Annotated in this window: 70 protein-coding genes; 7 read left to right on the top strand and 63 right to left on the bottom strand. The window is 42.6% G+C overall.

What is annotated here, in order from left to right; genetic code table 11:
• Nucleotides 1-160 precede the first annotated feature (160 nt).
• Both GB992_RS00890 and GB992_RS00885 read right to left on the bottom strand, forming a co-directional pair.
• Nucleotides 161-1,294, bottom strand: coding sequence for a D-alanine--D-alanine ligase family protein (locus tag GB992_RS00890; RefSeq protein WP_161000831.1), 1,134 nt, complete (start codon nt 1,292-1,294; stop codon nt 161-163).
• Nucleotides 1,295-1,430: 136 nt separating this feature from the next.
• A complete protein-coding gene (locus GB992_RS00885) occupies nt 1,431-2,417 on the bottom strand; it encodes a DUF2785 domain-containing protein (protein ID WP_161000830.1) in 987 nt (328 codons plus the stop codon).
• Nucleotides 2,418-2,588: 171 nt separating this feature from the next.
• Here GB992_RS00885 and GB992_RS00880 point away from each other — a divergent pair, with 171 nt between their 5' ends.
• Complete coding sequence (locus tag GB992_RS00880; RefSeq protein WP_161000829.1) at nt 2,589-3,317, top strand: gamma-glutamyl-gamma-aminobutyrate hydrolase family protein; 729 nt, start codon at nt 2,589-2,591, stop codon at nt 3,315-3,317.
• Between the two features lie 82 nt (nt 3,318-3,399).
• On the opposite strand, the gene GB992_RS00875 is transcribed toward GB992_RS00880, so the two are convergent.
• From GB992_RS00875 to GB992_RS00665, 44 genes are all read right to left on the bottom strand, one after another.
• Nucleotides 3,400-3,702, bottom strand: a complete 303-nt coding sequence (locus GB992_RS00875; RefSeq protein ID WP_017261235.1) for a glycine cleavage system H family protein — start codon at nt 3,700-3,702, stop codon at nt 3,400-3,402.
• Between the two features lie 23 nt (nt 3,703-3,725).
• The gene (locus GB992_RS00870; protein WP_017261236.1) at nt 3,726-4,946 is read right to left on the bottom strand and encodes an FtsW/RodA/SpoVE family cell cycle protein; all 1,221 of its coding nucleotides are present in this window, start codon (nt 4,944-4,946) and stop codon (nt 3,726-3,728) included.
• Nucleotides 4,947-4,958: 12 nt separating this feature from the next.
• A complete protein-coding gene (locus GB992_RS00865) occupies nt 4,959-5,177 on the bottom strand; it encodes a DUF2969 domain-containing protein (protein WP_017261237.1) in 219 nt (72 codons plus the stop codon).
• Entirely contained in the window at nt 5,161-5,463 is a 303-nt protein-coding gene (gene yidD / locus GB992_RS00860; RefSeq protein WP_161000828.1) for a membrane protein insertion efficiency factor YidD, read from the bottom strand. The genes GB992_RS00865 and yidD overlap by 17 nt, the downstream gene beginning before the upstream one ends.
• Before the next feature lie 11 nt (nt 5,464-5,474).
• The gene (gene mreB, locus GB992_RS00855) at nt 5,475-6,470 is read right to left on the bottom strand and encodes a rod shape-determining protein (RefSeq protein ID WP_017261239.1); all 996 of its coding nucleotides are present in this window, start codon (nt 6,468-6,470) and stop codon (nt 5,475-5,477) included.
• Nucleotides 6,471-6,788: 318 nt separating this feature from the next.
• Nucleotides 6,789-7,964, bottom strand: coding sequence for a GH25 family lysozyme (locus GB992_RS00850; protein WP_161000827.1), 1,176 nt, complete (start codon nt 7,962-7,964; stop codon nt 6,789-6,791).
• A gap of 42 nt (nt 7,965-8,006) precedes the next feature.
• Nucleotides 8,007-8,351: a phage holin gene (locus GB992_RS00845; protein WP_161000826.1), complete on the bottom strand. Its 345-nt coding sequence runs from the start codon at nt 8,349-8,351 to the stop codon at nt 8,007-8,009.
• Entirely contained in the window at nt 8,348-8,653 is a 306-nt protein-coding gene (locus tag GB992_RS00840; RefSeq protein WP_161000825.1) for a hypothetical protein, read from the bottom strand. The genes GB992_RS00845 and GB992_RS00840 overlap by 4 nt, the downstream gene beginning before the upstream one ends.
• Nucleotides 8,654-8,658: 5 nt before the next feature.
• Complete coding sequence (locus GB992_RS00835; protein WP_161000824.1) at nt 8,659-8,781, bottom strand: XkdX family protein; 123 nt, start codon at nt 8,779-8,781, stop codon at nt 8,659-8,661.
• Nucleotides 8,781-9,146, bottom strand: coding sequence for a hypothetical protein (locus GB992_RS00830; RefSeq protein ID WP_161000823.1), 366 nt, complete (start codon nt 9,144-9,146; stop codon nt 8,781-8,783). The genes GB992_RS00835 and GB992_RS00830 overlap by 1 nt, the downstream gene beginning before the upstream one ends.
• Nucleotides 9,147-9,159: 13 nt before the next feature.
• Nucleotides 9,160-10,218, bottom strand: a complete 1,059-nt coding sequence (locus GB992_RS00825) for a BppU family phage baseplate upper protein (RefSeq protein ID WP_161000822.1) — start codon at nt 10,216-10,218, stop codon at nt 9,160-9,162.
• 3 nt (nt 10,219-10,221) lie between these two features.
• Nucleotides 10,222-11,745: a hypothetical protein gene (locus GB992_RS00820; RefSeq protein WP_161000821.1), complete on the bottom strand. Its 1,524-nt coding sequence runs from the start codon at nt 11,743-11,745 to the stop codon at nt 10,222-10,224.
• Nucleotides 11,738-12,331 carry a hypothetical protein gene (locus tag GB992_RS00815; RefSeq protein ID WP_161000820.1) on the bottom strand — a complete coding sequence of 198 codons (594 nt, stop codon included), beginning with the start codon at nt 12,329-12,331 and terminating at the stop codon, nt 11,738-11,740. Before GB992_RS00815 ends, GB992_RS00820 begins: the two co-directional genes overlap by 8 nt.
• An 11-nt stretch (nt 12,332-12,342) precedes the next feature.
• Entirely contained in the window at nt 12,343-13,491 is a 1,149-nt protein-coding gene (locus tag GB992_RS00810) for a phage tail protein (RefSeq protein ID WP_161000819.1), read from the bottom strand.
• On the bottom strand, nt 13,491-14,315 hold the full coding sequence (locus tag GB992_RS00805; protein WP_161000818.1) for a phage tail domain-containing protein: 825 nt from the start codon (nt 14,313-14,315) through the stop codon (nt 13,491-13,493). The genes GB992_RS00810 and GB992_RS00805 overlap by 1 nt, the downstream gene beginning before the upstream one ends.
• Before the next feature lie 73 nt (nt 14,316-14,388).
• Nucleotides 14,389-17,958, bottom strand: a complete 3,570-nt coding sequence (locus GB992_RS00800; protein ID WP_161000817.1) for a tape measure protein — start codon at nt 17,956-17,958, stop codon at nt 14,389-14,391.
• Nucleotides 17,959-18,047: 89 nt separating this feature from the next.
• Complete coding sequence (locus GB992_RS11600) at nt 18,048-18,191, bottom strand: hypothetical protein (RefSeq protein ID WP_162855576.1); 144 nt, start codon at nt 18,189-18,191, stop codon at nt 18,048-18,050.
• Between the two features lie 71 nt (nt 18,192-18,262).
• Nucleotides 18,263-18,640, bottom strand: coding sequence for a phage tail tube assembly chaperone (locus GB992_RS00795; RefSeq protein ID WP_161000816.1), 378 nt, complete (start codon nt 18,638-18,640; stop codon nt 18,263-18,265).
• A 71-nt stretch (nt 18,641-18,711) separates the two neighbouring features.
• Nucleotides 18,712-19,341, bottom strand: a complete 630-nt coding sequence (locus tag GB992_RS00790; RefSeq protein ID WP_161000815.1) for a phage tail protein — start codon at nt 19,339-19,341, stop codon at nt 18,712-18,714.
• 65 nt (nt 19,342-19,406) lie between these two features.
• Entirely contained in the window at nt 19,407-19,796 is a 390-nt protein-coding gene (locus tag GB992_RS00785) for a DUF806 family protein (protein WP_161000814.1), read from the bottom strand.
• Nucleotides 19,783-20,268 carry a hypothetical protein gene (locus GB992_RS00780; RefSeq protein ID WP_161000813.1) on the bottom strand — a complete coding sequence of 162 codons (486 nt, stop codon included), beginning with the start codon at nt 20,266-20,268 and terminating at the stop codon, nt 19,783-19,785. The genes GB992_RS00785 and GB992_RS00780 overlap by 14 nt, the downstream gene beginning before the upstream one ends.
• Complete coding sequence (locus GB992_RS00775; RefSeq protein WP_161000812.1) at nt 20,268-20,618, bottom strand: phage head closure protein; 351 nt, start codon at nt 20,616-20,618, stop codon at nt 20,268-20,270. The genes GB992_RS00780 and GB992_RS00775 overlap by 1 nt, the downstream gene beginning before the upstream one ends.
• On the bottom strand, nt 20,602-20,952 hold the full coding sequence (locus tag GB992_RS00770; RefSeq protein ID WP_161000811.1) for a head-tail connector protein: 351 nt from the start codon (nt 20,950-20,952) through the stop codon (nt 20,602-20,604). The genes GB992_RS00775 and GB992_RS00770 overlap by 17 nt, the downstream gene beginning before the upstream one ends.
• 78 nt (nt 20,953-21,030) lie before the next feature.
• Nucleotides 21,031-22,380: a phage major capsid protein gene (locus tag GB992_RS00765; protein WP_161000810.1), complete on the bottom strand. Its 1,350-nt coding sequence runs from the start codon at nt 22,378-22,380 to the stop codon at nt 21,031-21,033.
• Nucleotides 22,381-22,383: 3 nt separating this feature from the next.
• Entirely contained in the window at nt 22,384-22,965 is a 582-nt protein-coding gene (locus GB992_RS00760; RefSeq protein ID WP_161000809.1) for an HK97 family phage prohead protease, read from the bottom strand.
• Nucleotides 22,949-24,049 carry a phage portal protein gene (locus GB992_RS00755; RefSeq protein ID WP_161000808.1) on the bottom strand — a complete coding sequence of 367 codons (1,101 nt, stop codon included), beginning with the start codon at nt 24,047-24,049 and terminating at the stop codon, nt 22,949-22,951. The genes GB992_RS00760 and GB992_RS00755 overlap by 17 nt, the downstream gene beginning before the upstream one ends.
• A gap of 257 nt (nt 24,050-24,306) precedes the next feature.
• The gene (locus GB992_RS00750) at nt 24,307-26,169 is read right to left on the bottom strand and encodes a terminase TerL endonuclease subunit (RefSeq protein ID WP_161000807.1); all 1,863 of its coding nucleotides are present in this window, start codon (nt 26,167-26,169) and stop codon (nt 24,307-24,309) included.
• 4 nt (nt 26,170-26,173) lie between these two features.
• The gene (locus GB992_RS00745) at nt 26,174-26,701 is read right to left on the bottom strand and encodes a phage terminase small subunit P27 family (protein ID WP_161000806.1); all 528 of its coding nucleotides are present in this window, start codon (nt 26,699-26,701) and stop codon (nt 26,174-26,176) included.
• Nucleotides 26,702-26,903: 202 nt separating this feature from the next.
• A complete protein-coding gene (locus GB992_RS00740; protein WP_488655865.1) occupies nt 26,904-27,419 on the bottom strand; it encodes an HNH endonuclease in 516 nt (171 codons plus the stop codon).
• 5 nt (nt 27,420-27,424) lie between these two features.
• Nucleotides 27,425-28,261, bottom strand: a complete 837-nt coding sequence (locus GB992_RS00735; protein WP_161000804.1) for a hypothetical protein — start codon at nt 28,259-28,261, stop codon at nt 27,425-27,427.
• 72 nt (nt 28,262-28,333) lie between these two features.
• Nucleotides 28,334-28,609, bottom strand: a complete 276-nt coding sequence (locus GB992_RS00730; RefSeq protein ID WP_161000803.1) for a hypothetical protein — start codon at nt 28,607-28,609, stop codon at nt 28,334-28,336.
• Nucleotides 28,593-28,853 carry a hypothetical protein gene (locus tag GB992_RS00725; RefSeq protein WP_161000802.1) on the bottom strand — a complete coding sequence of 87 codons (261 nt, stop codon included), beginning with the start codon at nt 28,851-28,853 and terminating at the stop codon, nt 28,593-28,595. The genes GB992_RS00730 and GB992_RS00725 overlap by 17 nt, the downstream gene beginning before the upstream one ends.
• The gene (locus GB992_RS00720; RefSeq protein ID WP_161000801.1) at nt 28,850-29,341 is read right to left on the bottom strand and encodes a DUF1064 domain-containing protein; all 492 of its coding nucleotides are present in this window, start codon (nt 29,339-29,341) and stop codon (nt 28,850-28,852) included. The genes GB992_RS00725 and GB992_RS00720 overlap by 4 nt, the downstream gene beginning before the upstream one ends.
• 176 nt (nt 29,342-29,517) lie before the next feature.
• Complete coding sequence (locus tag GB992_RS11670; RefSeq protein WP_186337555.1) at nt 29,518-30,075, bottom strand: hypothetical protein; 558 nt, start codon at nt 30,073-30,075, stop codon at nt 29,518-29,520.
• Complete coding sequence (locus GB992_RS00710) at nt 30,072-30,296, bottom strand: hypothetical protein (protein WP_161000800.1); 225 nt, start codon at nt 30,294-30,296, stop codon at nt 30,072-30,074. The genes GB992_RS11670 and GB992_RS00710 overlap by 4 nt, the downstream gene beginning before the upstream one ends.
• 75 nt (nt 30,297-30,371) lie before the next feature.
• Entirely contained in the window at nt 30,372-31,286 is a 915-nt protein-coding gene (locus GB992_RS00705; protein WP_161000799.1) for a P-loop NTPase family protein, read from the bottom strand.
• The gene (locus GB992_RS00700) at nt 31,286-32,053 is read right to left on the bottom strand and encodes a conserved phage C-terminal domain-containing protein (RefSeq protein WP_161000798.1); all 768 of its coding nucleotides are present in this window, start codon (nt 32,051-32,053) and stop codon (nt 31,286-31,288) included. Before GB992_RS00700 ends, GB992_RS00705 begins: the two co-directional genes overlap by 1 nt.
• An 11-nt stretch (nt 32,054-32,064) precedes the next feature.
• Nucleotides 32,065-32,580, bottom strand: a complete 516-nt coding sequence (locus GB992_RS00695; RefSeq protein WP_161000797.1) for a DUF669 domain-containing protein — start codon at nt 32,578-32,580, stop codon at nt 32,065-32,067.
• Entirely contained in the window at nt 32,580-33,329 is a 750-nt protein-coding gene (locus GB992_RS00690) for an AAA family ATPase (RefSeq protein WP_161000796.1), read from the bottom strand. The genes GB992_RS00695 and GB992_RS00690 overlap by 1 nt, the downstream gene beginning before the upstream one ends.
• A gap of 9 nt (nt 33,330-33,338) precedes the next feature.
• Nucleotides 33,339-33,827, bottom strand: a complete 489-nt coding sequence (locus GB992_RS00685) for a siphovirus Gp157 family protein (RefSeq protein WP_161000795.1) — start codon at nt 33,825-33,827, stop codon at nt 33,339-33,341.
• Nucleotides 33,827-34,165, bottom strand: a complete 339-nt coding sequence (locus GB992_RS00680; protein ID WP_161000794.1) for a hypothetical protein — start codon at nt 34,163-34,165, stop codon at nt 33,827-33,829. Before GB992_RS00680 ends, GB992_RS00685 begins: the two co-directional genes overlap by 1 nt.
• A gap of 5 nt (nt 34,166-34,170) precedes the next feature.
• Nucleotides 34,171-34,374 carry a hypothetical protein gene (locus tag GB992_RS00675; protein ID WP_161000793.1) on the bottom strand — a complete coding sequence of 68 codons (204 nt, stop codon included), beginning with the start codon at nt 34,372-34,374 and terminating at the stop codon, nt 34,171-34,173.
• Nucleotides 34,375-34,644: 270 nt separating this feature from the next.
• Nucleotides 34,645-34,875 carry a hypothetical protein gene (locus tag GB992_RS00670; protein WP_161000792.1) on the bottom strand — a complete coding sequence of 77 codons (231 nt, stop codon included), beginning with the start codon at nt 34,873-34,875 and terminating at the stop codon, nt 34,645-34,647.
• Between the two features lie 38 nt (nt 34,876-34,913).
• Nucleotides 34,914-35,654: a BRO family protein gene (locus GB992_RS00665; RefSeq protein ID WP_161000791.1), complete on the bottom strand. Its 741-nt coding sequence runs from the start codon at nt 35,652-35,654 to the stop codon at nt 34,914-34,916.
• 440 nt (nt 35,655-36,094) lie between these two features.
• On the opposite strand from GB992_RS00665, the gene GB992_RS11665 reads away from it, so the two are divergent.
• From GB992_RS11665 to GB992_RS00645, 4 genes are all read left to right on the top strand, one after another.
• The gene (locus GB992_RS11665) at nt 36,095-36,430 is read left to right on the top strand and encodes a helix-turn-helix domain-containing protein (RefSeq protein WP_186337554.1); all 336 of its coding nucleotides are present in this window, start codon (nt 36,095-36,097) and stop codon (nt 36,428-36,430) included.
• A 9-nt stretch (nt 36,431-36,439) separates the two neighbouring features.
• The gene (locus GB992_RS00655; RefSeq protein ID WP_161000790.1) at nt 36,440-36,718 is read left to right on the top strand and encodes a hypothetical protein; all 279 of its coding nucleotides are present in this window, start codon (nt 36,440-36,442) and stop codon (nt 36,716-36,718) included.
• A gap of 59 nt (nt 36,719-36,777) precedes the next feature.
• Complete coding sequence (locus GB992_RS00650; protein WP_161000789.1) at nt 36,778-37,299, top strand: Ltp family lipoprotein; 522 nt, start codon at nt 36,778-36,780, stop codon at nt 37,297-37,299.
• Between the two features lie 192 nt (nt 37,300-37,491).
• Entirely contained in the window at nt 37,492-38,640 is a 1,149-nt protein-coding gene (locus GB992_RS00645) for a site-specific integrase (protein ID WP_161000788.1), read from the top strand.
• A gap of 308 nt (nt 38,641-38,948) precedes the next feature.
• On the opposite strand, the gene murA is transcribed toward GB992_RS00645, so the two are convergent.
• The 16 genes from murA to GB992_RS00565 all read right to left on the bottom strand — a co-directional run bounded on the left by murA (nt 38,949) and on the right by GB992_RS00565 (nt 53,312).
• Nucleotides 38,949-40,259 (bottom strand): UDP-N-acetylglucosamine 1-carboxyvinyltransferase, encoded by a 1,311-nt coding sequence (gene murA / locus GB992_RS00640; protein ID WP_161000787.1) that lies wholly within the window; start codon nt 40,257-40,259, stop codon nt 38,949-38,951.
• Between the two features lie 67 nt (nt 40,260-40,326).
• Nucleotides 40,327-40,548, bottom strand: coding sequence for a DUF1146 family protein (locus tag GB992_RS11980; RefSeq protein WP_161000786.1), 222 nt, complete (start codon nt 40,546-40,548; stop codon nt 40,327-40,329).
• Nucleotides 40,549-40,675: 127 nt separating this feature from the next.
• Nucleotides 40,676-41,107, bottom strand: a complete 432-nt coding sequence (locus GB992_RS00630) for a F0F1 ATP synthase subunit epsilon (protein WP_161000785.1) — start codon at nt 41,105-41,107, stop codon at nt 40,676-40,678.
• A 14-nt stretch (nt 41,108-41,121) separates the two neighbouring features.
• Nucleotides 41,122-42,528, bottom strand: a complete 1,407-nt coding sequence (atpD, locus tag GB992_RS00625) for a F0F1 ATP synthase subunit beta (protein WP_017261244.1) — start codon at nt 42,526-42,528, stop codon at nt 41,122-41,124.
• A gap of 59 nt (nt 42,529-42,587) precedes the next feature.
• On the bottom strand, nt 42,588-43,547 hold the full coding sequence (locus tag GB992_RS00620; RefSeq protein WP_017261245.1) for a F0F1 ATP synthase subunit gamma: 960 nt from the start codon (nt 43,545-43,547) through the stop codon (nt 42,588-42,590).
• A 20-nt stretch (nt 43,548-43,567) separates the two neighbouring features.
• Nucleotides 43,568-45,100 (bottom strand): F0F1 ATP synthase subunit alpha, encoded by a 1,533-nt coding sequence (gene atpA, locus GB992_RS00615; protein ID WP_161000784.1) that lies wholly within the window; start codon nt 45,098-45,100, stop codon nt 43,568-43,570.
• 27 nt (nt 45,101-45,127) lie between these two features.
• On the bottom strand, nt 45,128-45,673 hold the full coding sequence (gene atpH / locus GB992_RS00610) for an ATP synthase F1 subunit delta (RefSeq protein WP_017261247.1): 546 nt from the start codon (nt 45,671-45,673) through the stop codon (nt 45,128-45,130).
• The gene (atpF, locus tag GB992_RS00605) at nt 45,657-46,181 is read right to left on the bottom strand and encodes a F0F1 ATP synthase subunit B (RefSeq protein WP_017261248.1); all 525 of its coding nucleotides are present in this window, start codon (nt 46,179-46,181) and stop codon (nt 45,657-45,659) included. The genes atpH and atpF overlap by 17 nt, the downstream gene beginning before the upstream one ends.
• 47 nt (nt 46,182-46,228) lie before the next feature.
• Entirely contained in the window at nt 46,229-46,441 is a 213-nt protein-coding gene (atpE, locus tag GB992_RS00600; RefSeq protein WP_161000783.1) for a F0F1 ATP synthase subunit C, read from the bottom strand.
• A gap of 25 nt (nt 46,442-46,466) precedes the next feature.
• Nucleotides 46,467-47,171 carry a F0F1 ATP synthase subunit A gene (atpB, locus tag GB992_RS00595; RefSeq protein WP_161000782.1) on the bottom strand — a complete coding sequence of 235 codons (705 nt, stop codon included), beginning with the start codon at nt 47,169-47,171 and terminating at the stop codon, nt 46,467-46,469.
• A 504-nt stretch (nt 47,172-47,675) separates the two neighbouring features.
• Entirely contained in the window at nt 47,676-48,305 is a 630-nt protein-coding gene (upp, locus tag GB992_RS00590) for a uracil phosphoribosyltransferase (protein ID WP_161000781.1), read from the bottom strand.
• Between the two features lie 76 nt (nt 48,306-48,381).
• On the bottom strand, nt 48,382-49,620 hold the full coding sequence (gene glyA, locus GB992_RS00585) for a serine hydroxymethyltransferase (protein ID WP_161000780.1): 1,239 nt from the start codon (nt 49,618-49,620) through the stop codon (nt 48,382-48,384).
• Between the two features lie 103 nt (nt 49,621-49,723).
• The gene (locus GB992_RS00580; RefSeq protein ID WP_161000779.1) at nt 49,724-50,749 is read right to left on the bottom strand and encodes an L-threonylcarbamoyladenylate synthase; all 1,026 of its coding nucleotides are present in this window, start codon (nt 50,747-50,749) and stop codon (nt 49,724-49,726) included.
• Nucleotides 50,750-50,781: 32 nt separating this feature from the next.
• Nucleotides 50,782-51,627, bottom strand: a complete 846-nt coding sequence (gene prmC / locus GB992_RS00575) for a peptide chain release factor N(5)-glutamine methyltransferase (protein WP_161000778.1) — start codon at nt 51,625-51,627, stop codon at nt 50,782-50,784.
• Nucleotides 51,620-52,702, bottom strand: coding sequence for a peptide chain release factor 1 (gene prfA / locus GB992_RS00570; RefSeq protein WP_017261025.1), 1,083 nt, complete (start codon nt 52,700-52,702; stop codon nt 51,620-51,622). The genes prmC and prfA overlap by 8 nt, the downstream gene beginning before the upstream one ends.
• A 34-nt stretch (nt 52,703-52,736) precedes the next feature.
• Entirely contained in the window at nt 52,737-53,312 is a 576-nt protein-coding gene (locus tag GB992_RS00565; protein WP_017261024.1) for a thymidine kinase, read from the bottom strand.
• Nucleotides 53,313-53,525: 213 nt separating this feature from the next.
• Here GB992_RS00565 and GB992_RS00560 point away from each other — a divergent pair, with 213 nt between their 5' ends.
• Both GB992_RS00560 and GB992_RS00555 read left to right on the top strand, forming a co-directional pair.
• Complete coding sequence (locus GB992_RS00560; RefSeq protein WP_161000777.1) at nt 53,526-54,887, top strand: Mur ligase family protein; 1,362 nt, start codon at nt 53,526-53,528, stop codon at nt 54,885-54,887.
• Nucleotides 54,887-55,594 carry a type 1 glutamine amidotransferase gene (locus GB992_RS00555; protein WP_161000776.1) on the top strand — a complete coding sequence of 236 codons (708 nt, stop codon included), beginning with the start codon at nt 54,887-54,889 and terminating at the stop codon, nt 55,592-55,594. Before GB992_RS00560 ends, GB992_RS00555 begins: the two co-directional genes overlap by 1 nt.
• A 113-nt stretch (nt 55,595-55,707) precedes the next feature.
• On the opposite strand, the gene GB992_RS00550 is transcribed toward GB992_RS00555, so the two are convergent.
• Nucleotides 55,708-56,229: a hypothetical protein gene (locus GB992_RS00550; protein WP_161000775.1), complete on the bottom strand. Its 522-nt coding sequence runs from the start codon at nt 56,227-56,229 to the stop codon at nt 55,708-55,710.
• Between the last annotated feature and the right edge of the window lie 124 nt (nt 56,230-56,353).

Below are 56,353 nucleotides of genomic sequence, written 5' to 3'. Positions count from 1 at the left end.
AACATCATTTTACAGAAATTTGGCCATGGGCCATTCTTTATTTAATTAGTGTTGCACTTAAAGTGTAAATTCAAGTAAATAAAAAACGGAATCCAATTTTATAGGATTCCGTTTTAAACTTATTTTTAAAAGGCAGTTTTACAACATAAAATGACAATTTCTAGTTAAACTTCTTCTCACCAACGTGTTCGGTACCTAGCTTGGTAAAAGAGTAACTGATGGACTGATTACGTTTGTACTCTGCTAGTCCGTAATCAATGATCTCATCAATCAAGCTTGGATAATCAATTCCCGAAACACCCCACATTTGTGGATACAAACTGATGTTGGTAAAACCAGGCAGCGTGTTTGGTTCACTAAGATAAGGCACGCCATCTTTAGACACAAGAAAATCGATTCGTGCCATCCCCTTAAGCCCAAGAGCAACATAAGCATCCAGTGCCATTTGAGTGATTTCCTGTGTTAAAGATTCCGGCAACACAACGGGCAATTCAAAGACGACGCCACTTGCATCGACAAACTTATTATTGTAGTCATAGAACGTATCTGAATCTGGGACACGGACAGCACCTAATTTTGAAGCCCGTGGTTTTTCATTGCCTAAAATCGAAATTTCAATTTCTTGAGGGCCATCGATTGCCTCTTCAGCCAGCACTTTAAAGTCATACTGAAGCGCATCTGCCAATCCAGCATTATATTCATCAGCATTCGTTACGCGATGAATCCCCACAGAAGAGCCTTGATCTGCCGGCTTCAAAAACATGACGCGACCAATTTTGGCAGCTACTGTTTCGTAGTCCATCTGATCCTTGTTCTCAGGCGTAATGACAACATACTCCGTGTTACGGACGTGTGCTTGTGTCAGAATCCGCTTGGTCATGTCTTTATCAAAGGCCAGTGCAGATGCTAGAACATTACTCCCAATGTAAGGTTTCTTCAATAATTTAAACAGACCTTGCACAGTCCCGTCTTCACCCAAATTACCGTGAATAACAGGATAAAACAAATCGATATCAGACACCTCATTTAATGCCATGATTGGTGCCAATGGGTTGCTCAAATCAATTTTAGGCATCTCTTCGCTAACAACCAAGTCCTCATCTTCACCATCAAAAATACGGTGCGAGGCCTTATTACCTAGCAAGATGCCGTCCTTGGTAAACATAAATAAGCTGACGTCATACTTGTCCTTGTCCATTGCGTCATAAATGTTATGCGCAGAACGTTTAGAAACATCATGTTCTGACGAGTTACCACCAAACAATAACGCAATGTGCAGCTTTTTATTTTTCATAACGTTGATCATCCTATCTTTTCTTTTTTCCGGTCAGTAAGTGAACCTTAAGTATACCAGAATCAATCAGTGACACCAACTCACTTTGCCCGTTTAGAAAAGATTTTTGCTTGTTACAGTCTAGGCTACCCAACCGCTATGAAAGGAAGTCAACTTCAGCGTTAATTGCGTTGCTGACTTCTTCTGGGTAATCTTCGCGCAAAATCATGGCCGATAGTAGCCGTGATCGGTTAAACAGTCGTGTCCACCCAGCTTCATCCTCTGGCTGAGGTGTATTACTTAAGCATACACGCCATTGACGCCATTCCTGCAAAAAGGCCTGTTCATATAAGTCGTTTAAATTAACGACCGTCGCTAAATAAGCCGCTAACCGACGACTTTCCCCAAAAATTAGTGGCGTTCCGAGTCGACGATACTTTTCTAAAATTTCAATCATTAGAAAGACTTTATCGGCCCGTGTAAGGACTTGGCTTTCCGCCAGTTCATCCAGTAAATTACCGATATGTGTATAGGCGTGTGCCCAGCCAGAAGTCCCAACAAACCCACGGGTATCATTTTCTAAAGCAATGTAGGTGGCCAGCTGATCAACTAACCTCATCGTGGTCTCAGCGTCTAGAAAATGGGCGTCAACCCGATCCGCATACGCAAGCAACGATAAAATCATCACCGCAAATGACCGACCGAAAATAGCTGTATTTTCCGGTTCAGTAATATGATTAAACAAAACACGATCCTGCAGAAGCGTATTGACTGCCAAACGTAGCTGAGAATCCGACAACACATGCTGTTGCAACGCGTCATTAAAGAAGAAATAAATTTCCCGATCGCGTACATCAACATCAGGTGACCCTAAGTGATTTAATAATTGCATCAACTGATCATCGGTGATCTTATCCAATGTTGTCGCCCGAATTTGCTGATTCAACATTTTTAATAGGTCTTTAATGCCATCAGCATCATCAGGCAAACTAACTGGCGTCTCATCATTACTTGGTAAATTATCCAATACCGCACCAATTTTTGTGTTTAGCGACTGAAAAACGGCACCAGCCTGTACCTGTTGACGAAGATTCCTTAATTGTGTCCGAACATCGTCAACCTGTTTCAATTCATCTGCCATCATTATTCACCCATTTCTTTTTCTGGTTACAATCTTACTGACGTTTAAGTCGATAAGCAACTCATGTCGTCTGAACAATTAACATTTGAGCGTACCGGCATAAATCAACCACACAAACCAACAATTTGCGTTACACTAATCGCAGACAGTTTTTAGAAAGAGAGTTGATTATTTATGAAGCCAATTATTGGAATTGGAACCAACCACTTGGTTCGCCCCAGCCAGCACATGAGTACCAACTATGTTGACTATACACAAAAGAATTACGTTTCCTCCCTTGTTAATGCCGGCGCACTGCCCCTACTGTTGCCAATTTCAGACCCAGAGATGGCGGCGGCCTATGTTGAACGTGTGGACGCGATTCTACTTACTGGCGGTCAAGATGTCAGTCCCCGTCTCTACGGTCAGGACCCGATTCCACAGAATGAATTAAATGATTGGGATCGTGATCAGTTTGAGCAAGGACTTATTCACGCCGCTATTGCTGCCCACAAACCAATTTTGGGCATTTGCCGTGGTATCCAGCTCATCAACGCGGTTCTGGGTGGAACCGATTATCAAGACATTCCAACGCAGGTACCTAACGCTATTGGTCATAATCAATTTCCAACAGACTGGGCGTCACCGGTCCATCGTATCACAACCACAAACGGCAGTTTACTTCAGCAAATCTATGGCAAACAAGCTTGGGTTAACTCTTTTCATCACCAATCTGTGAGAAAAGTAGCACCAGGTTTGACCGTCACTGCCACGGCCGCTGATGGCGTTGTGGAAGCCGTCGAAGATTCTGATCGGCATATTTTAGCTGTTCAATTCCATCCTGAAATGATGGCAGCTACCAACCAACAAGCCGCCGCACTGTTTACCGCCTTCGTAAATGACGTTCGCGATACACTTGCTTAATCCTCATATCGTTCTAATTCTAAACAGAAACGTGCTCATGGAGTTTAATCATCCATGAGCACGTTTTATTTAATTCGATAATTTACTTTGATTCACTCAGTGTTAGCAACCAAGCTTCGTCCCAATCGCCGTTTAAGGCATCCGGACTTTCCTTTAATGCTGGGTTAACTTCCACAACAGTCCCACTTACTGGACTTGGCATGTCGGAAACAGCCTTTTCGGCTTCAATGCTAGCAAATGTGTCGCCGGCAACTAACTTGCTACCTGCCTTAGGCAAATCGATGTAAGTAACGTTTCCCAATTCGTCTTGCGCGTCCTTGCTTAAGCCTAAGCGAACATTGTCACCATCTTTTTTAGTCCAGAAATACTTGTTTTCGTTTTCCACAATCTATTCCTCACTTTATCAACTTATTTGAAGCTGGCTTCACTACTAAACATATAACTCGTGTAATGATAGCGCATCGACATAATTAACCCGACTCCAATCAGATTCCCAATCAAAGCGGATCCTCCCTGACTCACAAACGGCAGTGGAATCCCGGTTAATGGTAGCAGTCCGATGTTCATCCCAATATTTTCAAAAACATGGAATAAAATCATCATGACAACACCGGTTGCAATGTACGCATAAAATTCATTTTTTGTATCAAACGTTACCCTGACCATTTGCCAAATCAAGTAGAAATACAGCATGATCAGTAACAGACCACCAACAAACCCAAAGTTTTCACCAATAACCGAGAAAATCATATCTGATTCCCGAACTGGCACGTAAACGTGAGATACGTTAAATCCGGTACCGAACAGGCCACCTGATCCAATTGCTTTCATGCTCTGCCAGAGTTGATAACCTTGATTAGAGGTATCTGCAGCCGGATGCCGCCACGTGTCCACACGGGCAAATTGATAGGCCTGGAAACCCAAATGGCCTAACAGCGTCCGTCCCCAGTCACTAAGCACCAATGTCAGTGCAACACCACCGACAATGACAACGAGCGCAAAGGTTGGCACAATAATACGCCAAGTAACCCCTGAAACCAAAACCATACCAGCGAAAATAGCAGCAAACACTAGGTTTGTCCCAAAGTCATTTTGTAACTTCATCAAAACAAAAATGGGTAGCGTCCACAGGAACATTTTACCGATTAACAACCAATCTGTCTTAACTGTGTGAGTTGGATGATCATTGTTATGCATTGTGATTACCCGCGCCATCATCAAGATATACGCCGGTTTCATCACTTCAGACGGCTGAAATGTCAGCGGCCCAATAGCAAACCAACTACGAGCCCCGGTCTGCACATAATAAGCACGACTGTAAAATACAAGCACCGCGACCAACAGGAAAATTCCCACACCATAGGCCAACGGCGCCAGCTTCCACAACTGTTCGGAATCAAACTGCATTAAAATCACGACGGCGACAGTCCCAATGGCATACCATAAGACCTGTGTAATAACCTGTTTAACAACGCTAACTGACTTTGTATCATGACTGGCAGCGACATAAATCGATGCAATACCGATCAATGCCAGCATAAGCACACAAAAAATAATGCCCCAATCAATGCGTGAATCTAAATCTTTATCTTTGTTTTTGCGGCTAATTGAAGTTCGTCCCTGTTGCACGTGCAGCCTCCTTTAACCATGTAAATTAAACTCAGCCAAGATTGCTTGTAGTGCATCTTCCTGACTATTTGCAACAATCTTTTGACCATTAGCGGTCGTTGCCAGAAACTTTTTATCATTTGGCCGAATATCACCAATGACCTGCTTGTTAACAGAAACTTGTTCAATCGTTTCTCCGTCAACATCAACTTCATCAATCGATACCGGCACTGTTTTATCTTTTTTTGCCATGATGCTCCCCATGAAAGTATGCCGCAACAATTGGATCCATATCTTTAGGATCTGGATTACGGCGAATTGTAAAGAAATCTGGAACCGGATCATACCCGCCGCGAATAAAAGGATTACAGCGCAGGATCCGCGCAATTCCCATCACTAGGCCTAGAAAAGCACCATGCTTTTTTAAAGCCATCAACATGTAGTTTGAACATGTTGGATAATAGCGACAACTTGGCGGAAATAACGGTGAAATAAACCGTTGGTAACCACGAACCAACTTCGTGAGTAACCATTTCATAACTGCCTCCGTTACAACTGTGGACCTTTTTTACCGTTCATTCGCTCTAACAGTTCACCGGCACCTTTGGCCACATTATCAAGTGGTTGTTCGGAAATCATGACAGGTACTTGAAGCTCGCGAGAAATGAGCTGATCGATACCTTCTAGCAAGGAACCACCACCTGTCAAAATAATGCCACGATCAATGATATCTGCAGCCAATTCTGGTTGAATTCGTTCCAAAACACCATGCGCAGCGTCAATAATCTGTTGCAACGTGTCATGCAATGCAGCTTCAACTTCATTAGCATTGATTTCCACGGCATGAGGCATCCCATCAACGGCATCACGACCACGAACTTCCATACTCTCTGGATGTTCCAGATGAATAGCAGTCCCAATTTTAATCTTAATGTTTTCGGCTGAATGTTCACCAATCGTCAACCCATGTTCACGTTTGACATAAGCCGCGATATCAGCATTCATTCGGTCACCAGCCATGCGTAATGATGTGCTGGCAACAATATCACCAAGAGATAAGACCGCAATATCAGAGGTTCCACCACCAATATCAATAACCATGTTACCAGTCGCTTGGTAAACATCTAAGCCAGCACCAATAGCAGCAACCTTAGGTTCATATTCCAAATAAACCTTGGCACCGCCAGATTTTTCAGCGGCTTGAATGATAGCCTTTCGTTCAATTTCAGTAATGTTGGTTGGGGCACAAATCATAATGTTAGGACGCGACATAAAGCCCTTCACGTTCAGCTTATTAATGAAGTATGACAGCATTTCCTCCGTAACATCAAAATCGGAAATAACCCCGTCCTTTAATGGGCGAATGGCCCGAATATTGCTGGGCGTGCGGCCAACCATTCGGTAAGCTTCTGAACCCACAGCTAAAACACGCTCAGTTTTGGTATCTACGGCAACGACGGACGGTTCATCAAGAACGATGCCCTTGCCAACAACATAAATCAACACATTGGCCGTGCCTAAATCGATTCCAATATCTTTGGCCATGTTGAACTCCTTTCAATTCGTACAATTTCAATGCACAATTATACCAAAAGATAGGCTGCGAGTACACTGCCTATTATCCTTATTAAATCGGAATTCTGCTTGCTACACATGGGATTGTGAAACATTCAAAATTGCCAAATTATTTGATACGATTAGATAGCATTATAAACTTATGTGCACGGTTTTGTGTACAGTATCGGCAGGCATAACGGAAAATACATAGTTTTAAGAAAATAAAAATTATTCATAAAATGCAAAAAAAGGCGCTCAATTCAGTTACGGAATGAGCGCCTAAATTATCAGCAAAACCATATTCAATTAGTAATACAAATGTTCACCAGGGTAAATCCTAGTGTAGGCGTTGGCATTATTCATCTGCATAAGTGTGTACATGTTGATTCCAAACTGACGTGAGATACTCCAGAATGAGTCACCACTTTCTACAATGCAAACTCGGCGTGCTGGCTGTACATAAGTGTACTTAACTCGTGAACCATACTCAGCACCACCGTTGGCACCCATAGCAATGTAACGGTAATAGCCAGCATTGTTAACGTAACGTGCCCATACATATCCATTAGCAATAAAGACGTGGTCATAACGAATGGAATAACCTGCTGGCAGTACACCAGAGATACCACTATTCGTTGAGTCACCTACACGCACGTTCATGTTGTGGTTGGGTGTAAACGTGCCTGCTTGAGCGTAATCCCCGTTAGCTAGAGTATTACTTTGGGCTACCTTAACAGCATCAACCGAGGCCTTAACGTTTTGCTTGCTGTCATCAGTTGATTTAACTACTGGCTGTTGCTCACCCATGAAGAAATTGTCATACAACTGGGTGACATCAAACCGTCCCAAGGAACACGGGAAGTAGAATGATGACCACCATTGCCAGCCGTGATGGTTGCTGTAGTAATTCCCTTGTGGCACATAGGGATACATTGCAATCCAACCTTTATCAACATAGAACTGACTATTTAGCCATGAGCCCATGGTGTACACAGTGGAACGGTAGCCATATTGCGCAACCGTGTTAATGAAAGCATTGTTAGCGGCGGTGTTGGTGTAATAGCCATTGCCACGTTGCTGTGGTGCTTCTACATCAGCTACCAAAGCTGCCCCAACTGGTAACCCATCAGCCTTAGCTGTTTGAGCTGCATAGTTAGCTTCAGCAATCGCACCAGCTACGGTTGAGTAACGGGCAAAATGATACCCATTGATGTACAGACCTGCAGCTTCAGCCGCTTTAATGTTGCCAGCCGCTGTCCCATCTTGGAAGTATGTGCCTTCACTAATCTTGGTGGTGACTGCTTTCACGGCATAGTTGTTTCGCATGTAGACAAACTCTGGTGTCGTCATAGCACCGTTGTTGTTTGAAACGTCAACCATGTCTGTACGTGGAGCGGCCATTGCCACCGTTGAGATAACCAAGGCAACAAAAAAGGCGGTTACTGAAGTAATCACCCTACGTACTAATTTAGTTTTCTTCAAGATATTCCCCTTTCTGAAACCTTTGCATAACTGCATTAGCTTCTATTTCTGCATTGAATTATTTTCTGGGGTAATCATTTTGTCTGTGTTGACTGAAGTTGTCTGAATGTTGCCACTTTTAGGCGCTGTTTGAGGCTGTTCAGGGTACTTTTCAGCCACTTTAGTGTGCTCCGTTGGCACAGATACCAAGGTTACGTCAGACAGGACACCCAACATACCTAGAATTGTTAATACTGTATTGACCACAGCCACCAGTTGATCCAAATTTGCTGGAAAATTAACCCCGAACAAACTAAAAAGCTGTTGTACCAGCACAATCCCCAGCGAGATTAGGCCAGCCCACAGCTTTCCAGACTTCCAATCAATATTATTCAATTTTTGCTTCATGATTGATTCCTCTCTTTTTCTATAGCTGAAATTCTATCTTCATGGTTGACATCATCAATCTTGAGATTGTCCATATCTTCCCTTAGCTTACCTAAGTCCTCATTGTTACGTTTAATTGTGACGGTTAAACCAGTTATCGAAGAATTGAGGACGTCCACAGATCCCTTTAAGCCAGTTGTTAAGTGTTCTACAAGTGATTTAAGAACGTAGTACACAACTGTGCCAATGAAGGCCATGATGGATACAACGGATGCCCCATCAGTGATGACAGAATCCCAGTTTATAGTCGCTAGAACACTCATTATGGTCAGCCCTTTGTAAGTTCGTCGTACTGTGCTTGAGTGATTGCACCCATCGTTAGATAGGACTTGAAATAATCATCTGTGGCACCCCAAGTTTTGAAAATTTTCAGCATTGAGAATAAGTCCATTAGTTAGCACTCCCTTCTGAAGCTGACGAAGCTTGTGATGTTGGTGTGGAAGCCGCCTGTGATTGAGTAGTTTCTTCTGATGGCGCAGATTTAATTTCCGCTACTTCACTATTTAGTGTTGCAACTTGCTGTGTTAATCCCATCACCATGAGCTGCACTGCTGATGGCTGTGGGACATATGGTGTTTCACTTTGACTAGATGCGGCAAGCCATTGATCGTAAGGCGTCCCGCTCCATTGGTTAGATGCTTCATTGAAAACCGGATCAACTAAATCTTCCGGATTAATTGTTGTTGAAAATGGCGTTTGCGTTGACGAAGCACCAGTATATTTGTACGTGTCTTTATCATAAGAAAAATATAGCATATTGGTCTCCTCACTATCTGTCAGAATTAATCATTGAATATACTTGGATATTAGTTCCTTTGTTAACCGCAATCGGAAAGTTGACACTGAACCCGCCTGATTGGAAAGCGCCAACTCCATTAACCCCAGAATCAGCAATGACGGGCGTGTATTTCCAGTAACCAGCGTTTCCCGGCTGTGACGTTGCGAATTGATACCATGTATAAGGACTAAGGTCTTGATTAGTTGTTACTTGGCCGCTAAGCATGTATAGTTCAACGCTTGGTTTAACCATAGAAACACTTCTGAACGCAATATTTCCTTGCACGATATTCGATAATGCTAATGGAATCCAACCTATGTCTGCGGTGACGTTGTTAGCTAACGCATTAAGATCTGCACCACCAGGTGTAACAAAGTTTGCTGCCGTTACTTTATTGCTAAAGCTGTTATTGCCTGTAAAAGCATTATCACTAGCTAGTTTTGCAACGCCTTGTGCTTTTGCATCGGCATCTGCTTGTTGAGCAGCAGCTAGTGCTTGATTAGATACGTCCTTAACTGTTTGTGCAAGTGCATTGGCAGAATCAAACTTTTCAACAGCTTGTTGTGCAACGCTATCAACGCTTTGTAAGAACGCTGTAGCCTCATAATTGGTCATGCTTGAGCTATCTTGAATGACCTCAAAGATAACCGGAATTGAACTAACCACATTTCCGCTACCGTCAACCAATCGTAAGTAACAGCCTTGAGTTAAGCCGACTGCTTGATAGACGTTAGCCGGTGCAGTGATTGAAAAAAGTCCTAAATTAACATTAATTGGATTCCAATTTCCTGCAATCTGGATTGTTTTATCTTTTGCGTCTTTGCCAACAATTTGTGGCTGTAAACCGTCAATGCTGTAAGCAATTGTTCCCGTTCCTGCGGAGTTGTCTTGTACTGCTTTAATCCGTGCTGTTCGTGTGTCACCCTGTCTACCGTTTAACTGGTTGATCTGAATAACCTTTGTGTCGTCGTTGAAGTTCATGTCAACAACTTCGAAGTTACCGTTGTAACCGGCTGGTACAATTGTGCGTCCTGCTGAATCTTGTGCCATTTTTTATACCCCTTTTTTAATAAAATTAATTACTTGTGCGAGACTATCGAAATCATTGTTTAAAGTTTCCATAAAATCATTGTCAATCATTAAGCTATTTGGCATTGCTATTTTTTCAGGAACATAAAAGTTTCCTAAATCATCTGTAATACCAATCATTTTTGATAAATTTGACAATGAAATAATCGTTTTCTGAATTTCTGTTAAAGAAATAATCAATTGATTTCTAAAACTATTGCCAATACTTTCACTGCTTATTTTTTGAATGTTGGTGTATAAACTTATAAAGTCAATAAAGTCTTCACCTATTGAGTTCAAAACTTGACTCGCAATGTCGATGTTTTCGTTAAAAGTATCTTTTAGTTGATAAATATTTGTTATTTTGTTAAACGTAACTTCTTCTTCAAAAGTATTAAGCAGTACCGGCGTATTAGTGATTGTGTACTGGTTGCCATTCACTGTGATTTGACGGCTACTATCAGATGTCCAACCAATAATTTTATGTGTCGTGCCGCTTACATATTCAAACACAAAATCGGTGCTGTCATTGCCAGTGCTAAAACGTTGATTAAAATAGTAACCTTTGAGCTCATACAGCCAATATTTCAACGTATTGGCGGCCGGATATGGATTCCAATCGTGATCAAAGATTGAATAGCCACCGTTGTCATCAAGGTACTCGTCCCAGAATCCGTAGTGAATCACAAACGGCACTTGCATGTAGTCAAAAATGAACCACGATCGTGCAAGCCAATCGGCCTGCTGGTTAACGTCCATTGTCGAACGGTTGTAACTGAACTCCGTAACAACTAGTGGCAAAGTTGCGTTATCTGGTGTTGCCATGTACTGTAGCAGAGACTCAGGTGAGTGTGGATAACCTGTAACGGCGTCTTCAAGATATGGGTGTACTGAAATGGCGTCTCCGAAACTCATCATGCCGTACTGAACCATAGCGTCCCATTCATCAGCCCACTGCCCTTTTTGTAAGTCATATGGACTACGGAATAAATCACCGTTTAGAAAAATTGATCCGGGATCGTATTGACGAACATAATCGTATAACACTTTGTCAACGCCCAACCAGTCCTTAATCAGCGAGTGATCATAATATGATGACTTCCCATACCAAAAGCCGGGATTGTTTGCTTCGTTAGAGGCATCCCAAATCAGGTTGCGACCGGCTAAATGTTGCACATAACGCTTATTCCAATCGTCCATATCGTGGATATGATTAGGATAATCGACTGCATCACCATTCAGTGCTGCACCAGCACCTAATGTTGTACGGACTGCCATGCCTGCGTTCTGTGCCATGTCAAACGCACCATCAATAGCACCAACGTCATCATTAGCATTATCTGGACGTGAACCGATTGAGATTAGGCCAACGCCTAAATCTAAGGCCGCATCCAGCTGTTTTTTAAAGAAAACTGCATTATAGCCAGAATGATCGTATGGCCACAAGAACATACCGAATCGTTCATTGAAAGGTTTACGATGAGCCAATACATAAGATTGATTAATCATTTACTGCCTCCTCACTAAAAAATGACACGTTGATATAGATTTCATCACCTTGACCAGAACCATCTGATGGTGTCCGAGCAATAAGCTGTGTACCAGTAGAATCGAAGGTGACCACGAATCCTATGCCCCAACCACTAACAGTCGAGCTACCAACTACGGTTCCATATTGGTTAGTCACTGGTTTGGGTAGATTTGTAAACACGCCAATTGTACTTGAAGAAAAAGCCTTCACCGGCCCACCAAGCTTTACGGATCCGTGTAGGGTAATCAACTGTGCGTTGGGACCAAATTTTACTGTCTCATACGTGAATGGAACGCCTAGTGTAAACCCGTTTAATGGAGCGAATGTGACAGACTGTGAATCAACAGTTGGCTTGTTTTTAATATCATTCCAATCCAGCAATGGTTTGATTTGCTGGTACAAGAACGGTCCACTCAAATCAGGTTTCGGAATGGCAGCAATTGCGGTCTTAACATCATCGCTGGTAGCCAGATTATTAGGACGTCCTTCTAGCGTTGTCCAAGTGGGCCATTTTTTTAGCATTAAAGTAACCGCATCTTTAAGGCTGACTGGATCAATAGCCATTTAATCGTCTCCTATTTTTCCAATTCGTTAAGTTTGTCGATCGTATCTTCATCGGTAATCATTGAGGTCTCATAGATAGTTCGATTAGCGTTTGAACTAACCTTTGCCAAGTCTTGTTTGACCTCAGTGATTTTTTTATTGTTTGCGTTCAAGCTGTCAAAGAAATTCTGCTTCAAATTATTCAGGACAACTTGAGCCGATTTTTTACTGAATGGGTAGGACTGAATTTGTACCACCTCTACGGTGGTTTGATAGTCAGCTTGTAAGACTTGAAGCGTCCATTTATCACCAATTGTGGGCACATCCTCATTAGCCATGGTTACCGTAATCGTGGAAGTTGGCTCACTCTGCATTTGTGAAAGTACATAGGCGTTCATATCAGTGGTATTTGTAATCGTATCACTGGAGACATCAGCACCATCACGTTCACCCCAGCGGCTGACGGAGTCATTATCCGTAACTGTGAATGGCTGAAAGGGTGGATTTGTAGCGTTACCATTGGAGTCAGTATTGGATTGACTAGAGCTAGCTGTAACTGTGTTCACAATAGTAGTTGAGTCATACTGTAGCTGGACTTCTTGAGTATTGTTACGATAGCGGAAAACGTTATCTGTCATATGCGTGAAACTGGCTTCATCATACAAATTGATAACTTTGTTGTCTGGGAAATACGCATACACATTAAAGGTTGTTAAAATCGTGCTCAAGCCATCGTTAACCATACATGCGCCAAAGTCAGTAATTGATTTGCTGCCAAAGTTGCCGTGGATAACGTAAGAATAACCAGAGTTCAATCCGGCTAATAAATAATCCATAGCACTGTTAATCGTGTACGTCTGTGCTCCAGCATTCTTATTATGTTGCATCCGGTAATTTAGCTGATAAAAGACATGTGTAGCCGTAACTGTTAGTGCGTGCTGACCATCTTTCCGGTCATCAGTTACCTGCTTAACAATGTACTCCTGTCCTTGATACCACACGGAATTCTCAACGGTTAACAAGTTGAAAGCTAAACTACCATCCTCATAGGCGGTGAAGTCTAGCTGAAGCTCACTATTTTTTTGCCATGTATACTCAAATGCTTCAAAGTCGATGTTAGTCAGAATGTCTGTGTACTGGCGTTTAGCATCCTGAACAACTAATTTATCTTTGGTCTGCATTAGAAGTAAATAAAGGGAAAACTAAAAGTAATGTTGGGATTGCTTAAGCCAGTAATGGCAATCTCGTTGTTACCCTTTTCAAGTTGAATGTGTCCAAAGTCGGTCTCTAAGCCATCAGCATTCCCGTTTAGATAGGAACGAACACCATCTAGCACAAATGTGTCACCAGTAACCATATTGTGGTTAACTTTAATACTTGTTCCATTGGTCGTGTTAGCTAATGTGAAGCTACCCGCTCCTTGCACCGTTATCTTAAGCAAATGGCGGTTGATGTATGGGTCAATGGCAATATCACTTGGGTTGTAAACGTTAAAATTGTTACTCGTGAAAGTGTACGGCGTGTCTGTATCTGGTAAGTTCATACCGAAACCTAAGCCATCAGTTGTGCCTTCCAGTTGGTCACTTGGTGCCAAAGAATACCTGAACCCTGTTGGGTTATCAAAAGGAATGGCTAGAACATTTTCATGACTTCCCTCAGCTGGTGTAATTTCAAATGGCTTGGGAATCACATACGAACATTTGTTTGGCTCAATATCATCACGTAAGCGTACTGTTTGGCGTCCCATTAGCAACCTATAGATACTACCAGCAATCAGTTTGAACTCTGCGGCATTCTGAGCACGTACAAGCACATTAGCGGTTACTGCGTTGGCACCGAAAGCTACATTCTGAATGCGTTCACCATCGGAACCAGCTAATTGTAGATAAGTTGGCGTAATCTGTGGGCTACTATTAGTTAATGAAAGCATGCTAACTTGTGGGATAACTTGGGTTAAATCAAACTCATCACCATTTTGAGGCTTGATGTAAAGATGACCGCTCATAGGCAACTGTCTCCTTTCTGTAACTTTATATGTATTAAAAAGGCATCCTTTATTTAGAATGCCTTATTTGTTTCTATATATTCTGAAAATTTCTAAGTGACTGGTAGCCATTTGCGGCTTGTCCGAAGTCTTGCATATTGAAGCCATTCCCCTTAGCAACGTTGATTAACATAGCTATTAATGAGTTATTTTGCTCAAGTAAGGCTTCCACTTTTGAGTTATCAGCTGTGCTGTAATTGTTAGTAACCGTGCTTTTGGTACGTGCTGAGGAATTGCCATTAACAATTCGAGAAGCTTGAGCTAGCAGTTGGTTAGCACGTGACTTCTGTCCAATTAACGGCACAATCATTTCTGGCAAATTTCCTTCGGCTACTTCAATTAATTGATGATTAGAGACTAGGCCACCATCGTGATAGCCATGGCCATTACCTAAGAAACTTAAGCTACTACCATATCTTGCTTTGGCATAAGCTAAGCCTGCTAACAAATCATCATATCCGTTGAATATATCGCTGTGCCCAGGGAACGCATAATGATTGAACGTGCTACGTTTAGTCTGCATTAATCCAAGGGCTGGACCTGAGCCATCACCATCTGGATCAGCTCCTGGTTGTCGGGCGTTGTTGTTACCACCAGATTCCGTTTGTATCTGTCGAAGGACACGTTGGACCATACTATCTGAAGTTGACAAGTGGTTAGCGTCAAGAGCTTTTTTGACTAAGTCTGCCCAACGTTGTACACCTGCGCCAGCTGGCCCACCTTCAAATCCACCACCATCTTCTTCATCGTCATGTTTCTTCTTGAGTGAATCAAACAGCTTCTTAATTGGTTCAATGATACCTTGTACAAAGCCATGACCTAAGGCTGGGGCAAGTCCTTGAACAAAGCTAGACTTACCGCCCATCATACTATCTACAGCCTTGTCCATGACCTTTTGGAGGCTTGATAAGGGGTCTTTAATGAAACCTGTTAGAGCGTCCCACTTGTCTTTGAACCAGTGACCAACACCAGTTAACCAGTTTTCCGTTCCGTCTTCAAAGTGGGGGAACATCTGGTGGGTTGCTGAAGCTGGGACAACTGTCTCTCCACCTTCAAAGTTAACTAGTCGATTTTTACCGCTAAGAATATGCACATCTTGGTTTCGGTCAATGATTGCTTCACGTGGGTCAGCCACACCTTGCTCATCGTTAACCATTGCAATCCCTTTGGGTGCTCCAGCTGTCCCTTTGGCAAACTTTGAAATCTTTTTAATGGCATCTGAAGACCCACCAAAGGTATGAATAACGCCATCAATTAAACCAATGCCGCCGTTGATAACATCAATAATCATATTCATGCCATCTTTGCCAAGGTCTTTGACAGACCTCCACATGTCTCTCCATAGGCCTTTGACGTCTCGGCCTAAGCCTTTCCAGTTGCCCGTGAAGACGTCTTTGAAAATCTTGAAAATATCTCCAATAACTTTCATGGCATTGCCAAAGCTATCAGCCCAGTATTTACCTGCGTCGTCAAATAAATTGCCAACAAACTTTAGCGCTGGCTTGATGAAGTTAATTAAGCCTTTGGCCATCCTCTTAGCGGCGGCAATAATTGAGTTGACAAAAGCACGAAACCTAGCATTGTGCTTATATAGGGCAAATAGAGCGGCTCCCAAGGCAACAATTACAGCAATAACTGCCATGAATGGCCCAGCCGCTTGTACCGCATTCAATACCCTTTGTGCCGCCGCTTGCAATAACGTACTGTTCCGAAGAATATCCAAGCCATGCTTTAGGCTAAGAAAGTCACCGTACAGTGAACGCACACCATTAAGCAATTTCTTGCTAGCAAAGGCTGTCAGTAGTAATCCACCAATAACTTTTACGGTTGTCTTATGCTTAGCTAATCCACCGAGGGCATTAGAAACATTCTTAATTGGGTTCGAGGCTTTCTTCGAGTTGCCCGTGAGATTATTAAAAGCCCTAGCAATTAACTCCACAGCACCCTTGAAAGTGTTCCATGCACCAACTACCAGTAACTTGAGAATTGTTGATAGGGAACCAATTAAGCTTGATAAATCCTTTTGATGCGCCGCTATATATCCTAGAAGCTTACTTGCTTGGGTAGCCAAGTTTGCAATTGCTTTCCCTAGATTGGTAAAGAGTGACTGAGTAGCCTTAGAATTCAGCACTTTAGTGACAGCTTCTAATCCCGTGTTTTTAACACTTAGAATTGGCTTTGCGGTGGCCGCTTCAACCTGTTGCCAGCTACCTTTGAATTGAGCCAGTGATCCCTGTGCTGTCTTCCCAAACTGATCAAATGTTGATTGAGATGTTGCCCCAATTTTAGTCAAGGCATTTTGGAATTGTTGTGAGGAAATTGAACCGTTAGCTACAGCTGTCTTTAATTGGTCTTGGCTCATGTTGAGTGCTTTAGCTAACTGCTTAGGTAATGCGGGTACACTCTTAGCCATCTTAGAATAGATAGCACTGGTTAGCTTGCCAGACTTTTGTACCTTCATGAATCCAGAGGAAATTGCCTCGGCACCCTCAGCGCCTTTACCAGAAGCAACGGCTAGGGCACTTGCCCCACGGGTTAAGTTTTCCGTTATGCCAACACTGCCAGTTAACCCATAGAATTGCTTTTGCAAGCCATTAACTTCTGTCCCAGCAAAGCCTGTTTGTTTCTTCAGGTCTCCAACTTCATTGGATAGCCACTTAATATCATTTTTCTTGAGCCCCAGTTGTTCCCAAGTTGAATTCATCTGTTCCCCAGTTTCATCAATTTGAATCCCTTGGGAGATGATGTTCTTGAAGCTACCTGTTATGTTGCTTAAAGCATTACTTAGGGCATTCCCAATGAAGGAACCCTTTAAAGTGTCTGAGAACGTCTTTGAGGATTTATCTGCTTTCTTTTCAGCATCGGAAACCCCCAAGAGTTTATTTCTAATAGAGGTGAATGGGGTCTCTGGTTTCCTACTCAGTTGTTCCCGTAAGTCTTTGGCTTCAGTTGACGCTTTAGCCATGGCTGTAGCAGTCTTATTAATTCGTTCTTGCTGGGTAGCAATTGCGGAATCATCTTTGTGCTCGGCTGACTGCAGCTTTTCTAATTCTGAAACTTGCTTGCTGTAGATTGAGGCTAACTTTGAATGGCTATCTTGTAGCCCTGTCAGTTTGGCTTTGTTGGCTTCTGCTTCCTTACCCTCAGCCTGTAAGCGTTCTACGTATGACTGGGTTACCTTTTGGGCGTCTCTAAGCGATGAGGTAATCCCAGCTAAGCCACTTTTTTGATAGTCATAGGATTTAGTTGCCCGATCAAGCTGGCCAGACATTGAGGATAGTTTGTTGCTAGCCGTGGCAATCTTGCTACCCAACTTGTCGTAAGATGCTTGGCCTTCCTTGGTAGAACGGTCAAGATTATCCTGTGTTTCCTTTAAGCGGTCAATGACGGCCTTTTGCTTTTCAACAGCATCTGATAAGCCTTCATACTTGGCCTTAGCCGCTTCTACAGCATCCCCTGAGGATTTAGCCATAGCTACTTGTGCTTTCCATGAGCTAGTTGCGTTCTTAACGGAACTAACCAGTTGATCCAAAGCTTGCACAGTATCCGTAGTGTCTAGACCAACACTGGTGGCCAATTTTGCGACAACTTTTTTATCTGCCATTATCTGACCACCTTTGTATTTATTCATTTAAATGTATTAATATTAGGCCAACTGATGGAATCGAACCATCAACATAGCACCAGCGTTGGTTATTTTTGTTCCGAACGAACAGCCTTCATCAAATCCATTGGGTCAGCAATTCGTTTATCTTTCTCTTTAGCACCCAAGAGAGCCATTAACTCATAGTAGTCTGCATCGTAGAACTGTTGTGACGTCCAGTGTAGGTTAACCAAAGCATGTTGCCCCCATAAACGGAAGTCTGCTAAGCGGTTAGAAGCAATAAACTCTCGGTATGCTGGGTTGGCTATTTTGGGTCAACTTTCTCAGCTTCTTTGGCTGGCTGACGTTCTGCTTCAGCCTTAATCTCTCGGTCGGAGCGTCCCATCAAGCGTTGGAAAACATAGGCTAAAATTTCAAATAATTCAGCTGACTCCGTGTCCCAAAGCTTATCCGTTTCGTCATCAGTCAGCTTCAAAGTTAACTGCAAGAATGCAATTGCGTTGTGAGTTAAATCCTGCATTTCCTTTACATAGGCTTCAACCTGCTTGTCTTCACCATCTTCATCTAATGGGTTGTCAGCTTGGGTCATTTGCAATTGCAAAGTGTACATCTTGTCCATAACTCGGTTGGTTGTCTTAACGTCAAATGCTTTTGAACGAATCTTTCTAACTGTAATTTTCATGTGAATCCCTCAATTCATTTTATTTTGTTTATGTATGCAGGCAGCCATCTAAGGCTGTCTATCGATTATTTCTAGTGACCAGCTGGAGCTGGGGTAGTAGAGCTACCGTTAGCTGGAGCTGTGTAACCACCGAATATATCAGCCAGCATCGCTGAGTTGTCGAAACCAGTGTCCCCGTCGTAATAAACCTTGACTGCTTGGCCATCCCATTTGTCAACCGAGAACGATTGGTAAGTCAATGGATCATCTTGGCGTACCTCATCTTGGGTGTTCGTATCAATCTTGGCACCAGTTTGAATAACATTGCCTTTGGCAAATCCCCAGTAAATATTGTGAGCGTAGCCAATCGTACGAGTGTTAATCATCAAAGCTACGTTTGGAACAGCACCTGGTACATAGCCACCCTTGCCATCTGATACACGGCCTAGCAGTTTCTGGGTAATGTCAAATGGTAAGTTGTTGAAGTCCAATGCGACACTTGGAGTTGCCACAGATTTAAGTTGGTCAACCGCCCCATCGTTCCCATAAATTAATGCCCCAGCCTTACCTAGGTTAGTAATTTCAGCACTCTTCGTACCCAGTTGTGCTGATGTGACTTGATAAATTCCCGAAGCGGATAACCCTTTGTCAGCGTCGGCAATAATATTTCCGTCATTATCAACGAGCCCAAGAGTGAGTAAGTGTAAACCTACAGTTGCCATGCAATTTACTTCCTTTCATTTATGCATAAAAAAGACAGCCGAATAGTTGACTGTCCTAGAGTGTATTAAGTTAATCCATTTACATCAATGTTCTTAGTAACCACAAAGGCTACAATTGGTTGATCTGTGTCTGGGTCGTGGTAATGCTGAATCCCACTCACATACCAACCATGGTCATTCAGTGCTTGCCAAAGCAAAACTTCAGCCTTATCTGCGGAGCCACCTAGTCGTTCTACTGTAATATCTTTCGAATAGAACACAGTTACGTTGAAGCTTGGCCGAAGCTCATTAAAGGTATCGTTACCGTATGCATCAAGTGTGCGATTATTCTCCACAACGAGTGCATCTGTTTCATCAGTCACGTCTAACTTTTCGGGGTCTAAGCTGTTGGGATATACGGTATCAATCCACGGAGCCAAAGATTGTAAAAGGTTGCATAGGTCATTCATTATCATTGTTATCACCTGCTCCTTCTACAATTTCTTTGTAAACTTGTGCTTCTGCTTCAGCTATGTCATCAGCGGAACTGTTCCGTGCTTCTTCAACAAAGTTATCCCCAACGATGGCTTGCTGTCCAGAGTGCTTAGTCACCCTACCAGTTTTAGTGGCTACTGGGTGTTTAGTCCCGTAGGCAATCCACAGCGCTTTATAAGCGTTGAAAGTATTTCCCCAGCCAACTGTTGCAGTCCCTGTGTGTTGCCCATCAATGTCGGAATCTTGTTCAACAATGTCCTTGGCTAACGGAAGCTCTTTCTGTGTCTTGATGTCCCTATAGTGGCGTTCTTTAGCTATCTTTTGCAAGTTACTTTGAAAGGCTTTAGCACCAGCCGCAGAAATCTTTTCTTGGTCCTCAACACTAAGTTTAGCCGCACTTTCTACATTGGCTAAGAAATCTTCTAATACATCGTCTAAATCATGGCCCGCCATTACTTACCACCCTTTTCTGTTAGTTGGATAGTTAAGTAATCATAGGTATTCAACTGGTTAGAGTCATCAACGGAATTACTAATAATCTTGTACAAGCCATCTGGCAGTTGAACCAACATGTCAGCAATTACTTTTTGGTTGTGTCTGATGATGATAACTTTAGAATCCATTAGTGTTGAACCAGATAAGGCATAAGTTTGGTTTAACGTGCGTGTCTTTGGGGCATAGTGTAGAGAAAACTGTTGCACAAAATGAGTGGTCTTACCACCAGTGGCTGGATTGGTTACTTGCTTTGACGTTCCAAATTGAGCAACACGATTAAAGCTACTTGGGCTAATTGGTGCCGACATTGGAAACACCCCCAGCCAACTGTTTGGCTTTCCACATTTCAACTTTCGTCCCAAAATGCGATAACATAATCACAGCCCCCATTGGTACACCACTGGACAGTTCTCTGTCGTAATAGAAAGCTGTCGCTAGTGTCTTAACCAATCGTGTGTACATATTGCTGTCAATTGCTATGAGCTGTGCTTCGGTTAACGTGGGTGAGATTGAGTCAATGATTAGGGCTTTAGCATCGTTCACAAGCGTTTGTAGCGTAGCTTTCTCATTGCCGATATCATCAATATTGAGCTCTGACATCAGTTGACTAGCTACGTCCACCTGTTGTTCTGTGTCTGCCAAATTATCACCCCTTTATTAACGGCCGCTAGCCTTTAAGGCTTACTGTGTATTTCTAAAGCGACTGAGTTGTATTTCTAATTATTTGCTTGGAGTAGAACTAGTAGCTGAAGCAGTGTAGGTTACAAACTTACCTGCGGCTGTATCTGCGGCTTTGAAGTCAGCACGCATTGCAACACCCAATACTTGTTCAAACTGTTCGTTACGATCCCAGTTAAGCGTCATTTGACCACGAACGGCTTCCAACACGAACGCTTTAAGGGAACCAACAAATGCCTTAGCATCGCCTGCGTTACCCAAGACATCATCAGCAACCACAATCAAATCAGCACCAAACAAGGTCTTACCAGAAGCAGCGCCAATAGAATCTTGTAACAGATAACGTCCGTCGCCGTCCTTTAACTTGTCAATGGCCGAGAACATGCTTTCTGAGACAATCCACTTAACATCGGAACCATAGTTGGTTAAGCCAACGTTAAATGCATCCTTCAGATCATCGGCTGTCTTTGCGGCAACTGGTGTAGCAGTTTGCAACACGGCACCAATCTTGTGTTGTTCCGTTGAAGCTTGCACATCTTGGATATATGTGGCAAGTAAGCTAGTGATGTTAGGATAATCCTGTGTCATTTCAAAGCTGACTGGTAGCATTCCACGCAATGTTTGTACATCGTAAGGAACTGGGGTGATGGAAGCTTTAGCAATGGCTGGGTTGTCAGCCAATTCAGCAGCTGACACAAGTTGAGCGGAGGCTTTTTGCAAGATTGGCAGCTTACCCGTTGGAGCAGAAACGGAAACTTTATTCACATAGCCACCCAATTGAGTTGGGTCATTTGGCACCTTCATGACGTCCAAAATTTCTTCTGGCAATACGGCCTCACCATCGCCTGAAGTGAATCCGCCAACAATATCCCGCTTCTGTACTTGACCAGTCTTTAAGAATTGTTCGAATGAACGTACTTCTTCAGATTTTTCATTTGTTTTAATCGTCTTCATAGCTCGTTTGTTTGCTCCTTTTGCGTGTGAGATTAATGAATCTTGTTCAATTTCGTCATCGTCGTCATCGTCATCGTCCCGTGTTTGTTGTGAAGCAGCGCTTGTGGCGGCTGAATCCTGTGAGTCTGCTGAATCAGCTGAACCCTGTGCTTGTGAGGCGTCTCCAGAATCATTTTCAGTAGCTTCACTGGTGTCTTCATCGCCTGTGTCTTCTGAGCCATCATCATCAGATAGACCAGAAGCTTGTGCAATGACACCTAAGTCACTTTGAAGCTGATCAATATCAGCTTGAACAGCAGCGATTGCATCTAGGTTAGACTGCACATCAGCAACATTTGAATCTGCATCGTCAGCCATCGCTCGTGTTTTCTTAGTCAATTCAAGTTTTTCAGCTTTCTTATCGGCTAATTGTTTAGTTAAACTTTCTTTCTTAGTCAACGGTTAATCCTCCTCGTACGTACTTAAAATTAATTTCAATTTTTGCTTCTCTTGGATATCTTTGTAATTCTTAAAGCCACGTGAAACAGCCACACTCGTTTCGGTGTAAGCTGGCAATGGTGTAATGCTAATTTCGATTAGCTGATCAATCTGGTTAATTGTATGAACAAGCGTACCATCGTTATCCTGTGACCAATCATCATCAGCAATCGTGAATCCAAATGAACAACCTTGAAGATTGCCATTTTGGACATTGGCATAGGTATCACGCCCTAGAGTTGTATCTGGCATATCTAGAACAAAGTGTAAACCAGTCTTATCTATGTTAAGCGTTAACGTGCTTGCTGTAACACGTCCTAGAATGTTGCTAAGGTCGTGGTTGTATAAAGCCAACACATTTGACATATCCACACCGTCGAATGCGTGCGGTGAAATGTACTCGGTGAATCCCATGTCTTCACTAGGCTGACTGAAAACACATGCGTATCCCTCAACTTGTCCAATGCTAGGACTATTTGTGTCCACTGAACGTGTCTGTAACTTAGCATTAGCCAGGGTACGAATATCATTAGAGCTTGTTGGCATCAAGTAACCCCCTATCTGCTAATGCGTTAATGGCTTGCTGAGCTGTCAGAACTTTACTGGTAGCTAAGCTTTCAATCATCGAGACATATCTTGAGTTATCAAAGTCTAATGCTTGGGTGATATCCAGTTTAATAGTTGGAAACAACTTGGCTTGCAGTTCACTTTGGATGGGCAAAATGTACTTGTTTAAGCTGTTAGCATACAGTGTGGTAATCTGCTCAAGTGAACTCTGCTGGTCACCTTGTCCATTTAAGTAGCTATCGGGAATGCCAAAGGCTTTCGCAATTTGAGTTTGTGTAAACGTAGTTGTTGCTAAAAACTTTGCTACATCAGCACTAATTGTTTGCGTTGAAAGCTTGGCTGATTGATCAAGCACGATTGCTTTACCAACGTTGTCACCCGTATTCAAAGCTTGGAAATCGTCTCTAATTGTGTCCTTGGCTTCCCGAGACAACTTGGCGTCTGGGACGGTAATGGTTGTCGATGGATTAATAGCGTTCTGAAGCGTGCTCAATGACAGCTTATTGGCCTGATCTTGAATGGCTACCATTTGTGCCAAGCTTTCCAATGGTGAACGCCCAATGAATTGCTTACCGTTTTCTCCGAATGGCATTAGCCTAATGTGAATCATTTCATCAGCATCTAGCTGAACATTGTCACGGTCATCTTGATAATTAACCTGGTATGAAATAGCGCTTGAATCATCAGCTAGGTTAACGGTAACTTGGCTGGTTGGAATCTGCTCCAAATGATTAGGAACACCTTTGCTATCTTTATAAATTGCCAAGTATGTGTTGCCAGTAAGTAATAGTTGTAAATAGGCTGATTGCCAAAAGCTGAAGCTATTAATTAGTTCACTAGGATTATTCAAGATGTTGAATGGACAACCTGTAAACGTTGCTGAGGCTAGGTCTGATGAAATAAGGTTGGTAACTGCGAAAATGTCACTATTCTTAAGCGCTGTGCTAGCGTCCACGAAGTTTTTTGGAACAATTTGACCGTTGCTGATAACGAATGGTGTGAAGTTTGTTGATGGTATTAAGCTACGTTTAGTCAATCTTTCGAATGGATTGAGTAAGCTCATTTACGAACACCTTCTTTAATGGGTGTCGTCAAAAAGTCCAGAATTGTCAGCAATATACCTGTACAAATGAATCCAGCAGGTACGTTTAACATAAAAATTCCAGTAGATATTAAAGCTATGCCAATCACTAGAATGAATAGCACACGGTATCTTTTGGTTGTTCTCATTATTGGCTAACACCTTCTCCACTTTTACAATAAAAAAAGAGTTCTCAGAAGGAACTCTCTATGTCTCTACTATATATACGTATTGGTTGTCTAAAAACTGAAGTCATTAATAAAGTAGTCATTAATATCTTCATCCGTCATACCATCGAACGGTGACTTATCCTCTCCATCTGTACGTGATCGTCCTTCAAAATATAGACAAGCCTCGAAAAACGCATCCACAATCGCATCCACAGCATCAATCTTGGCACTGTTAACGTCTTTATCGACTTTGAGGCCGTTATTATCTGTCTTCAGTAGGGCGTTGGTGAAAGCTGTTCGTAAAAGATGGTCATCATAAGTCGTTATTCTGTGTTGCTCAAAGCTTTGTTGAAGAAATTTGGTTGGCTCATTGAGGCTTAGGGTACCCTGACGAACAGGAATTATCTTGTATTCACCGTGTAAATCATCAAGCCGCCTAATAAATTTGTCCGTTCCGTAAGCGTCATATAGAAATGCCTTTACTTGCAAATTATGGTTTTCAATGAAATTCATCAGCCATGTGAATACTCTGCCTTGATCAATTAACCCAAATCTATCACGACTTATTTCACAGAATCCTTTTTTCTCAGCGTCTTGGTAGTTAATTCCATCTCGTTGCATTTTAGCTTCAATATTTCCAGCCTTTGCCAGCGGAACAAAGCTGTATTGCATGACATGAAACTTGTCTTCACCGTTCATTGTGTATGGAAAAACAAATCCTAAAGCTGTGTCATCATTCAACTGTGAAGCGTCATAGCCAATATAGACCTCTCGGTTTTCAATGCTGAAATTTTGCCTTGGTATGACTGCGCTCTCTAGTAAATCAAGTGGGATAAAGCCATTTTTGTTGTGAGCATTACTCCATCTATTCATATTCTTGACGATAAATTGCTGTAAGGTACCATCTGCGGCTTTACTGTCACGTTCTGCCAGCAATCCATCAGTTAAATCTTGCTTCTTACCTGCTATTTCCATTAGTGGGTTGCTCTTTATCCACGTTTCAGGTTTGAAAGCTTCATCATCGTTGTCCTGCTCCCAACACAAAAAAAGTTCACGGTCAAAGTCATTAGACTGAGCTTCAAGCAGTTTCTTGTACCGTCGATATTGTTCATAAAATGGAACTTTGGGGTTTAGGCCTGCTGTACCGATGAATACAGAGATTGCATTTGGATTTTGAACGTTACCACTTGTCAGTGTCGATGAAAAGTCTGTCGTTTCTACCAACTCTGCTTCATCTAAGACAAAAAAAGTAGGGTGGACGCTATCACCACCAGAGCTATTGGCTGACATGGTCATTAGCTTGCTGGCAGTTGACGGCATACTCATTTTTTCAGTGTTATAGGAAACGGGAAACTTCTTTTGAAACGCTTTAAAGTATTTGCCATTGGCTAGTTCGTTCCACATCAACTTAATATAGGTATATAAGGCCTGCACATGCGTGATGTTGTTTGAACTAATCACAATCGTTCTAGCAGTCGCTGGCTGTCCTAGGAGAAAGTTAAGCAAGCTCAAAACTGATAAGACTACAGACTTACCATTCGTTCGAGCCATGCTGAGGTTAACTCGCTTGAAACGTTTTGCTTTGGGATTGTCTTTAATCACCCAGCCTTCAATCATGCCTAAGATAAATTTTTGAAACTCAGCCAAGCTAAGGGTTTGGGTTTGTGCGTTGTCTACTTCGGGAAGAATGCTAGCAAACTTAAGTACGCCCTGGGTTGCTTTCGTAGAGTAATCGTAAGGAAATCCCTCTGTATCAATTCGTTGCAAATCTTTTAACTGCCGTAAGCAAGCTAACTTAATCAATCTGCCAGCTAACCTTTTACCAGTCAAAACGTCGACACAGTATTGTTGAACAGGGTCATTGTATCGTTCAATCACGTCATCAAAGTCAGCAATCTTGAAATCAGCCAATAAATCATTTTTGTGTGTCATTAAGTTAAGCACCGCCAAACAATTTAGCTAAGTCGGCAATTGAGGCACCATCATCATCTTTGTCAACATTCAAGTTTGCAAACGTTGCTCGGCTAGCTGGTGTTAATCCTATCTGTTGCCCGAGGCTATTCAGCTTTGCCGTTGCGGCATCAATAATCCGGGTAGATGGATTCCGCTTGTAGCCAGTGAAATCGTGTGCGACAACATCGCCAGTGGTTGGATCCACAACAGTTCTGTAAGCCGGCTTTGTCTGACCATTCTTCTGCAAGTCTTCATAAGCTGTTCTTAACATTTGAAAGTTTATGCAAAAGGATTCCAAGATTGCGGCGTCTGATTGCGTTATGTAACCTTTGTCATTTAAAATTGGAGCCAACTTTGAATACATAGAACGTGCATACGACTTTAAATACTTGGGCGGATTTATTGCAAGCTTGGGTTCAGCTTTATTTTCATCAACTAATTTCTTGGTTGCATCACGTTGGTCTTTTCGATCACTTGGATTAGTTGTTAATTTTCTCGGTCGTCCTGCCATTTAATTTTCACCTGCTTTCTTGTTAGGAATGCTTTTAAATCACAATTTATGAGTTTCTACCCCCCTCAGAAAAAAAGTTTTGAATTTCTGCATCGTTTAAACACGCGCCTAGTTGGTATGCTCGGTGCCTCTTAAACGTGATGGGGCGGGGGTAATTATGTCTTCTCACTATATATACGTATTGACTGTCTAATTAATCATGCTAATGTTCTCTCTCCTTTAATACTTTAATCCACCATGCTTTAGGCAGATGTTTTAGTTGATTGTCTGACATGGATTGTTCTATGTGTGTCTTGCGATTGTGCTGTGCTCTACTTAAAAGCCATAGGTTGTCAGCATCTAGTTTGTGTTGACTGTCCATCAGTCTCATTGGCACAATATGATCCACAATGACATCAGTATCCTTTAGAACTGTTCCGGTAATCGCTGAGCAATACATATCTCGTGTCTTTACAAAACGGCTGACGGTCTTCCATTGCTGGCTATGGTAAAAGATACTGCCGTTGGACAGCTGCTCATATTCTGGTCGCTTGGTATCATCGTAATGTTTAGCTCGGTTAGCCAATTGTTTACGACCAGCGGCTGACTGTTTAAGCTGTGATTCCGTGTCTCTCATATACTGATGGTATTTATCTGCATTCATCGCTTTGTGTTTCTGACAAAACTTTTCTTTGGAAGATATAAGTTCATGACAGCCAAGCCAGTTACACCTATGCATGCGCATTACATCATCCCCCGACCACTAAGTTCATCTACCTTGTCGTACACACAATTAATAAAGTTGTATTCATCCGCTTTAATATGATCTGGCATTCCCCAGTTTTGAATAACTAAACCAGGCTTTCTATAGCCTGGCATGGCTAATACGTCTTGAATAATGTCTTCATCGTTAACCTTGTTTAGATACATGTGCATGACTGGATCAGTGTAATTCTCTGATTCTACCAAGAACACAATGTGCGCTAGCAATTTAAGTTGTTCAATAATAGCCATTTCATCATCCGTCCTTAGTAAGGTGTCGATTAGATCACGTCTTTCCTTAATCACAGAATTGATAGCATACAGTTTCTTTTTAGTCTGCACTTCTGTCAGCCCGTAATAATCTTGTGTTGCAACTGCCCCTTGAACATATCTGATAATGAATTGAGCCATTTTCGGTTTAAAGATGACAAAGGCAAAGTCATTCAGTTCTTGAACTTCAAGACGACTAATACTTTTGTAAACTGGTCTAACAAGTGACTTATCATCAAATTCAATACTTACAATTGGCTTTTCATTATCTTGTTGGCACTTCAATTTCTTGAAATGCTTCCGTCGTAAATCTTTGTATGCAAACGTAATATTCCGATTTAGCTTGTTATCATTTCCCAGCAAAGCATCTGTGAGCGTTGAACTGGGCATTGTACTGAAGCGATGCTCTATTAGTTCAACAATCAAATTTTGCTGTGCATCAACCTTATTGGTTCTCATGTCAACGGCCAACTGTTTAACACAGCGTTTAAATGTCTTGTTAGATTTAATAAGCTTAACAACTGTGCTATTAGTGTAATTTTGCTTCATCACTTCATCCCTTTTGTTAATCCATTACAGATACTTCAATTTCAATTCTTAGCCCGTTCCATTTTCTTCCTCCTAGAAAATATCTTCTTTAGTTTCGAATCCATCTAATATCTTTGAGATACGATTCTCGCTATTTTGTAGTTCTTCCAAGTATTTGTCCAAAGTTTCCACTAAAATGCTTCCACCGGTCGCTGAACGTCTCCTGTACTCTATCAGAGCCATTCGAACGTTTGGATAATACGTTTGAGTAGTTGATCCGATCTTACCACGACTCTTTTTATTCAAAATGATGTTGTAAGCGTCGCTTGTAATGCTGTAAGTATCGTCAATCTTAATATTGAGCGCCATTGACCACACCTCCCATCAGTAGTTCATACATAATCTTGTTCACGTCTTCGATTTTTAAATATCGTCGTGCGTCAGTTAAAATGTCGCGATCATTAATCTTCCAACGATACATATCACGAATCTTGTTTTCTGACCAAGTAATTGTTCCACGCATATCACCTTTATGCTCCTGCAACGCCTCGGCCAGAAAGTCACGATAGGCGACGTAGCAACGTTCATATTCAATTGGCGTTAACTGCTTCAATAGTTGGTCGCCTCCTTCCAGTTGTAAAATACGTCGTTTCTAATGATTGGTTTTGGTGTCTTAGCCTTGCCAGTTAGATTGAGTTGCTTCGTCACACCGATACAGGCAGCTTTGAAATCGTGCTTACGAACAACTACCGCTTCAACTGGTACGCCTGTGTGCATAGCGAACAAGCGAAATTTAATGCGATTGCCATTATCAATGCCGTATATTCCGAATGAGTTCTTAACGTCATACACATGCAGTATGTGCATGAAATCGTCGTAGATAATAAAATCTGGTGTGTAACGAATGCTATTAATTGCAGCTCCTTGTTGCACAACTGTTTTCTTAGCCAAGACAAATTTAGGGTGGACAGATACATGTTTAGGGTCAACCTGTTTGAGAATGAAACGCTCGTAGAAATCTAACTCCTTTTGGCTGTCAAACTTCTGTCCCCACTTTTCAATCTTTATACCGCGTTTGTTCAGTGCTGTTGGTGAGTTCATGTTCGCGGCCCACCTCCGTTATTGTGGATGTCGAGTAGAACTAGCACCGCGAGTACCGTGACAACTAATCCCATCGTGATGTAATAAGCGTTACTCATTCGTTCCTGCCTCCAGTTTTCTGCCACACGGCTGACCTTGTTTGTGAAAAAATCTTACCTTCACGGCGTTAGATTCCATTAGTTCTTCTCCTTAGCAGGCACATACTTAATGCCATTAATCATCACTGACTTATCTTTGCCCACTGGCGTTTGTGTACGATCACGAATCCCCATAATGTCAGCAATGAAGTCCTGGCAATTTGCCTCCTCAAAGGTTACCTTGTTCCAGTCCAACGGAATATCGCCACGTTGCTTTAGTTGTTTGATAGCTTTATTTGTGAATTTAGTTTTAAAAATTTCTGTTTCGCAAACACTGCCTGCCGTCATCTTACCAGTTAAAATATCAATGTTTAAATAGCCTAATTCACCATTGAAAATTTTTACATAATATTCCTTATCTTCTACACGCTCATCTAGTGGGGTACTTGCAAGTTCTGATAAAATCATATAAAGCTTGTCGCTGAACGATAATTTTTTAAAGCATTCTTCGTTATTATAGAATAAATATCTTTCATTTCCTTTAACCCACGCAGCAAGCATATTTTTGTAATTAACAACAAAATCTCCATCACCCATATTAATATCATACTTACTTGATAATGCTTTAATCTGCTTCTCTGCTTCACTATATTTCATTTGTCTTCCTCCAGTAGCTCTGGGTTCTCGTGCACGTTGCCTTTTAACAATACGTCTGATTCCGGGTCATCAAACTCACAAAATGGTACAAATTCTTTAGCGTTATAATGATTGATATGTGCGTCTGTGTGGCTAATTCTATTAATTAAAATCCCCAAAGACCAATTACTTTTGACAACAATTCCAATATATTCAGTTTCAAGGTCTGTTACTCCACCCATAGAATATTCATTGCTGGTATCGTCCACCAGTCGGGCATGGCTGTTTCAGTCATTTCTCGTAACCATCCTTTCTAATTAATTCTGCCTATGGTCAGGAATACCCGCAAAATTCAGCACGAACCCTGTTGAGTTCTCTGCCAAACGGCTCCAAATTCTAGCGTCATAAGCGGCTGCTAGCTCGTTTTTGTGCAAGTTGGTGGTAATTACTGTCGGCTTGTATTGTCGTGCTTCAAAGATGCTCATAGCCTGCTCTGTGACGTATGCAGTAGCCTCGTCACGATTAGAAGACTCAGCACCCAAATCATCCACGACAACTAACTCGGCTAACTTAATTTCTTTCATGACTGCTGCCATATCTTTCGCAGTGTTCTTATCATTCATCCCCAACTTCAACAGTTCCAGCAGGTCACGAAAGTTCACGTACAACACATGTCTAGCAACAGGCGACTCATATTCACGTCCGGCAGTATCTCTACGATTCGTTACACGTTGGTAGTTTGTCTGCTTCAAGAACTCCCACAAAATCGACATAGCCAGATGACTCTTACCAACACCAGTTTCGCCGCCCATGACAAGATGGTTATTACCACCAGCGACGACTGCTTTGACGTAGTTCTGCGACTTGTCATACACACGTTGCTCGGCCATATTATTGATCACATAGTCATCAAACCTGTGTGACCAAAGTGACGTGTCAGTGATGACACTGTGATATTTCATGTATCTGATTGCACCAGTGCGAACAGATTTTTCAGTTAACTGTTCAGGAGATAAAACGTTGCCCACGATGTTGTCATCTTGTCCTTCTTTATAACCGCATTCAGGATTAGGACATGAGAATTGTGGCTGTCCTGATTCGTAAGCCTTCGATGCTTTGAAGCAATACATTGGGCCACCACATATTGGACATGGATAATCAGCTTTTTCCATTAAATGTTTGTTGTTAAACAGTTCTGAAATAGAGCTTTCCAACGTTGCAAAATCAGCCATTAGAAGTCCTCCATCTTGTCCAGATTCATGTGTGGATCAGGTTGTGGAACAGACGATGTTTGATTCAAGTAACCTTCAAACTTACTAGCTCTGAACAGCGTAGATGGCTGCAAGAACTTGTTCATTTTACTGTCCTTTAACCAGTCAGCAGTCTTGTTATCGATTACCTTACGCATATCGTCAGCGTTATAGCCTTCTTTGTGACGTGCCATGATTAGAGTCTTATTAGCCGCTGTGTGTTTGAAATGCTTACCTGTTTTCTCGTTCAAATAATCGATAACTGACTGCCAAGGGAACTGTTCGGCGATAGCCGGACTATGTTCTTTACTATCCTTACCTAACCTATCCTTACCTAACCTAACCTGTGTCTCCAATCCGTCTACAGGTTGTATACGTTCTGTATACAAATCGCTATCGTCACCGGTATTAAGCGAATACGCACCGTTTGCATCTTCTGACAATTGTTGTTTTTCATCAGAATAGATAGTTTTTGTGTAACGATCTTTTGCAATGTAGTTATGGATTTTCCAGTCCCTAATCACAACCACTCCGGATTCAAATACAAAAATAAACTGTTTAGCGATCAACAATTTTAAATCGTCATCATGAGCGCCAGTCATTCGCTTCACTGAATTTGGATTAGCAACAAATCCATCATCATCAGCGTGCATGTTCAGATGAAAATAAAGCGACTGTGACGACAACGGCATCTCTAAGAATTTATCGGTATCTGTGATTTTTTTGCTGAACATTCTTCTTTGTGCCATTGTGTTACCTCCTAGAACGGCAAGTCACTGTCTGAAATGTTGACATCGTTGTCAGTGCTTTCAAATGGATCGCTTGCCTTGTCTGCTGTTTTGAAAGCGTGACCGACTTCTGGGAAATTAGTTGTTTTCATTGCCTTAACGTTTAGATTTTTCCCCGATTTTCCTTTGCTTTCCCACTCTTCATTCTTAACAGTGACCAGTAGTGGCTTGTGGTATAGCTTGTCAAAGTAGTCGTCTAAACTGTCAAAATGTGTGTGGTTAGGCAGCCCAGCAGCTTTGGCAACGCCGTACAACATACCTTTTGGATATTTACCGTCTTTCTTGCTTGGGAAAATGCGGTAAAAGATGTGTGCGTTGCTAAAACGTTGATCCTTGATGTCGTTACGAATAATAAAATCAAATTGAATGTAATCAAGCCCAGAATGTTCAAAAGTGTCTTGCTTTGAGTTGCCAATAACAACTTCATACGTTCCATCTTCAACACCGAATTCTTTTACTTCTGAATAGTCCAAATCAAATCCTGACATTATTCGTTACCTTCCTTTTTCTTGGCTACTGGTTTATGTTTTCCAAATTCAAATACTTCTTCGATTGGTGCAATGGACCGTTTATCTAGGCGGTTCTTGGCGTACACTGTGTTGTTACCTTCTAGCATTGCCCCACGGTTGCCTGTTTTAGGGTTCACGATTAGCCGTGCTACAACGTCTGCAAGTCCTAAGAACCCATTCAATGACTTCAAGCGCACGTCTGGTGCATATTGGCTAAATGTCTGACCACTTTCTAGTTCGTTATCAATCTTTTGCTCCCAAGCCGTAATTAAAATGTTTACGTTTGGGATCATGTAAAGTGTTGTCACAATACGCGCAAAGTAGTTAGTCCACTGTGAGTAATCCTGAATTTCGTTTGAAATACCGTTGTGACTTTTGCGACCCATTTCAACGAACCAATCCTTTTCAAGACTTGAGACGTTGTCGATTACCACGTTGTTAAACTTCTTACTGATTTCCTTTAGATCGGGGTCGGACAGAAAGGTATTCATGTCCTCAATTGGATGTTCACGATCAAAAGGACGACCTTCTTTTGTTCCGTTATCAAACTTATACAACTCAATATTTGGAATGCCTGACAAAACCTTGCTTGAATTATCTAAATCTAAGAGCAGTGTTTTACCAGGTAAATACTGAATGCTAGTCGTTTTACCTTGCCCAGCTTTGGCATATAAAATCATTTTCCAATTGCTGTCCTTTAAAATGTTGCTGGTGCTTTGTGTGATCATTGCTTTCTCCTAACTAATGCGTAGTGATTCACCTTGCTCTAAGTGTGCCCCGTTGACCTCTAACCCATTTTTTAAAGCGTCCTTGAGTTGTGACTTATTAAGTTCCTTAACTTCATGGATCGTGAAAAACTTGTCTGGCAAAAGTGACTCGTCGTTGACCATCAACTTGACTGGGTTCTTTTGAATCCGGACTGAACCACGTACCGATTCAATCTTCTTAATGTTTGCCAAGTTCATTGAGTTAAGTAAGAACTGTTTCATGTACTTTTGATTGTTAGCAATGCGTTTACGTTCTGCTTGGAGCCGTTTAATTTCAGCATCATACTTTGCTAGGGTTGAATTAGTCTCTTTAATTACGACTGCATAGTTAGCACCCTTGCCCTCAATTCCACCTGCAATAGCTTCTAAGGTGTCATCTAACATCTTTGGATCATCTACCTCACCAATCAGTGAAAGTACACGTTGGTAGTTGCTATCAAGTTCGTATAATGTTGGCATTATGCGTCCTCCTCATTATTGACAAGCGTTGCACCAATTGATTCCATGAGGTTGTCACTAGTGATGTAGTTATCACTAGTCAGCCAGTCAAATACGTCAGCAGATGAGTTTTCGTCAATCAATGTGCTAATTAATTCTGAAATACCTACAGGGTTGATTTCCGTAACTAACGAATACAACCATTTATCAACATCTTCATCAGTGATTAAATCACCGTGATACATCCAAATCTTTTGATACGTGTAGGTCATATTACCATTGTAGTCGGTACCGAACGGAATGCGGTTATCAACTGGATCGCCTACCATACTGTTCTGCAGGTCTCGTGCATTAGTCATTATTTCTATCCTCCCTGAATGATTTCATTCATGAGCCCACACATTTCGTCATAAATATGCGTGGTCATAATTAGCTGCCCTGCTTCGTAATCAGGTAGACTGCCATCACGCATTAACTTGATCTGTAAGGGCAATTGTTTAACACCAATCACATGTAAAATTTTCTGCATGTCCTGAATACGCAATTCAGTTACTGCTTTATTTCGCATTTGCTTTTACCGCCCTTTCGGTAGATAATGTTCTCGATTAAAATTTTCTTAACCGGTCGATCAGAGTTGCCGCTCTGGTTGACCTTTTTTCGTGGTTGCATTGACTGCAAACCTGCTAGTGCTATTTTTTCGTTGATGGTGTATCACCTCTTTCAAATAGTGAATGCCGATGCGCAATCACATATTCAAGTACCATACCGACACCAATCCAAAATGGTAAAATGAAGAACCAACTCATGTTGTCGCCTCCTGTACGCCTGCCCGCATATTTTAGAGTTCGTAATTTACTTGTTTGGTCTTGATAATCCAGTCCAAACATTCTCTGGGAATGTAACGCCATTTGCTAGGTGGATCACCAGGAACAATCTCAACGTGAGGAAAGCCTGGTTCAAACTTGTAATTCTTTTTGAAAGTGTCGTAGTCAATCCGCAACCAGCGAATTAATAATTCTTTTTGGTTAACTTGAACGTCTGGACTGTCATTACGCTCAATCAATTGCATGTAATCACCAACCTTTCTGTTTGCTTCCTAAATTCAACTTAGGAAGCTTGTTCGAGTAACAGCTTGAATGTTGCTCTGCCTTTAGGCGTGATAAGCGTTTGGATAAATGTCTTGTCCGTCCATTCACTTACTGACTCACGATATTCGAACAAGTCATGATCGTACTTTGCGTAGTGTTTTAACTGCTTGTTACGTCCATTGTTTCGGTACACATACTTGTGCTCTAACAACCAATTGATGAAAGCTTTTTGACCAATGTGTAATTCCTTGGCAGTATCTCGAAAGTTAGTTAACAGGTTTCGTTCAACCAAGTCATCGAAGTAATCAACTTTCGGCTGCATCAACCGCTTTTCTTCATTCAACTGCTGAACCTCTGCTTGCGATTCCTTGTACCGAGTCAAAATCTCAATCATCGTGTCGGGATTGCTGAGCAGTTGTTCAACCTTGGCTGGTTCCATATACATCCCCTGCTCACGAATGGCGGGAAGAACCATGCTAGTCACCCAATGCTTGAACCGCTTGGCTGACGGAAGCTTGCTACCGAACACTAAGGAGTAGACACCAGACTCATTAATAACAATCATTTTCTGGATTCCACCAGGGGTGTCCATTTCGTTCACCCCTTTATCCTCGACATCAACGTGATCTCGAATTGCCTTTAAGGGATTTGAATATCCCAAGACTTCTGCTACATCCTTGCCAACAAAAACGGCCTCGTCCTTTATTAAAGAAGTTCGAATGTCTGAACCTTCAAACACGAAATTCATTAATTCGTTCATTTTGATTTCTCCTTTCTTGCCTCATCCAGAATAAAACTCGATGTAACCCCTAAATAACTCGCGACATCCTGTAAGCTGTCAGCTGCAGGCATGTGATGATCCCACGTACTAAGACGACCATTTGACAGTTCGAGGTCTTGCTCTATTTTTCGAATACTCGTATTTTTTTCACCCGCAAGCCTTCGAACTACCGTGTATACAGACATGCACTTCACCTCCATAAAATTTATTCGAAGAAAAATATAGATGTCTATTGACGATTCACCGAACATATTCTATTATTAACACATAACAAATAAGCCTTTAAACGGCTGTTCTATCGGCTTCCGTTAATTAATAGATGTCTATATTTTCTATATGCTCCCTCAAGCACAAGGTAATAATAGCACCGATAATTTTCGGAGTCAATGGAAAAACACAAAATATTTTCGGAGGCTCACATGAACACTTTGTATCAACGCATTAAAGGCCTTGCAGATATACATCACATAAGTCTTGCCCAGGTCGAACGAGATTTGAATTTTTCAAATGGAATAATATCAACTTGGAAGACTGGTAAGGCGAGTTCCGATAAAGTTACTGCTATTGCAAAATACTTTGATGTATCTACAGACTACCTATTAGGAATGGACGACAAGCAGAGCAAAGATATAGATGCGATGACCAACAATCAAAAACTCATAGCCTACTCGATTGATCCAGACGTTTCTAATGAAGAGCGGGATGCCATTATCGAAATGGTTAAACAGGCCATGAAATTTCGCAAACGACTGTAAGGTGATTTTATGAACGATCTTGAACGTATTGAAGATATGTATCCAGACTTAAGATTTTGGGGTGTTGAAGTTAATAACCCTGCATATCACGGTCATATCGAGGGAAAAGACGTATACATAAATGTACTGCAAAACGATCTTGACTGGCTAAAAACTGCTCTTCATGAGGCCTCACATTATGAAAACGATACTGGTGACCTTAGTAACGTCCGGTACATGGCAACACTTCGTGCCGAAAAATGGGCTATGTTTGAGGCCCAAGAAAAATACAAAACAATGTTCAAATAACACTCTGTCCAAATACTGAAGACATTAAAAGCTGACATTATTCTAGGGGGATTTTTATCATGACCAAAAAGATTACAGGCTCTGACGGAAAAACTTATGTACAAAAGAAGCCATTCTATAAACGAGTATGGTTTTGGATTCTTGCAGTCGTTATTATAATCGTTATCGGAGCTGCTGTTGGAGGAAACGGTGATAGCTCTTCGAGTTCATCTAGTTCTTCATCAAAGACGGAACAATCTAGTTCGAAAAGTTCTTCTAGTTCGAAGCCTAAAACTTCTGCAACTAATTTAGCTGCTTTAGCATCAGCGAAGACCTATGCAGATACAATGCACATGTCTAAACAGGGAATCTACGATCAGCTAACTTCAGATGCTGGTGATAAATTCAAGCCAGAAGCTGCACAGTACGCAGTAGATCATCTTAAGGCTAATTATGATAAAAACGCATTGGAGGCTGCAAAATCTTATCAAAAAGATCAAAACATGTCTCCTGATGCAATTCGTGAACAGTTAACTTCTCAAGATGGAGACAAATTTACAACTGAACAAGCGGACTATGCGGTTCAAAACTTGCCTAAGTAACTATTATGAAATAAAAAAGCACACCCTCATCCCCTACCAAAGTTTTGAGAGTGTGCGACATGTAAAGACTCAATGAGTCTTATTTTGGTGGAGCGCATAAGTCTCCGCGATGTTTTTATTTTAACTGAAAGAAGGCGATAAGTCCATGTAATCCTCCGTTATGCCTGCCCGCAAAACGAAAGGAAAATAAACATGGCAAGTTATGTTAAAAAATATGGCAACTGGCAAGCACGGTTCTCTTATGATTACCATGGCACCAGAAAATTTAAGAGTAGGAATGGCTTCGCTACGAAGGCTGAGGCACAAGCGTGGGTGCGTAAAACGCTCACAGAGTCACCAACGCCTAAAGCATTGTTTAACGCTAGCCAGTCGCTCTACACATACTACATGAATTGGTACGAAGTGTTTGAAGAACCTAAGATTGCATTGGGAACCAAGGGATGGTATAAAAATACCGCTAGAATTATAAAATTAGTATTTGGCAATCAGCCAATGATGAGCATCACACGAACACAATATCAAAAGTTTCTAAACGATTTTGGAAAGACGCATTCAAAGAATTCATCAATATCTGTTCACAGTAAAATCAAAATGGCCGTTAACTCAGCTATGGACGATGGTGTACTAACGAAGGACTTCACAGCACACACTCATGTAACTGGTTATAAAGGCAAAGACGCCTCAGAAAAGTATATTGACGCTGCCAATATGTGGCGACTAATCGAATACTGTGAACGCTCGATTGATGAAGATCATGTTATTGAGATGATGATTATAACCTCTCTGTTCACTGGGTTTCGACTAGCTGAAACGGCAGGTCTCCAATGGACAAACCTTGATGAAATTAATCACACATTATCAGTTGAAAACGCATTTGATTGGACGACTGGCGGTTTTAAGCCAACAAAAAACGCACAATCTGTGCGTACTGTTAAGGTCAGCTCTGAATTGATTGATGTGCTTCATACACTACGAAAGCGGCAACACTTAATCGACAATAGTAAAGGGCTAATATTTGCAACTAATAATCTGGTGAAGGTTCCCTATTCCAATACAGTGAACACCCGCTTAAAAGAAATACTGACAGAACTAAATATAACACCAGTGATCACCTTCCACGGATTACGGCACACACATGCTAGCTATTTGATTTCTCAAGGCGTTAGCATCTACGCAATCAGTGAAAGATTAGGCCATGCAAATTATACAACCACACTGAATGTTTATTCACACGTTCAGCGAGAATTTAAAGCCAAAGAATCTGAAAAAGAGGTTCTCGCTTTTGAAAATGGTGCACGGAATGTGCACAGTTTGGAAAACAAGGCTTATAAACGCCTTTAAATCAGCATTCCTGACAAAAATTAAATGCCCAATTATAGCATATTACCACTTTGTCCGTCAGCAGTTGATCGGTCAAAATCCGCGGAGAAATAGGAATTTGCAAACATTTTTAGGTTTTCGTTAATTTCCATCTCAGACACAAAAATTGTTATACGCAAATAAGCCATCTCAAATTTTTCCTTCACGACGTCCATCAACATAGAATGTCCCCATTCACCAAAAATGTGAATGAGGACATTTTGCATTAAACAGCTTCTGTTAAATGTGAATCAATAAGTATCATGATTCAAGTCAAACCAATCAACTAATTAAATTACCTTCAAACTCTTCTTTGAAATAACGGCCTTGAGATCCGTATCAATATCAACGCGTTCAATCTCAGCGCCTAGGTTCGCCAATTTTTCATGGAAATCACAATAGCCACGATCCAAATATTTCAGGTTGGTAACCGTCGTATATCCATTTGCCACTAAGCCAGCCAGTACAAGTGCAGCTGCAGCCCGCAAGTCAGTTGCCGCCACTTCAGCACCGTTAAAGTTTGTTGGCCCCTGAAGTGCCACTGAGCGGCCTTCAATGGTAAAGTGAGCATTCATTCGACGAAGTTCATTCAAGTGATTAAAACGATTTTCAAACACAGTTTCTGTTAACGTGCTGGTTCCATCAGCCATCAATTGAAGAACTGATACTTGAGGCTGCATGTCTGTCGGGAAACCTGGATGCGGAGCAGTTTTCACATTTGCCGCCATCAACTTGTCGGGTCCAATAATACGGACACCGTTCTGTTCTTCGCGAACCTCAACGCCCATTTCCAATAACTTTGAAATTAATGGTTTATTATGTTCAGGAATGGCGTCAGCAATCAAAACGTCCCCATGCGTGATCGCAGCAGCAACCATAAATGTCCCTGCTTCAATCCGGTCCTGAACCACACTGTGTTCGCAACCATGCAAAGCAGGCACACCTTCAATGCGAATCGACTCAGTACCTGCACCAAAGACTTTAGCTCCCATCTTGTTCAAAACATTAGCTAAATCAACAATTTCTGGTTCACGCGCCACATTTTCAATAGTGGTCGTCCCTTCAGCTAGGGTTGCGGCCATCATGATATTTTCGGTTGCACCGACACTCGGAAAGTCCAAATAAATGTTAGCGCCGACCAACTTATCCGCACTAGCTTCGATATAACCATCATGCTGTTCAATTTTAGCACCGAGCGCTTCAAAGCCCTTTAAATGCAAATCAATTGGACGACTGCCGATTGCACAGCCACCTGGCATCGCTACACGAGCACGACCGACTCTTGCTAACAAGGGACCCATGACAACAATTGAAGCACGCATTTTCGAAACGTACTCAAATGGTGTTTCAAAACCAACCTTCTTGCTGGCATTAAAGGTAACAGACTTAACCCGCCGGTCAAAATCGACACTGACATTGAGAAAACTTAGCACCTTATTCATCATAAACACGTCGGACAGGGCGGGAACGTTAGTTAAAATCAATTCACCCGTTGAGGCTAACAACGATGCAGCCTGAATTGGCAACACAGCATTTTTAGCGCCCTCGATATGTACGGTTCCCTTCAATGGCTGACCACCATGAACAATGATTTTTTCCATAAAGATGTTCCTCCAAACTCAATTTCCTAGTGCAACAGTTTTAATTGTTAATAACAACAAGCTTCAATCATGGCTTAAATCCAATGATCGACTGAAATAAGTCAATAAAAAAGGAGCTACAAGTATATCCAATGACGATTGCCAGTAAAACTAAAATAGCCTGTGCCTGGCGTGGATACAATGGCATGATTTTGACAAGTGGTAACGGTTTGATTGCCCATAGTGCAAACCAAATAAAGGCCAATTGAAACACAATTTTAATTACCACAGAAAAACCATATATAGCCATCTTGCACCTCTTTGATTGATACAACCAATTCTATCATACTCGTTAAATGAGTTCCTTAAAAAAACACCGTAAAAAAGAGACTTACTAAAAACTTAGTAAGCCTCTTGAGTGACACATTTAATTGTCTTTATCGATTACGTTCATGTGATGCAACATTGATTCGATTGATTGCCCTACGCAATGCAACTTCTGCGCGGCGCAATTTATTCGCATCATGTTCTTGTTGGGCATGCTCAATCGCTTCTTGTGCTCGTTTACGTGCATTCTCGGCACGTGTAACGTCAATCGCATCTTGTTGCTCAGCTGAGTCAGCAACGATGGTTGCAACGTTATTCGAGAACTCAACAAAACCACCATTTACGGCAATTTCATCTTCAGCATCTTGATCACCCTTCACTCTGATTTCGTCAATCTCCAAAGCGGCAATTAATGGCACGTGATTAGGTAAAATCCCAATTTCTCCGTTTGTTGTTTTAGCAACAAACATGGATGCATGGTCATTATCGTAAGACGTTCCATCAGGCGTCACAATCGTAACAGTTAAATGAGGTTCAGCCATTGGTCACGCCTCCTTTAATTATTACCCTGCAATTGCTTTGCCTTTGCCACAGCCTGATCCACAGTTCCGACAAGACGGAATGCTTCTTCAGGAAGATCGTCATACTTACCGTCCAAAATTTCTTTAAAGTCTTCCACCGTATCTTCAACAGAAACGTATTGACCATCAATCCCAGTAAACTGAGATGCAACGGAGAATGGTTGACTTAAGAAGTTTTGAATCCGACGAGCACGGGCAACAATTGTTTGTTCTTCGTCAGACAATTCATCCATCCCTAAAATAGAGATGATGTCTTGCAACTCATGGTAGCGTTGCAAGATTTGCTGAACGCGGGTTGCAACATCATAGTGATCCTGACCAACAATTTCTGGTGTCAACGCTGAAGACGTCGATTCCAATGGGTCCACGGCTGGGTAGATCCCTTGTTGAGTCAGATAACGTTCCAAGTTAGTCGTCGCATCCAAGTGCGCAAAGGTCGTAGCAGGGGCCGGATCCGTGTAGTCATCGGCTGGCACATAAACGGCTTGGATCGAAGTAATGGAACCCTTTTGGGTAGATGTAATCCGTTCTTGCAATTGTCCCATTTCAGTTGCTAACGTTGGCTGATAACCAACGGCTGAAGGAATCCGCCCAAGAAGAGCAGAGACTTCAGAACCAGCTTGGGTAAACCGGAAGATGTTGTCAATAAATAACAACACATCCTGGCCTTTAACATCACGGAAGTATTCCGCAATCGTCAAACCAGTTAAAGCAACACGCATACGGGCACCAGGTGGTTCATTCATCTGACCATAAACCATGGCCGTCTGTTTAAGAACACCTGATCCTTTCATTTCAAAGTACATGTCGTTACCTTCACGGGTACGTTCACCAACACCAGTGAACACTGAAATCCCGTTGTGGCCTTGCGCAATGTTGTGAATTAATTCTTGAATCAGAACTGTTTTACCAACACCGGCACCACCGAAGAGCCCGACTTTACCACCACGAACATATGGTGCAAGTAAATCAATAACTTTGATCCCTGTTTCAAGGATCTCAGTACTAGTTGTCAATTGGTCATATGCTGGCGCTTCCCGATGAATCGGGTTACGTTGAGCATCAGGACCGAAGTCCTCACCGCCGTCGATGGGTTCCCCAAGGACATTAAATACCCGGCCCAATGTGTCTTCACCAACAGGAACAGAAATAGAACCACCAGTGTCCTCAACTTCCATCCCACGTTGCAAGCCGTCTGTTCCATCCATCGCGATTGTCCGGACAACTCCGTCACCTAATTCCAAGGTAACTTCGACCGTCAAATCCTTTTGGTTGGGACGCTTAACTAAGAGCGCATTGTTAATGGCAGGTAATGTGCCGTCCAGAGGGAATTCAACGTCAACGACTGGGCCGATAACTTGAACAATCTTACCAGAACTCATGTACGTTTCTTCCTTCCGCTTGTTTTTCAACCATAAACTTTCCTTATGGATGCTTCCAATTACTCTAAGGCAGCTTGACCACCGGTAATTTCAGTGATTTCAGTCGTAATCGCACTCTGACGAGCACGGTTATACTGTAAACTCAAGCTGTCAATGAGGTCATGGGCATTGTCAGAAGCAGTCTGCATTGCAGTTGCACTAGAGGCATGCTCTGACGTTTTACCATCGAGAATCGCACCATAAACTAAGCTTTCAGCATACTGTGGCAATACAACTTGTAAAATCTCCTCAGCAGAAGGTTCCAATTCATATTCCGGTGTAATACTGATCGGCGCAGTCTTAGGTTGAACAACTTCATCACCATCAGGTTTCGTATCTTCAATCGTGTCACCAGTAATTGGTAACATGCGTGTCGAACGAAAACGTGACGTTAGTCGATTAACAAAATGACTGTAACAAACGTACAGTTCATCGAAAACTTCGTTATTGTACATAGCTGTCACAGTTTTAACGATTTCCCGAACTTCAACAAAGGTCGGCACATCGCTAACACCACGGTATTCATAAGCAACATTCATGCCGCGTTTCTTAAAGAAATCGGCACCCATGCCACCGACAGCCATAATGACATAATCATCAGGCGTCTTGCCATGTTCATTAATAAAGTCATTAGTCGACTTGATAATGTTGCTATTGTAACTTCCTACCAGTCCACGGTCAGAGGTAACGACCAACAATCCCGTTTTCTTAACAGGACGTTGTGTCATTAAACCACTAACAGGTACATCATCGTTTTTACTGGTCGAGCTCATGTCAACGTTGCCCGAATCCAATAAATGTGATGCAGCAAGGTGAGTCACAACACTTTCAACCTTTGATGCATAAACTTGATAACCACTCGTATGACGTTGAATTTGACTCAGTTTTGACGTTGAAACCATTTGCATGGCCGTCGTAATCTGAGACGTCTTTTGCGTCGAACTAATGCGGCGTTTAACTTCGTTCAATGCTGCAGGCATTTGCTCACCTTCCTTTCAACCTACTTTGTACCGTCAGTGGCGGCAGCTTTCGTTGGTTGGAAAGAATCAGCAAATGCTGAAATTGCAGCCTTCATGTCGTCATCAGCGGGCAAGTTACCAGTCGTCTTAATGGTGTCCAACAGGTCTGCATGGTTAGCGTCAAAATTATCGAACAATTCACTCTGGAACCGTGCAATATCAGCCACGTCAACCTTGTCCAAGTATCCTTGAGTCAAGGCGTACAGAATCACAACTTGTTTTTCAACAGGAAGTGGTTGATGTAGTGGTTGTTTCAACACTTCAATCGTCCGTTGACCACGGTTCAAGCGGTCTTGGGTCGCTTGATCCAAATCAGAACCAAACTGTGCGAATGATGCCAGTTCAGCGTATGAAGATAGGTCCAAACGCAATGTCCCAGCAACTTTCTTCATGGCCTTAACCTGCGCGTCACCACCAACACGAGAAACAGAAGTCCCGGCATCGATAGCCGGACGAACACCTGAATAGAACGAATCTGAATTCAGGAAGATTTGCCCATCAGTAATGGAAATAACGTTAGTTGGAATATAAGCCGAAACATCTCCGGCTTGGGTTTCAATGATTGGCAAAGCAGTCATTGAGCCACCGCCCATTTCGTCACTTAACTTCGCAGCACGTTCAAGTAACCGTGAGTGAGTGTAGAAAATATCCCCAGGATAAGCTTCACGACCTGGTGGCCGACGAAGAATCAAGGAAAGTTCACGATAGGCAACGGCTTGCTTAGATAAGTCATCATAGATGATTAACACATGCTTGCCATTGTACATAAACTCTTCACCCATTGCCGCGCCGGCATATGGAGCCAGGTACAACATTGGTGCTGGCTCAGAAGGACCAGCTGAAACGACAATCGTGTAATCCATGGCGCCTAATTGACGTAAAGTTTCAACCTGTGCACGCACAGTTGATTCCTTTTGACCAATAGCAACGTAGACACAGATCATGTCCTGATCTTTTTGGTTAACAATTGTATCAATAGCTAATGATGTCTTACCAGTTTTCCGGTCACCAATGATCAACTCACGCTGACCTCGACCAATCGGTACCAAGGCATCAATCGCTTTGATCCCAGTCTGTAATGGTTCACTAACGGACTTCCGTTGCATAACACCCGGGGCCTTAAATTCAACGGGACGCGTGTGATCTGTTTTCATCTCACCCTTGCCGTCGATAGGTTGACCCAATGAGTTAACAACACGGCCAATAAGGGCATCACCTACTGGTACTTCCATAATCCGGCCAGTCCGTTTAACGGACGAACCTTCTTGGATACCATCGTAAGCACCCAAAACAACGATTCCGACATCATCGGATTCAAGGTTTTGGACCATCCCATACACGCCGTTATCGAATTCAAGTAATTCGCCAGCTAATGCATTATCCAGACCATGAGCACGAGCAACCCCGTCACCAACGTAGGTTACTGTTCCCGTTTCTTCAACGGTTAGCTCTTCTTGATAGTTCTCAAGTTGTTGCTTAATCAGAGCGCTGATTTCTTCAGCTTTGATGCTCATGCGGAATTCACCTCTTTGTTTAAAAATTTATCGCGTCAAACTTTGACGGATATGCGCCAGACGGGTACGAATCGAACCATCAATCACAGTGTTATTACTGTTGACGATAACGCCACCAATAATATCCGGATTAACGATTTGATTAACGTGTACAGTTTTAGCACCGACCCGCTTAGCAATGCTGTCTGCCAACCGTTGTTTTTGAGTCTCATCGAGACTTACAGCAGTAGTTACATCAGCATAAACTGTTTGGTTTTGTTCATCATAGAGCCGTTTGAACTCATCAATGATTGCGACCGTATCATCCAACCGGCCGTAGTCGAAAAGCATTTGTAAAAAGTTATGAACTAGTGGACTAGTTGAGCTTAACAAAGGCTTCAAGAGGGCTTCTTTCTCGGGGTTCTGTAAACCAGCACCTGTCAAAACCGTTCCCAAATTAGGCACGGATTGAAAAACGCCTTGGACTTGGATGAGCTCATCATAAACCGGTTCCAGTTGCTGCTTTTCGTTTGCCGCGTCAAACATAGCACGACCATAACGACGAGCAACTTGCGATTTAGCGAGTTTGGTCATCTTTTCCCAACCCTTCGATATAAGAATCAATCAATGCCTTTTGATCGTCGGCATTTAATTGCTTGTGAATGATCTTGGAAGCAATCTCAATAGACAAATCAGCCACGTCTTTACGTGCGCTTACAAGAGCGTCTTGACGTTGTTGTTCAATATCAGAAGTTGCGTTCTCGCGTAACTTCTGGGCATCTGATTGTGCTTGGTTAATAATCTTGTCACGTTGTTGATTACCCGCATCCTTAGCGTCAGCAACAATTGTTGAGGCTTCTTGATGTGAGTTGGCAAGTGCATCACGACGTTGACTTGCTAAACTTTCTGCATCAGAGCGTGACTTTTCAGCAGAATCAATGTCGTTAGCAATTTTCGTGGCCCGGTCATTCATCATTTTCGTAACGGGTTTCCAAGCAAACACCTTAACTAACCACATTAACAATACAAATGCGACCATATAAAACAGCATATCGCCGTAATCAAAACCCTTTTCAGCCGCTAAAACTAATGGTGAAAACATCTATTGGCACCTCCCTTGTCAGAATTAGTACTTCTTTAGTCTTGAAACTACTTGTTCATAACTAAGAAGGCGATAACGATAGAAATGATTGGCATAGCTTCAATTAAACCAACACCAATGAACATCGTTCCACGAAGTTGACCGGATAATTCTGGCTGACGTGCCATACCATCCAAGGTCTTAGAAATAACCATCCCGTCGCCGACACCGGCACCGATAGCTGCCGCACCAGCGGCAATTCCAGCAGCAATTGCTCCCATAATATTGAATCCTCCTAAGAAATTTTTATTCCTCTACCGTAACTTTCCGAGAAATATATACTGTGCTTAAGGTTACAAAAACATAGGCTTGGATTGCCCCGATAAATACCGAGAATCCCTGCCAAACAATCTCAAGTGGTAACGCTACAATAATCGTTGGAAGACCGTGTGAGAAGGCCATTCCGCCAATCAGTTTCAACAACGTCTCACCAGCGAAGATGTTACCGTAAAGCCGCAAAGCCAACGTTAACAAGTTCGTGAATTCTTCGACGAGGTTAATTGGTAGTAATGCTGCAAATGGTTTGAGATAAGAATTTGAAATATAACCACCAAAACCGAACTTAACCACACCCAAGTAGTGAGCCAACGCTAGTGTAACCATAGCCATCGTTAGCGTCACAACTGGATTAGCAGTTGGACTACGAACATAATCAACGCCGTTCACAGAAACCTGTAGGAACAAACCTAACTGGTTAGCGAAGAAAACGAAAAGAAACGCTGTAAACGCAAATAATCCAAGCTGACCGCCATCACGTCCAGGTAATTGACCACGAACAATACCGTTGGTGAAATCAATTATCCACTCCAAAATATTTTGGCCACCGGTTGGCTTCATCGTAATTCTTCTCGATAAGAAGAAAACGACAAAAAACACGATGGCAAACGCAATTGTAATCGAGATAATGTTGGCGGTGTTAAAAGTCAGCCCCAAAAATTGGAAGGAATCCACTAAATATCACCTCTTTCCGTAACCTTAGTTGTGTTGCAATATTGTGAACCAGCTCGTTACAGTTATGTAAAAATAGCCATAAAATTCGAGCCCCTGCTGTTCAAAATACAGAAATATGATACCACCATTGAAAATCAATCGCAAAAGAATTTCGCATTCTCTAATGTCTGATTATTCTTACTCCGACAAAGTTTTTAGCGTTTTGCAACCGTTCTCAACAACTTCGAGAAAATTATTTACATTATTCTCCTTTCATTAACAATTTTTATTAATGAACACTTTTCTGATTGTGAAAGAATTATAAAGACAGCACAATTGGAAAGTGACCTTATTGTAGTTCAGTCACTGTGGATTAGTATCTAAATCTTTTCTAGTTTGATTATTTGATTACCGAACACGTTGTCAGCTGTACACCAAGGGCGAGCAAATAAAAAAACTCCCTGATAACTGATCATCAGGAAGCTTTAGGTTTCTCACTAAATATTGAAATCAGAAAACAAATAATTACTTTGTGCCAAACAAACGGTCACCGGCATCCCCTAAACCAGGCATGATATAACCATCTTCATTGAGCTTTTCATCCAATGCAGCCGTGTAAATTTCAACTTCTGGATGAGCTTTTTGTAAAGCTTTTACACCTTCTGGGGCTGCTACTAAACACATAAATTTAAAGCTGTGCGCACCTCGTTGTTTAAGTGCATCAATGGCCATAATTGCTGAGCCACCAGTAGCTAACATTGGGTCAACAACAAAAATCTGACGTTGATCAATGTCAGCTGGCATTTTGACAAAATACTCAACGGGCTGCAATGATTCTTCGTCACGATACATCCCAATATGACCAACCTTAGCAGCAGGGATCAAGTTCAAAAATCCGTCGACCATTCCTAAACCTGCACGTAAAATTGGCACAATAGCGACCTTTTTACCAGCCAACTGCTTCTTTACTGTCTTTTCGATTGGCGTTGTTACTTCGACATCTTCCAACGGCATATCGCGTGAAACCTCATAAGCCATAAGTGTTGAAATTTCGTTCACAACTTCACGGAAGACCTTCGTGCCTGTATCCCGGTTACGAATTATCGTTAATTTATGTTGAATCAACGGGTGATCAAGAACCTCAAACTTCCCCATCGGATGCCACACTCCCTTTTATTTTCTGAACCTAATTCTAGTCGATTTTAGCTCTGAACGCGAGCGTAGTTCTTGATTAATTCACATTAATTGGATGCGCATCTGTTAGTTGACGCACCTTAACTGCTACATTACGGGCCACAGTGGCATCTTCGGGATGGTGAATGATTGATAGAATCAATTCTGCAACCTGTTTGCTCTCTGTCTCACCAAAGCCACGAGTAGTAATCGCCGGCGTGCCTAAACGTAATCCAGAAGTAACACGTGGACCAGCGGGATCGTTAGGAATCGCTTCCTTATTCGTCGTGATATCGACAGCATCAAGTAAATCCTGTAAGGCTGCCCCAGTTAATGACGTACCGGTCAGATCTAGTGTCATTAAGTGATTATCCGTACCGCCGGTCAAAATTTTAACCTGATCATCCGCATTGAATACGCTAGCCATCGCTTGTGCATTCTTAATGACCTGTTCGCCGTAAACCTTAAAAGCAGGTTGCAAGTCTTCACCCAGCGCAGCTGCTTTACCAGCAATAACGTGTTCCAAAGGACCACCCTGAGTGCCCGGGAAGACAGCTGAATTTAACTTTTTCGCGTATTCAGCCTTAGCCAAAATCAGTCCACCACGTGGCCCACGAAGTGTTTTGTGAGTGGTTGTCGTGACAACATCTGCATATGGTACTGGACTTGGATGTAACCCAGTTGCCACTAACCCAGCGATGTGAGCCATATCAACCATAAGCTTGGCACCAACTGCATCTGCAATTTCACGAAACTTCTTAAAGTCAATGATACGGCTGTAAGCAGAAGCGCCCGCAACGATTAATTTGGGATGAACTTCCTGAGCCTGTTTTAAAATGGCGTCATAATCCAACCGTTGGCTCTCTGGATCGACATGGTAGCCATAGAAAGTATATGTTTTGCCGCTGAAGTTAACTTTAGAGCCATGAGTTAAGTGACCGCCATCATCCAGTGCCATCCCCATCACAACGTCCCCTGGCTTAATGAGAGCCATGTAAGCCGCCATGTTTGCCTGCGAACCAGAATGCGGTTGCACATTAGCGTATTCAGCACCAAAGAGTTGTTTGGCACGGTCAATTGCAAGTTGTTCCACAACATCAATATATTCACAGCCACCGTAGTAACGGTGACCTGGGTAACCTTCAGCGTACTTGTTGGTTAAAACGGAGCCTTGTGCGGCCCGAACGGCATCTGAAACAATGTTTTCAGACGCGATCAACTCAATGGTATGCTGCTGACGGTTCCCCTCGTTGGCGATTGCTTGCCATAATTCTGGATCTGTGTCTTGATAACTCATCGGCAATTCCTCCTTGACAGGTTCAGTAACCCTACGTGATCTGATTGTATTTAATTATTCAAACCATATCTTCATTTTACGCTAATCGGAAATTATCACGCAATCAGATTTGTGACGTCGTGAAGAAAACATTACCAGCAGACTTTTTTAAACGGTTCATGTATGCCAGCCCAAGTCCGTTGGCCGGGAAACCCTCGGCCAGGATATCTTTGATTTCACCTTCATCGTCAAAATGGCGCAATCCCGCAAATAGCAAATGACTAGCGGTCGTCACATTTTGTCCAAGTTCAAATACTTCTACGTTCGTTGGCAATTGCAATCCCGCCAAACGTTCTTTGGTCGCCATCAACCCTATTTGGACAGGCTGCTGACCAGCCCAGTCTAATGCGGACTGCCAGTCACCATCGTTAACGATGTAAACCTGGGCGGCCGGTGCGTAGTGTTTGTACTTCATTCCAGGCGCTTTCGGTGTTTCTTTAGCACCAACTTTGTGGACTTCTGTCGCAACAGTTTGCTTAATTACCGCTTCGATTTGTTCAGGTGTGACTGCTCCTGGCCGCAAAATGGCCGGTTGATCGGTTGACATGTCTAATACCGTTGATTCAACGCCAACCTTGGTTGGACCATCGTCAACGACACCCGCAATCTTGCCGTTCAAATCATGTAACACGTGATCGGCCGTGGTCGGGCTTGGCTTACCAGACGTGTTGGCAGATGGACCTACCATTGGCCGTCCTAAAGCTTTAATTAACGCCAATGTCGTCTTGTTAGCTGGAAAACGAAATGCTGCTGTGTCCAAACCACCCGTGACGGCCTTGGACAATACATTTGGCTTCAATTTAAAAATCATTGTCAACGAACCTGGCCAAAAAGCCGCCATTAATTTTTTAGCGACCTCCGATAGTGGTTCTGTTAATGCGGTCACCGTTTCAACGTCGGCTACATGAACGATCAACGGATTGTCACTTGGCCGCCCCTTTGCTTGATACACTTGCTTAACTGCTGTTTCATTTGTCGCATCGGCCCCCAACCCATAAACAGTCTCGGTTGGAAATGCAACCAACTGCCCATCTCGTAATGCCGCGGCAGCAGCTTCAATTTCATGGTTTGAAAAACGCTTCGTTTCCATGCCCTTACATCCTCCTGTTCTAAAGTTCGCGTTCACCGTTGAACACGAATCATTCGATCATGACCGGTAATATCTTGTCGCAATGTCACTTGTGCTTCAGGTAAAGCCGTCTCAAACAAATGTTTGACCGACTTGCCTTGGGCAAAGCCAATCTCGAAGTACGCGACGCCTTGGTCTGTTAAGTGATCGGCCAGTTGTTGTGCAATCCGTTCGTAAATTGCTAAACCTTGGTGATCCGCAAATAACGCTTGATGGGGTTCATAATCTAATACATTTTGATCCATCAAAGGTCGCTCAGCCTCACTAATATATGGTGGGTTGCTAACAATCAGGTCAAACACTTTATCTTCCACAGGTTGAAACAAATCACCAACCTGCCAACCGACGCTTGCTCGCAGTGATTGTGCGTTTCGCTTGGCAACCTGAATGGCAGAATCGCTGATGTCTGTGCCTATTACCTGCCAGTGCGGCCGTGCTAATGCCATGCTGATGGCTAATGCGCCGCTACCCGTGCCAATATCCAAGACGCTTTTAGCGACATCATCATGATCAGTCAGCACCCAATCAACAAGTTCCTCAGTTTCCTGCCGGGGAATCAATACAGCAGGTGTCACCATAAATGAGTGTCCGTAAAACTGAGCCTTGCCGATCACATATTGAGCAGGCTCTCCCTTTGCAATCCGTTGGACGGCCTGCTGATAGGCTTCCCATTGAGCTGCTGTCAGCGCATCTCTTAAACGCATCAATAACTGGGTTCGCGACCAATCAAACAAATCCATCATAATACTGGCCGATAAGTTGGGGTCATTATTTTTTAACTGTTGGTCAAAACAAGAAGAAGCCCACTGCTGGGCTTCTAAAATAGTTGGCTTATCCACGATTTAACTCATCCATCTTTTCAGCCTGTTCATTTAAAAGCAAGGCATCAATAATTTCGTCTAACTCACCGTTCATCACGCGATCCAACTTGTTCAAGGTCAAATTGATTCGGTGATCCGTAACCCGGTTTTGAGGAAAGTTGTACGTCCGGATTCGTTCCGAACGGTCCCCAGTCCCCACTGCGCTCTTACGTTGCTCGTCGTATTCGCTCTGTTCACGGGAAGCGTAGTAATCGTACACACGCTGTTTCAGAATTTCCATCGCCTTGACACGGTTTTGCTGCTGCGACCGTTGATCCTGCATTGACACAACTACACCGGTCGGAATATGCGTCATCCGGACGGCTGAACTTGTTTTGTTAATGTGCTGACCACCGGCACCGGATGAACGGAACACATCAGTCCGGATGTCCTTTGGGTCTAAGTCGATATCAACATCTTCGTACTCTGGCATCACACCAACAGTCGCGGTACTGGTATGCACACGACCAGCAGATTCTGTCACCGGAACCCGTTGAACCCGATGTGCACCATTTTCAAACTTCAGTTTGGAATAGACCTTATCGCCCGTAATCATCAGGACAATTTCTTTAAAGCCACCCACTTCAGTTGCATTTTCGTCGATGACTTCTACTTGCCAGCCTTGCTTTTCAGCATAACGAGAATACATATTGAATAAGTCCGCGGCAAATAAGCTGGCTTCATCACCACCGGCAGCTCCATGAATTTCCATGATGATGTTCTTGTCATCATTTGGATCCTTAGGTAGCATCAAAACAGTAATTTCCTGTTCCAACTGGGCTTTTTCATCTTCCAACTCTTTTAGTTCTTCCTTAGTCAGCTCTTCCATGTCAGGATCAAGCTTTTCATGAAGTAAATCATTATCATCGCTGATTTCATCCATCACTTTGCGATAACGACGGTACTTTTCGACCGTTTCACGAATGCTCCCCTCTTCTTTGGACAGCTTCATAAAGCGATCTGAATCTGCAATGACCTCAGGGTCGCTCATGAGTTCATTAAGTTCCTCATAGCGGTCCGACACGGCCTGCAGTTTATTAAACATTTCATCCATAACTTCTGTCTCCTACTTCGCTCGTTCTGTCAGTTTACTTCTGTAAAGGCGGGTTAAAATAATGCTCACGGCACACTGGATAATAACTTTCATTTCCACCAATCTGGACCTGTTCACCCTCATAAACGGGTTTATTATCGTGAAAACGGAGATTCATGATTGCCTTTTTGGCACAGAACCAACAAATCGTTTTCATTTCTTCAATCTTGTCAGCGTAAAGTAATAGGTATTTTGATCCCTCGAACAATTCGTTGCGAAAATCATTTTTCAGTCCAAACGTCATCACCGGAATGTGCAGTTCATCCACAACCTTAGTTAACTCCAAGATGTGATGTTTTTGTAAAAATTGAGCTTCATCAACCAGCACGCAAGACGCTTCCGGATCAATTTCATTAACGGCCTCGAAGACGTTAGTATCTGCTTTAATGGTGTGAGCTGGACGCTTCAAACCAATTCGGCTCGAAACGTAACCTTCACCATCACGAGTATCCACGGCACTTGTCATAATAATAACGGACTTGCCTTGTTCCTCGTAATTGTGCGCAACTTTTAAGATTTCAATCGTCTTACCTGAGTTCATTGCCCCGAACCGGAAAAATAACTGTGCCATGCGATGCCTTCCTCTGTCAAAAATTTTATCGCTTTCCATTATACCGAATGGACCAATACTTGAACAGCACGACGGCCAAACATGTTTGAACTTGCTTTCTCTGATCGACAGTTAAGTAGTTAGTGAATTCATTAAAACTGAGCATCGGGCAGTGGGTTTTAGACGAGATGTGCTAAACTGGCTAAAGTTAATTACAGATTAAAGGAGCTTTTCATGTCATTACGAAGCGGGGTTGCCACAGCAGTTGGCAAGACATCATACTGGTTTTTACACACATTTATGCACGGTGGTTCATCATTACCTGGCAAACTAGCCACCCGGATTGACCCCGAAATCTTGAAACATTTGGGTCAAAATTATGATGTCATCGTGATCACTGGAACAAACGGAAAGACACTGACGACTGCCCTAACCGTGCGTGTTTTACGCGAAAAATACAATCACGTTTTGACAAACCCCACTGGTTCAAATATGGAACAAGGTATTGTCGGCACATTTCTTCACGCCAAACGGTCACGGGGGCAACGCCCACTAGCTGTCTTGGAAGTGGATGAAGCAAACGTTATTAAAGTAACACGCTACATTAAGCCCATTGCGTTTGTGTTCACCAACATCTTCCGTGATCAAATGGATCGTTATGGTGAAATTTACACAACGTACAAAAAAATTATCGATGGCGTGCGGCTTGCACCTGAAGCGACTATCATTGCGAATGGTGACGCTCAACTCTTTAACTCAGTTGATCTGCCTAACCCCAAAATTTACTACGGCTTCAATCACCTCCCAAAAGGTGATATGAAGGCACCGACGAATACGGATGGCATCTTGTGTCCAAAGTGTCAGCACGTTTTGCACTATCATTTTATGACTTATGGTAACTTAGGCGATTACTTCTGTCCTAACTGTGGTTTCCACCGTCCAGAACTTAACTATGCGGTTACTAAATTAGGTGCCATGACACCAACTGCATCAACGTTTGATTTGGATGGCGAATCATTTAGGATTGGCATCGGTGGTTTATACAATATCTATAACGCGCTCGCCGCGTACGCCGTTGGTCGCTTTCTCAATGTAGAACCTGCTCAAATTCGCCAAGCTTTCACCAGTGATGAACGTGTCTTTGGCCGCCAAGAGGTCGTCCACGTCGGCGATAAAGACGTCACCTTGATTTTGATTAAGAATCCCGTTGGTGTGAATCAGGTTATCGACATGATTTTAACAGAACCTGAGAACTTCTCATTCGTCGGCTTACTCAATGCCAATTATGCTGACGGTATTGATACTAGTTGGATCTGGGATGGTGAATTTGAAAAGCTTGGTGCTGCTGGTACTGGCGAGAATCCCAAAATAAAAGCATTTTTGACCGGTGGCGAACGCTATAAAGACATTACGTTCCGACTCAAGGTGGCAGGTATCGATCAACCGATGATTGAACCTGACTTAACTAAGGTCACTGCCAAGATCAAGGAACTGCCAACCAAAAAAGTGTATGTACTGGCAACCTATACGGCCGTGCTACAATTACGTAAACAATTAGCCAGTGAAGGTTTGATAAAGGAAGGAATGGGTGCTTAATGGCTAACTATCATTTAACAATCGCCCATCTTTACGGCGATCTGATGAATACCTATGGTGACGTCGGTAATATTTTAGCAATGCAGTATTACGCCAAAAAAATGGACGCTGATGTAACGACAAAATTGGTCAGTCTCGGTGATCCATTTGATCCTAATGATTTTGATATTGTTTTCTTCGGCGGTGGACAGGATTTCGAGCAAACCATCGTGGCTAAAGACCTACCAACAAAGGCGGCAGCTATTACCGACTTTATCGAAGACGGCGGCCCTACCCTAGCTATCTGTGGCGGCTTTCAACTACTGGGTCAATATTATATTGGCGCGGATGGTGAGCGCATTACTGGAACCAAGTCTATGACCCACTACACGAAGAATCAGCATGACCATCGTTTTATCGGTGATACGATTATCAAAGATGAACAAACCGGCGAAGTCTATCACGGTTTTGAAAATCATCAAGGAATGACATTTCTCGGTAAGGATGAGGCGCCACTAGGAGTTGTTTCCGAAGGTGCTGGTAACAACGGTGCGGATGGCACTGAAGGCGTCCACTACAAAAATGTCTATGGCACCTACTTCCACGGTCCCATCCTGACCCGGAATGGTGACATTGCCAAGCATCTGCTAGTCGCCGCATTAAAGCGCAAGTATCCAGACCAAGATTTTAGCGAACAGGAAAACATGGTCATTCCAGCAACGTTCTAACATTTGCTAGAATCCAAATAACTAAAAAAAACGACACAGCGTGAAAAGATCACGTTGTGTCGTTTTTGCGTCACGCTAGAGCCAAGATTCAAAGTAAGCACTTTGACAACTATCTATGCTCGCGCATGTGGTGCAGCCAACTGTGGCCGTTCGCCATTTCGAGCCTGAACCCAGTCATCGTTGTCCCACTCTTCTGTAGCACGGCGACCACCAAAGTAATCCCATTCGGAATTACGCTCAACTTCAACAATCTTGTTGCCACCAGCAACTGTTACCCAATTATACGACCCATTCTCATGAGCAAATTTGACCCACAAAACTGGGAACTGGTGCTCCTCACCATTAGCGTCCACATAGGACCGTTGTTGATTTTCCACAACCAGCAAGGACAGACCGCGCGCAAAATCTGGATCTGTGTCGGTCCAAACATCTTCGGCCAACTTCTCTGCTTCCTGGGTGCCCGGCAACGGCTGATCAGGTGCCTGTGTATAGTTGTGGTAACTTTGTAAGTCCTGACCATCGTTTGCGTAGATAGTGGTTACCTGTGCACCATGTAATAAAAACGTTGGCTGCTCTTGATAGCGCTCAATTGTGATTGGTTCGCCGTTACGTTCATGCGATTCAGTTGAAATCAAAGTATAGTCGTCTGGAATCCATAAGTAAGGTAGATTGCAAATTTAATCCGAATTTTTGGACAAATTTGTCAGCATAACCTGATACGGTGTTTGCCAGTCGAGTATTTTAAGCGGTCGCTGGTTA

This window comes from Furfurilactobacillus milii, assembly GCF_009863985.1.
Taxonomy (GTDB): Bacteria; Bacillota; Bacilli; order Lactobacillales; family Lactobacillaceae; genus Furfurilactobacillus; species Furfurilactobacillus milii_A.
This window is presented reverse-complemented; position numbering and strand designations above follow the sequence as displayed.

Bases quoted from the DNA above. Each gene is read 5' to 3' on its own strand.
- GB992_RS00885 (WP_161000830.1), bottom strand. From the start codon at position 2,417: ATGATGGCAGATGAATTGAAACAGGTTGACGATGTTCGGACACAATTA.
- GB992_RS00730 (WP_161000803.1), bottom strand. From the start codon at position 28,609: ATGGCGCTCAATATTAAGATTGACGATACTTACAGCATTACAAGCGAC.
- GB992_RS00705 (WP_161000799.1), bottom strand. From the start codon at position 31,286: ATGGCTGATTTTGCAACGTTGGAAAGCTCTATTTCAGAACTGTTTAAC.
- upp (WP_161000781.1), bottom strand. From the start codon at position 48,305: ATGGGGAAGTTTGAGGTTCTTGATCACCCGTTGATTCAACATAAATTA.
- GB992_RS00690 (WP_161000796.1), bottom strand. From the start codon at position 33,329: ATGATCACACAAAGCACCAGCAACATTTTAAAGGACAGCAATTGGAAA.
- GB992_RS00665 (WP_161000791.1), bottom strand. From the start codon at position 35,654: ATGAACGAATTAATGAATTTCGTGTTTGAAGGTTCAGACATTCGAACT.
- GB992_RS00650 (WP_161000789.1), top strand. From the start codon at position 36,778: ATGACCAAAAAGATTACAGGCTCTGACGGAAAAACTTATGTACAAAAG.
- GB992_RS00735 (WP_161000804.1), bottom strand. From the start codon at position 28,261: ATGAAGCAAAATTACACTAATAGCACAGTTGTTAAGCTTATTAAATCT.
- GB992_RS00755 (WP_161000808.1), bottom strand. From the start codon at position 24,049: ATGAGCTTACTCAATCCATTCGAAAGATTGACTAAACGTAGCTTAATA.
- GB992_RS00795 (WP_161000816.1), bottom strand. From the start codon at position 18,640: ATGAAAATTACAGTTAGAAAGATTCGTTCAAAAGCATTTGACGTTAAG.
- GB992_RS00800 (WP_161000817.1), bottom strand. From the start codon at position 17,958: ATGGCAGATAAAAAAGTTGTCGCAAAATTGGCCACCAGTGTTGGTCTA.
- glyA (WP_161000780.1), bottom strand. From the start codon at position 49,620: ATGAGTTATCAAGACACAGATCCAGAATTATGGCAAGCAATCGCCAAC.
- GB992_RS00555 (WP_161000776.1), top strand. From the start codon at position 54,887: ATGGCTAACTATCATTTAACAATCGCCCATCTTTACGGCGATCTGATG.
- GB992_RS00670 (WP_161000792.1), bottom strand. From the start codon at position 34,875: ATGCAATTGATTGAGCGTAATGACAGTCCAGACGTTCAAGTTAACCAA.
- GB992_RS00720 (WP_161000801.1), bottom strand. From the start codon at position 29,341: ATGAACTCACCAACAGCACTGAACAAACGCGGTATAAAGATTGAAAAG.
- atpF (WP_017261248.1), bottom strand. From the start codon at position 46,181: ATGTTTTCACCATTAGTTTTAGCGGCTGAAAAGGGTTTTGATTACGGC.
- yidD (WP_161000828.1), bottom strand. From the start codon at position 5,463: ATGAAATGGTTACTCACGAAGTTGGTTCGTGGTTACCAACGGTTTATT.
- GB992_RS00750 (WP_161000807.1), bottom strand. From the start codon at position 26,169: ATGACACACAAAAATGATTTATTGGCTGATTTCAAGATTGCTGACTTT.
- GB992_RS00840 (WP_161000825.1), bottom strand. From the start codon at position 8,653: ATGAGTGTTCTAGCGACTATAAACTGGGATTCTGTCATCACTGATGGG.
- GB992_RS00710 (WP_161000800.1), bottom strand. From the start codon at position 30,296: ATGGGTGGAGTAACAGACCTTGAAACTGAATATATTGGAATTGTTGTC.
- GB992_RS00630 (WP_161000785.1), bottom strand. From the start codon at position 41,107: ATGGCTGAACCTCATTTAACTGTTACGATTGTGACGCCTGATGGAACG.
- GB992_RS00815 (WP_161000820.1), bottom strand. From the start codon at position 12,331: ATGGCTATTGATCCAGTCAGCCTTAAAGATGCGGTTACTTTAATGCTA.
- atpA (WP_161000784.1), bottom strand. From the start codon at position 45,100: ATGAGCATCAAAGCTGAAGAAATCAGCGCTCTGATTAAGCAACAACTT.
- GB992_RS00835 (WP_161000824.1), bottom strand. From the start codon at position 8,781: ATGGACTTATTCTCAATGCTGAAAATTTTCAAAACTTGGGGTGCCACA.
- GB992_RS00675 (WP_161000793.1), bottom strand. From the start codon at position 34,374: ATGCGAAATAAAGCAGTAACTGAATTGCGTATTCAGGACATGCAGAAA.
- GB992_RS00745 (WP_161000806.1), bottom strand. From the start codon at position 26,701: ATGGCAGGACGACCGAGAAAATTAACAACTAATCCAAGTGATCGAAAA.
- GB992_RS00805 (WP_161000818.1), bottom strand. From the start codon at position 14,315: ATGAGCGGTCATCTTTACATCAAGCCTCAAAATGGTGATGAGTTTGAT.
- GB992_RS11670 (WP_186337555.1), bottom strand. From the start codon at position 30,075: ATGAAATATAGTGAAGCAGAGAAGCAGATTAAAGCATTATCAAGTAAG.
- GB992_RS00820 (WP_161000821.1), bottom strand. From the start codon at position 11,745: ATGATTAATCAATCTTATGTATTGGCTCATCGTAAACCTTTCAATGAA.
- GB992_RS00680 (WP_161000794.1), bottom strand. From the start codon at position 34,165: ATGACTAATGCACGAGACCTGCAGAACAGTATGGTAGGCGATCCAGTT.
- GB992_RS00880 (WP_161000829.1), top strand. From the start codon at position 2,589: ATGAAGCCAATTATTGGAATTGGAACCAACCACTTGGTTCGCCCCAGC.
- GB992_RS00620 (WP_017261245.1), bottom strand. From the start codon at position 43,547: ATGCCTGCAGCATTGAACGAAGTTAAACGCCGCATTAGTTCGACGCAA.
- GB992_RS00845 (WP_161000826.1), bottom strand. From the start codon at position 8,351: ATGAAGCAAAAATTGAATAATATTGATTGGAAGTCTGGAAAGCTGTGG.
- atpH (WP_017261247.1), bottom strand. From the start codon at position 45,673: ATGACCAAACTCGCTAAATCGCAAGTTGCTCGTCGTTATGGTCGTGCT.
- GB992_RS00865 (WP_017261237.1), bottom strand. From the start codon at position 5,177: ATGGCAAAAAAAGATAAAACAGTGCCGGTATCGATTGATGAAGTTGAT.
- GB992_RS00760 (WP_161000809.1), bottom strand. From the start codon at position 22,965: ATGCCAACAAGCTCTAATGATATTCGTACCCTGGCTAATGCTAAGTTA.
- GB992_RS00785 (WP_161000814.1), bottom strand. From the start codon at position 19,796: ATGATAATGAATGACCTATGCAACCTTTTACAATCTTTGGCTCCGTGG.
- GB992_RS00700 (WP_161000798.1), bottom strand. From the start codon at position 32,053: ATGGCACAAAGAAGAATGTTCAGCAAAAAAATCACAGATACCGATAAA.
- GB992_RS00775 (WP_161000812.1), bottom strand. From the start codon at position 20,618: ATGTCGGCACCAATTAGCCCAAGTAGCTTTAATCGTGTTGCTCAATTT.
- GB992_RS00740 (WP_488655865.1), bottom strand. From the start codon at position 27,419: ATGCATAGGTGTAACTGGCTTGGCTGTCATGAACTTATATCTTCCAAA.
- GB992_RS00825 (WP_161000822.1), bottom strand. From the start codon at position 10,218: ATGGCACAAGATTCAGCAGGACGCACAATTGTACCAGCCGGTTACAAC.
- prfA (WP_017261025.1), bottom strand. From the start codon at position 52,702: ATGGATGAAATGTTTAATAAACTGCAGGCCGTGTCGGACCGCTATGAG.
- atpE (WP_161000783.1), bottom strand. From the start codon at position 46,441: ATGGGAGCAATTGCTGCTGGAATTGCCGCTGGTGCGGCAGCTATCGGT.
- GB992_RS00645 (WP_161000788.1), top strand. From the start codon at position 37,492: ATGGCAAGTTATGTTAAAAAATATGGCAACTGGCAAGCACGGTTCTCT.
- GB992_RS00655 (WP_161000790.1), top strand. From the start codon at position 36,440: ATGAACGATCTTGAACGTATTGAAGATATGTATCCAGACTTAAGATTT.
- GB992_RS00830 (WP_161000823.1), bottom strand. From the start codon at position 9,146: ATGCTATATTTTTCTTATGATAAAGACACGTACAAATATACTGGTGCT.
- GB992_RS00580 (WP_161000779.1), bottom strand. From the start codon at position 50,749: ATGGAAACGAAGCGTTTTTCAAACCATGAAATTGAAGCTGCTGCCGCG.
- GB992_RS00560 (WP_161000777.1), top strand. From the start codon at position 53,526: ATGTCATTACGAAGCGGGGTTGCCACAGCAGTTGGCAAGACATCATAC.
- GB992_RS00780 (WP_161000813.1), bottom strand. From the start codon at position 20,268: ATGGCGGGCCATGATTTAGACGATGTATTAGAAGATTTCTTAGCCAAT.
- GB992_RS00790 (WP_161000815.1), bottom strand. From the start codon at position 19,341: ATGGCAACTGTAGGTTTACACTTACTCACTCTTGGGCTCGTTGATAAT.
- GB992_RS00565 (WP_017261024.1), bottom strand. From the start codon at position 53,312: ATGGCACAGTTATTTTTCCGGTTCGGGGCAATGAACTCAGGTAAGACG.
- GB992_RS00685 (WP_161000795.1), bottom strand. From the start codon at position 33,827: ATGCCAACATTATACGAACTTGATAGCAACTACCAACGTGTACTTTCA.
- GB992_RS00810 (WP_161000819.1), bottom strand. From the start codon at position 13,491: ATGCAGACCAAAGATAAATTAGTTGTTCAGGATGCTAAACGCCAGTAC.
- GB992_RS11665 (WP_186337554.1), top strand. From the start codon at position 36,095: ATGAACACTTTGTATCAACGCATTAAAGGCCTTGCAGATATACATCAC.
- GB992_RS00695 (WP_161000797.1), bottom strand. From the start codon at position 32,580: ATGTCAGGATTTGATTTGGACTATTCAGAAGTAAAAGAATTCGGTGTT.
- GB992_RS11980 (WP_161000786.1), bottom strand. From the start codon at position 40,548: ATGGCTATATATGGTTTTTCTGTGGTAATTAAAATTGTGTTTCAATTG.
- murA (WP_161000787.1), bottom strand. From the start codon at position 40,259: ATGGAAAAAATCATTGTTCATGGTGGTCAGCCATTGAAGGGAACCGTA.
- GB992_RS00890 (WP_161000831.1), bottom strand. From the start codon at position 1,294: ATGAAAAATAAAAAGCTGCACATTGCGTTATTGTTTGGTGGTAACTCG.
- atpD (WP_017261244.1), bottom strand. From the start codon at position 42,528: ATGAGTTCTGGTAAGATTGTTCAAGTTATCGGCCCAGTCGTTGACGTT.
- mreB (WP_017261239.1), bottom strand. From the start codon at position 6,470: ATGGCCAAAGATATTGGAATCGATTTAGGCACGGCCAATGTGTTGATT.